Source organism: Magnetococcales bacterium, from assembly GCA_015231755.1.
GTDB lineage: Bacteria > Pseudomonadota > Magnetococcia > Magnetococcales > Magnetaquicoccaceae > Magnetaquiglobus.
Genome location: JADGAZ010000022.1, coordinates 1 through 43,664, shown reverse-complemented (window position 1 = coordinate 43,664; position 43,664 = coordinate 1). Strand labels below are relative to the sequence as shown.

The window sequence follows — 43,664 nt, the reverse complement described above, 5'->3', positions numbered from 1 at the left end:
GAACAAAAACAAGAACAAGAACAAGAACAAGAACAAGAACAAGAACAAGAACAAGAACAAGAACAAGAACAAGAACAAGATTGTCCGATCCAAAGTTGATCTGTCAACCTGAACTGTCGTTCATTCAAACTGGTCATTGGCGCATAAGCAAGATTTGATTCTGCGACTGGCTGTTAACATATAACGAGTAGGAGAGATGCAATGGCAGGGGAAACACTGATGTTCAAGTTGAGCGGGGCCGCTCAGGCAGCCCAAGTGCCCATGCTGGCCGGCCAGTCGTTTACGGTGGGCAGCACCGTGGCGACGGGTGATGGCATGGCCAACTGGATTTTCCTGCATCCCCTCGCCGGGAATGGCGCCGGAAATGGCATGGTGGCCCTCAAGCTCGAAGGGGCGCGGCAGGCCGGTCAGCTTTCCGCCCTGGTTGGCAAAACCGTGACCGTGGGCCAAAGCCCCATCGGTACGGCGGCGGCTGGCAAATGGTTGGTGTTGCATCCCGGCATCGGCGGCGTGGCGGCCAAGAGCGCCGCTGGCGGCGGCGTGGTCATGCAGCAGATGGGCTTTGAAATGGAAGGCACCGCAGCCAAAGGAGCCACCGGTGCCGGCAAGGGCGCCGTGGTATGCAATGGCGCCAAAGCGGGCAAGGGCGCATCCATGGCCGGCAAAGGCATGGGCGCTGGCAAAGGCATGGGTATAGGCGCCGGTGCGGGCAAAGGTGGAGCGGCCCTGTGCAAAGGCGGCAGCGTCGCCGGTGGTACCGGAGCGGTTGTCGCGACGGGATCCACGGTGGGAACCGGAGCCATTGCCAGTGGTGCCAACACCATGGCCGGTGGATCGGCGATCACCGGTTCCGCCACGCTGACCGGTGGCGCCAAAGCCGCTGTGGGTGCCAAGGGCATCGCCACCGGTGGTGGCACCATCTGGACCGGATCCGGAACCAGCCTGGGTCTGGGTCTTGGCCTGGGCGCCTGGGGACCGATTCTGCTGGTGGGCGCCGTGGCCGCTGTGGGTGTGGGCATCTACAGCTACATGAAACGCTCTCAAGAAGACGGCGAACTGGAAGACGCCCTCAGCTGAATTCCGAACCGCGCTTCATGAAGACGTTCCGGAAAACTGACTAAAGGTCCCCGCATCCGAGAATCTCGCAAGAGGTTTCCGGATGCGGGGTGTCACAACATTCTGATCTGACGAAACTGCGCCCATGAAAATCAGAATGATGGCTGCCTTGAGCTATATGGGTATTCTCTGTCTGGTGCCCGTACTGCTCAACCAAAATGATCGTTATGTCGATTTCCATGCCCGTCAGGGATTGGTCTTGTGGATCTGGTCGGTTCTGTCCTTTTTCGCGATGCACATTCCGGGACTGGGACCGTATCTGTTCAGCACGTCAACCGTGATGGTGCTGTTTTTGAGCGCGTTCGGTCTGCTGTCGGTCGCATTGAACCAATGCTGGAAAATACCGTTTATCGCCACCCTGGCCACCTATCTTCGCGCCGAACCTGTGGGAGACGGTCATCGTGCCCACTGATTCAGCCACCGAAAAGGATGCCGGAGACGCGGAAGATACCCGCGCCATCGAACTCCAGGGACATCACCATAACGCCCTGTATCTGGTGGTCGCCATTGTCATGATCTTTTTGACTCTGGTGTTGGCGTTGCAGCCGCTGTATTTGAGTCAGGTGCTGGGTTTGGCCCGGGAAAATGCCGGATTCGTCAATGCCAACATCCAGGTGATCACCGAGTTGGTGGATCTGTTTTTCGTGGGTTATCTGGGGTACATTTCGGACCGGATCGGACGGGTTCCCCTGATCGTCTACGGTTTTTTGTTGGCCGGGGTGACCGCCATGCTCGCCCCCTTCGACAAGGAAATCGGCGCCCTGTTGGGCTTCAACGCCCTGGTGATCTTTTATGTGGTGCGGGTCTTGATGTCTTTGGGGGGCACCTTGATCTGGCCGCAGGTGGCCACCCTCACCGGTGACTACACCAGACAGGAAGATCGGCCTCTGCTGCTGGCCAATGTTGGCTTCATGATGGCGTTTGGTGTTACCCTGGTCTATGCGGTGTTCATGCAACTGCCCGAACAGATCGGCGTGACCATGACCATGTGGCTGGCGGCGATTTTCGCCCTCACCGGCGCTTGGCTCGCCAAACGGTTGCTGGTGGAAACAGCTCAACCCAAAATAGTGGACCAAAGCTTTCCATTTCGGGAAGTCTGGCAACTGGTCAAAAAAGAGCAAGGGTTGCGGCTCAGTTTCATGTCCGCCTTCACCTCCCGCAACGACATGGTGATTGTCGGACTGTTTTTGATGACTTGGTTTATCTATTTTGCCGACCTGATGGAAAAAACCAGCCATGCGCAAGCCGCTTCCCGCGCCGGACTGGTGATTGGATTGCTGGGGTTGGTGGTGCTGATCTCGATCCCCATTTGGGGTCGGGTCACCAAACGATTGGGTCGCATTCCGGCCGTGGCCATCGGCCTGCTGCTCTCCGGCGTCGGATTCGCCTCCATGGGACTGATCTTCAACCCCTTTTCCTGGTGGATCGTGCTGCCGATCATCGTGATCGGCGTCGGACAGGCCGGATGCATCCTGGTCCCGCAAACCCTGGCCCTGGATCTGGCTCCGGAAGAGATCCGAGGCTCGGTTCTGGGGGTGTTCAACACCGTCGGATGCTTTGGAGTGATTTTCTTTCTGCAAGTCGGTGGCATTCTTTTCGACTGGCTTGGCCCGACAACGCCTTTTATCTTCACGGGCATCGTGAACATCTTGCTGTTCGGATACTCGCTGATGGTCATGAACACCGTGAAAGGCCAACGCAAACCGGTGGAAGAGTTTAACTTGTCGTCCATTTAGTCAACTTAGGAAGGATTGGTTGGTCATGCCCAGAATCGTGTTCGGATTGATCTCAATGGCGCTTGGTTTGTGGGGTGTTGCCACTTGGTGGTGGTCCATCGTGGAAATGCTGCGTGGACTGGTGCCTTTGCTGCTGGTGGTGCTGGGACTGGTGGCATTGGGGGCCGGGGTCTCCAAAATTCGCAATGGCCAATCCGCACAACCTCTGGATGCGGAATTGACGGAACCTTCTTCACAATCGGACGAGTAAAACGCAATGTTTCCCAACAAAAGCGTCGAATGCGGTCTGCAATACAGAAAATACCTTTATATTATTGGTGCCCTGGCTGTTTTTGGCCTGATGGGAAGTTACTGGTATTTGAATTATTTTCTGGACGAGATCGGTATCGATTCCGAAAAGGCTCTGGCCACCACCCGGGACATCGGTCAGCGTGGGATTCAGGCAATCGCCGAATTGCCGGGAACTCCTGTGCAAATGGCCCCACCCGGCCTGCAAGCCGTTCAACCCGCCATGCAAGCCCCCCAGCCCATGCTGGATGGCCAAAACGCCGGCTTCTTGTGGCCGCAGCAAAAGTCCCAGGGAACCATGGGCACGGGTTCTCCGACGGATCCGGAATCCTTCCCCACGGTGGTGCGTTCGATTTTACCCAGCGTGGTCAATGTCAGCACCCAGAACCGCAGCCCCGCCTCTCCGGTGGCCATGACACCCGCCACACAACAGGCGATGGGACCACAACAACCGAATGCGCTTCCGCAACCCAATCCGGCCGCGCCCGATGGCTTGAAATTCGCCAGCCCCTTCTCCGGTGTGGCCATGGAAAGCATCGGCTCCGGGGTGATTGTCTCGGCGGATGGCTATATCGTCAGCAATTTTCACGTGGTGGAAAATTCCCAGAACGTCTTCGTGACCGTTTTCGGTGCCCAGGGGATGCAACGTTATCCCGCCGACGTGGTACGTCTGGATCCGGCCCGGGATCTGGTGCTGCTGAAAATCAATGTACCCATGCCGTTGCAACCCGCTCCCCTGGGCAACAGCGATCTGATTCAGGTGGGGGATCCGGTGATCACGGTGGGATGTCCCTTCGGACTGGATCAAACCGTCAGCAAAGGCATTGTCTCCGGCTCCCGCAAGGCCGTGACCATCGAAGGCACGATCCACAAGGATCTGATTCAAACCGATGCCGCCATCAATCAGGGCAATTCCGGCGGACCTCTGGTTTCCCGTTACGGCTATGTGGTGGGCATCAATACCGCCATCTACTCTCCGACCCAGGCCTTCTCCGGTGTTGGCTTCGCGGTGCCGGTGAACAGTGTGCGTGAGTTCATCTCCGAGTTGATCACCATTCCGGATGTGACCCCGGCCATGATGCAACCCGGTTGGATCGGACAAGGTCGCGCCGTGGCCGCCACCACCCGCACCGGTCCCCCCCCCATTCCCGCCAATGCCGTGGCGCCCCACGGAGACCGTGGCCAGTGCGAAAACTGCCATGTGATCCTGCGTAGCGGACAACTGGTCAATCAAACCATCGCCAATCCCGCCGCCACGCCGGGTGGGGCCAATGGCATCAACGTGGCGCTTCCCGCCGCTTCGGCCCAGACCATGGCCCCGGCGACACCGCAAACCATGACTCCGGCGACCCCACAAGCCGTGGCCACGCCGACCACCACCATCCCGCTGATCAGTGGCGCGGACTTCAAACCGCTGGACAGTGTGATCGTCAAACGGTTTCAACCCCCCTATTCGGCTGGTGTGTTCATTCAAAGCGTTCAGCCCGGTTCCATGGCGGAAACGGGAGGCTTGCTGGCGGGTGACATCATTTTCAAGGTCAACGGACGTTGGGTGCGCAATCCGGAAGAGCTGCAACAACGTTTGAACAGCCTTGCCGTGGGTGACAAGGCGCGGCTCTCCATGGTGCGCAAGCAAAAACGCATGGAAGTGGGGATTACCATGACCCCACCGCCGGTCAACACGGTGGTTCAACCCATGGTCACCGCCCCCAATATGGCAACCATGACCCCGGCCCCGGGTGGGAAACCGGCCAAAACCACGCCTCCGGCCCCAACCGAGTTTGAATGGTTTGGCATGGAGCTGCAACCCATCCAGCCCAGCATGATCACCAAGAATCCGGCCCTCAAAAACAAACAGGGGGCCATGGTTCAGGAAACCGATCCCGGGTTGCAGGCCGATAAAGCGGGTATCCGCGCCAACGATATCATTGTGGCCATCAACTCGCTTCCGGTCACTTCCAATGCCGAATTGGATAAAGCCATCAAATCCGCAGCAACCGCCAAGACCATCCTTCTGGATGTCGAGCGGGATGGCAAACGAATGTTCGTGACATTACAGTAACAGCGATAGATGCCTATTTTTGCCAGTGAATAACGGCTGACAGGAGAAAAGTCCGATGGAAAAGATCAAAGATGGACCGGGAGGCGGGAAGAAGGATTTGAAAGCGCAGACCATGGGTGGAAAACCGGGCGCTGCGGAAGAACGTTCCGATCCAGAGGGCAATGCGGTTGCCAACCATCTGGATGCGGTTCTTCAACGTCAGATCAACGATAAATTGAAGGCCAATCCAGCGGCCCCCAAACCGGATGAGAAAAAAACTGTGACCGAGGTGAAGCCTGCCCCCATGCCCGCGCCGTCCGTCAGAATTTCGGTGGACGCGGCTCCCAAATCCGAGGCTCCCAAGCCCCTGGTGATCGAGCCTCCCAAGGTGGAGCTCAAAATCACCAAGGACGAAACGGCTCCCGTGTCGGCCGTGGCCAAGCCTGAAGCGGACAAGCCGGTGGTGGAGGCTGCCAAACTCCCGGAGAAAAAAGAGGAAGCGCCCGCGGTTGCGCCTGTGGCCGCAGCGTCCAAACCCGAGGACAAAAAACCTGAACCCCTGGCAGCCCCTTCCGTGGTTGACGCCCCCAAGCTGACGGAAGTCAAACCGGAAGCCAAACCGGAAGCCAAACCGGAAGCCAAACCGGAAGCCAAACCGGAAGCCAAACCGGAAGTCAAACCAGAGGCCAAACCGGAAGCCATCACGACGGCTCCGGAAGACAAAAAGGCGGAGGCTCCTGTCACCCCGGCGATCAACAAGGATGATCCCTGGATCAGCAACGCCAAAATCGAAGCCCCCAAACCCGTCCCGCCCCCTGCCCCTGTGCCTGAGATGGCCGGCAAGCCGGAAGTGACGGTCTCGATCAAGGCCGCGGATCCCAAACCCGCGATCCTCTCCTCGACTCCTCCCCTCTCACCGGCTGTCGAGAAAAAGGCAGAGGTTACGCCCGCCCCATCCGAAGAGCCTGCGGCAGAGAAAAAGGCGGAATTGTCGGGTCTGGTGGACCGGTTCACGGATCTGGCCCGGACAGGCACCCCCGCGGTGACTCCCGAGGCCAAACCAGAGCCTTCAGCCCCAGAGCCTTCAGACAAGGAGGAATCCCCCTCCTCCGCCATGCCCCGCAAGGATCCCTACGTGGCCGCGGCTGAAAAAGAACGGGTGCTCAAAATGATCCGTGACGCCGCCTCCAAGCGTATGGAAGAAGGGTTTGATCTGCGCTCATCCCTGAAGGCCAAATCAGCCGCCCAGGAAGAGTCGCAAGAGGAGCCGGTCACGGCTGTTCCCACCCTGGAACCGGTGGGCGATGTCAAACCCCATTCGACCTTCACCATTCAAGAGGATGTCACCACCACGGTTCGCACGACTGCGACCGGCGTGGAAGCGGTCAGCACCACGGAAAGCGGCACGGAACTGCCGCCGGTGGCCAAATTCCAGTTCATGACGCAACAAACCGCAGCCGCCGATGAGAGCCAAAAGCTGCAACCGGGTATTCTGGTTCCGCCCATTTCCAGAGCCCCCGCGATGTCGCGGCCCAAAATCGATACACTGCCCTCCCCGACCCAGGCCCGCCTCAGCGAGGCTTTCCTGCGTCAACTGAAAGGGGAAGAGCCGTTGGACGATGAACCGGTCATCAAACCGGCCCAGGCCAAAACAGCCGACTCCGGCGCCCCTTCCGCGGCGCCCCCGAAAAGCAAAAGCACCAACCGTCATCGCAAAGTTGACGAAAATGGCACCTTGCAGGTGCCCATCGAATCCCTCGGAACCGGGATTTTCAATGCGCTGGGTGACATGATCGGCGCCATGGTCCAGGAAAGTCAAACCGTGGCCGACAAAGTGAAAACCACAGTCGTCGGTCCCGAAGAGGAACCCGATGAAGAGGTGACAGGACCCAAACCAACCGGAACGGATCGTGCCGCCCAGAAAATTGCCAAAGGTGTGCAAGGGGCTGGTGGTGGTGTGGCCAATATTATCGTGGGCGCCGGCAACATTGCATTGGGCACCATTGGTATCGTGACGATGCCGGTGGTGGGTGCGATCGGAGCGGTTTTCCGGGCATTCAAAACCACGAAAAAATAGGATGGCACCAACGTTTGTCCTTGACGGACAAAACCGACTCTCCCCATTTCCATCCACACAAGGGATCGATAGATATGATGCAACACACTGATCGCAGTCCTCTTCTACTCGGAATCGATCTGGGCACATCCCGGACCATGGTCCTTTCCAATCGTGGCACCCGGGCATCCGTCCGCTCCGTGGTTGGTTATCCCAAAGATATCATTGGCGTCAAATTGATGCATCACACCCATATGATCGGGGAAGACGCCCTCAAACGGCAATCGTATCTGAACATCCACTATCCCTTGGAAGACGGCGTCCTCAAGGATGCCAACGACCAAGCCGCCGAAGCGGCCAAACTGCTCATCAAACACGCCATCAGCCTGGCCAATCCCCAACCGGGTGACCAGATCTACGGTGTGTTGGGTGTGCCGGCGCGGGCCTCCATGTTCAACAAGAATCAACTCCTGAAAATCACCCAGGAGTTGCTGGATCTGTCCATGGTGGTCTCCGAGCCCTTCATGGCGGCCTACGCCATCGATCAGTTGAACAATGCCATCATCATCGATATCGGTGCGGGGACGACGGACATCTGCGCCATGATGGGTACGATTCCGGGCATGAACGAACAGGTCACGGTGCTCAAGGCGGGTAACTATATCGATCTGCTGCTGGAAAACATGATCCGGGAGAATCATCCCAATGTCCAGATGACCAATAATCTGGCCCGCAAGATCAAAGAACAGTATGCGTTTGTCGGCACCCCCAAAGAAGAGATCGTCGCCAATTTGCGTGTGGCTGGCAAACCGGTTTCGATCAATCTGACCAGAGAGGTCCGCACCGCCTGCGAAGCCATCGTCACCGAAATTGTGGAACATCTCCAAACCCTGATCACGGTCTTCGATCCGGAAGATCAGGAAGAGGCGCTCCAGAATATCTACCTGACCGGCGGTGGTTCCCGAATCCGGGGAATCGAGGAACTGATTGCCACCATGATGAAAGAATTCGGCAATGTGGTGGTGCGTCAGGTGCCGGATCCGGATTTCTGCGGTGGCATGGGAGCTTTGAAGTTGGCCATGGAATTGCCTCCCCAGTACTGGGAACAGGTTGGACACGTGTCCAAATCGGCCAAGTGAACGGGAATCGTCAACCCCCCTTACGAATGGAGTGTCAGACATGGCAACCACCTTACCCCTGACCCGCAGTGTGGGTTCCAAAATGTTGGCGGGTATGAGTTATCTGGGAATTCTGTCTCTGGTTCCCCTGGTCGTGAATCGCGATGATCCTTATGTGCGTTTTCACGCCCGTCAGGGCATTGTCTTGTGGATGTGGGAAGTCCTGGCCATTTACAGCCTGGTGGTACCGGGCCTCGGACGGGCTTTCTTCGGTATTTCCAGCCTGTTGTGTTTCGTGTTTTCCGTCATCGGTCTGATTTCGGTGATCACGAGTCGGGCCTGGAAACTGCCGTTGATCGGCAATTGGGCGGAAAATATCTAGGAATCCGGCATGATGGTGGGACTGCAAAGGCATGACAAGAGAGGAAAGAAGGGATGACCAAATCTTTCATCTCCTTGATTCTGTCGCTATTATTGTTGATTTTTGCATCCCAGAACATGCATACCGTGCAGATCAGGCTGATTGTGGGGCCGCCGATTGAATTGCCCATGATATTGATCTTATCAGGGGCATTCATCTGCGGATTTTTATTGGCAACCGTCAATCATTTGGCGCGCAAAGTCATACGTAACCGACGCAGGAATGATGGGCCATGAATTACCCACAATGCATCATCTGTTACCGTTCGGTGGGATGGATCGGGCTGATCTCCAATATCGGCCTGTCCATCCTGAAGGTCTTTGTCGGACTCATTTCCGGATCCCAGGCGCTGTTGATCGACGCGCTGTATTCGGTCAAGGATGTGTTGACCTCCTTCCTGATTCTTTTCGGGCTGAAATTTTCCAAACAGCCCCTGGACCAGGAACACCAGTTCGGACATGGCAAGGCCGAGTTTCTGTTTTCCCTGATCGTCGGCCTGTCCATGATCGTGATCACCGGGTTGTTCATTTATTTCGAGGCGGACAAGCTGCTGTCCGGTGCCGGAACCACCCACAAGGCTCCCCACCTGATCGCCCTCTGGACAGCCCTGTTTGTGGTGGGGGCCAATATTTTCCTGTGGTACTACACCCGTTGTGTGGCCCACCAGATCAACAGCCCCATCGTGTCGATCCTGTCGGCCCATCAAAAGTCGGATGGCATTTCGTCCATGGCGGTGGCCTTGGGCATCATCGGATCCCACTATCTGAACATGCCCTGGCTCGACACTTTGGTGGCGGTCGGAGAGTGTCTGGACCTGTTTCATCTCGGGGTGAAAATCTCCTGGGAAGCCCTCCAGGGGTTGATGGATGTCTCGGCTCCGAAAGAGATCATCCAGAAGGTGCGGGATTTGACCCGCACCGTTTCCGGTGTGCAAACCGTCGAAAATATCCTGACCCGGCGGGTGGGTCAGGATATCTGGATCTCTTTGGTGATCGGAGTCGATCCCGAATTGACGGTGGAACGGGGCAAGGAGATCAGTCTGTGGGTGGAAGAACGGCTGGTCAACGGCATCTCGCATCTGGGAGAAGTCAGCGTTCATTTCAAATCCGCTGACGGCTCTTTGCCGGAACTGCGCCACATGGAAAACGAAATCGTCGAGATGCGTCAGAAGCTTTCCCAATTGCAGGCCCAGTCGGACGCCTCCAAGAAGGGATTGACCCCCTGATGGACACCACCTTGATCGTGCTCTCCCTGACCCTGTTCTCCGGAATTTTTGTTCTGGTGCAAATGGATCTGGTGGATCGCGGTCTGGCCATGCTGGGGGGCGCGCTGGCGTTTTTGTTTCTGGGATGGGCCTTGGACTTCTACATCTTTGCAGAGGCCATCCAGGCGATCTATTTTGACAGCTTGGCGTTGCTGTTCGGCATGTCGTTGATCTCCAACGCCCTGTTCCGCTCCGGGGTGTTTCACAATCTGGCCTTCAAGGCTGTCCGTTATTCGGGAGGCAACCGACTGCTGATCATGACCCTGCTGGTTCTGATCACCTATGCGATCTCCTTGTGTTTCAACAATCTCTCCGTCATGGTCATTCTGCTGCCCCTGACGCTGGTGCTGTGCCACTCCCTGAAAATGGCCGCCGCACCCATCGTGGCGGCGGAATTGATCGCCTCCAACCTGGGTGGCGCCTCCACATTGGTGGGGGATTTTCCCAACATGATTATCGGCTCGGTGGCGCGGCTGCATTTTGATGATTTCATTATGGGCATGATGGTACCCTGTCTGGTGCTTCTGGCCACACTGCTCCTTTATTTTCAAAAAGAGATCACCACACACGACTCCACCTCCATCGACCTGGAAGCCATTCATCAGGCGCTGCTGGAACTCTCCCCGAACCAGAATGGCGAGACGGCCATGACGGTGGATCCCTACCTGCTGAAAGTGGGGATGTGGGTTTTCATGTTGACCTTGGTGGGTTTTTTTTTGGCCAAACCCCTGGGCATGCAGCCGGCCACCCTGTCGTTCGTGGCGGGACTGGCCATGCTGGCCCTTGGAAAATTGCCCAGAAACCAACTGTTTGAAGCCATGAGTGGCGGGGACATCCTGTTTTTCTTGGGATTGTTCATCATGGTGGGGGGACTGCAGGCCGCGGGTGTGCTGGAACTGTTTCGCACCATCATCGACACCCTGGGTGGCGGCAATACCACGCTTTCGCTGTTGGTGTTGATGTGGCTGGCCGGTTTGGTGACCCCGTTGTTCAACGCCGGCCCCACCACGGCCCTGCTCATTCCGGTAGTCCAGGCCATGAGCGCCAATATTTCCGGGGATGCCATCTGGTGGGCGCTTTCCCTGGGGGTGCTGGCCGGGTCTTCGGCCACCCTTTCGGGTGCCACCGCCGGTCCGGTGGTGGCCAGCTTCATGGCCAACTACGCCCGCCATATGCCCAAAGAACAACAGGTTCCCGGGGCCATTCTGGATTTTCATGGTTATCTGCATTGGGGGGTACCCATGGCACTCATTTTCTTGAGCCTTTCATCCGTGTACATACTGATGATCGCTCCTTAAGATTCTTTAATCAAACGACGCATCGAAAAAACCAGACAGCACTTGGGCATCAAAAGCATTGGATCTGGACAGAAGGCTTCTTCCGGAAACTGAAATGAGATCATTCACTCCCTCTCCGCACATCATTCCATTCTGCCGGCAGGCATGGAGGATTCCCGCTGCCTTGCTGGTGCTGCTCTTTTTTGGCACCATTGCCTGGGGTATCCATCTGGTGCGCGATCACCCGGAGCAGTTGGGCATGGGCATGCTGACCCATGTGCCGACGGATGCCGCCTCGTCCCTCGCAGCCCAGAATATCGCCTTGACTCCCGCCGAGCAGGAATTCAATCCCATCCGGGTGGCCATGGTGAACATCGCCGGACTCAACAAGGCTCCCAACAGCCCGGTGGGATCCTATGTCAGCGCGGGTTCCGGAATTCTGATCAATCCCAAAGGGTACGTGGTGACGGCCCTGCACCTGATCCAGGATCTTTCCGAAATTCAGGTCCGCGTCCAGACTCCGTTCGGACCGCGGCAATATCCGGCCAAAACGGTCAAGGTGCTGCCGCAACACAATCTGGCCCTGATCAAAATCGTCTCCCAGGACATCTTTCCCTATCTGGCCCTGGAACAAACCCCTGTGCTCAAGGTCGGGGATCAGGTCCAGGCCTGGGGAGATCCCCTGGGTACCGAAGCCCTGCAACGGATCGGCACCGTCGCCAAAATGGACCTGACCGAACCGGTAATCATCAAGGATCGCAGCCTGACCCATCTGATGCAAACCGACGCCGTCTTTCATTGGGCGCAAAGCGGTGGCCCCCTGGTCAACAATCAGGGACATCTGGTGGGCATCAATATGGCGATTCAAGATGGGGTGGGCAATGTCTTGGGGTTCGCGATTCCGACCAACATTCTGGTGACCCATTTTCAAGAGGTGGTCACCTTTGTACACAAGAGTTCCGCCGTGGCCGCGGGAACGGTGACCGATCCGATGGCCACTCCGGTACCCAATCCCCAACCCGCCACCGCTCCGCCCCACCCCCCCAGAACCGCCGATATCTGGTGGAAAAAAGTGCAAGGGATTCTGGGACTGAGCCTGGGCAAACATGTGGCCCTGACCCAAACGGTGGATCCGGTGGGTGCTGTGCAAGATCCCACCCACGCCCCCACTCTGCGTATCTGGGGATACACGCCGGCAAACTTCCTGGGTCTGCTGTTCCTTGGATTCATTTCCGGGATCAGCGGTGGCATGATGACCATGGGTGGCGGCATCATCAAGGTCACGGGGTTGATGTGGTTCTTTGGATATGGATTGCTGCTGGTCCGTCCCGTGGCCTACATCACCAATATTTTCATGTATGGCGCGGCCATGCTGCGTTATCAGCGTCAGGGACTGCTGCGCTTCGACCAGTGCAAACCCTTGATTCCTTGGGCCATGGGCGGCATGGTGTTGGGCTATTTCATCGGCAATGTCATGAGCAAAACCGCCATTCAATGGATGTTGGGGGTGTTTGCTTTGCTGCTGGGCATCAAAATGTTGGTGGAAATCTCCGAATCCCGCTCCGGTCCGCGTAAACCGGATTCCCTGCTGGAAGATGAAACGGTTGCCAAAAAATCCGGATCCTCCTTCCTGCCCTGGCTGCAAAAATATTTCGGCAACCAGATCAACGATGATCTTCCCCCCCCCCATTGGCAGAACACCAAAACACGTCACGGGGTTCTTGGACTGCCCATGGGTGTCATCAGCGGTATTTTGGGCATTACCGGAGGCGTGATCGAAGTCCCGTTGCAACGGTACATCGCCCGCATGCCCTTGCGAAACGCCATTGCCAACAGTGCGACATTGGTGTTCTTCTCCTCGTTGGTCGGATCGGTGGTGGCCTTGTGGCATGGGGTGCAAACCGGTTCTTTTGAATTGCAGACCCCGATCCTGATGGCCCTGATCCTGACACCCGGCGCCTTTGTGGGTGGCATGGTCGGCGCATGGCTGACCTCGGTAATCCCCCTGAATATGTTGCGCTGGATTTATGCGGCGTTGATGTTCGTCATTGCGGTAAGGATGTTTCTGATATGAGACCAAACCCCGCCACGATCGTTACTGCGGGCTTTCTCATGGTGATCGCGTTCATCATCGTGGCCCTCTTTTCAGATCCCAAACCGAAAGGGCAACCGGGTTCGGCAACCGCCCCGGTGGGACAGGCCAACCCTGCTCCAGCCCTCAGCCCAACCGTGTCCGCCCCCACGGCCTCCAACCGTGTGGGAACCGAAACCATGAACAGGATGGAGCTGCCGGTTCAGCCCGGTCGTCCTCCAGTCGGCACCATGACGGCTCCTGGAATGGCCGCTCCACCGGTTCCAAACCGCCTGCCATCCTCCGCCCCCGCAATGATGGCCACCCCACCGGTTGCAAACGCCCCCCTGCCTTCCCTGGTGGGCCATACCGGAGCAGATCCGACCCTCAAACCGTTTGTCAATCCCAAGGCCAAACTGTCCGAAGGGCATTGGAAAGGGTTGGAAGCGCTGCCTTTGTCCCTTGAACTGAAAAAGAAACTCAAGCTGCCGATCGAACTGGAAGGACTGTTGATCGACGAAGTCACCCTCAATGCCGCCGAAGCCGGACTGCTGGCCGGTGATGTGATTGTGGCCGTGAACGGCAATCCGGTCCGGAGTCTGGAAGAGCTGCTCGCCGAAACCAAAAAGGTGCAAATGGCCAAATCCGCCTCGATTCTGGTGTTTCGTCGTGGACTCATGCAGCAATTCATGTTGGTGGCCAAGAGCAATCTGGGCTTTGCCCAGGTGGAAACCGCCCCCATGATCCTGCCCGGCGAAATCATGCCCCATCCTTATCGCGGGCCTTGCACCCAATGTCACGCCATCGGCACCACGGGCCATATCGTGCCGGATCCCGATGGCATCATCCTGCCTCCTCCTCCCATACGGATGGGAATGACCTCTCCCCACAAGGATCGGGGACCGTGTCAAGCCTGTCATCCGATTATTAATTAAAGACTGGAAAAGGATCAAAACTCCATGAGCAATATGCGTTCCCCTGTCAATATAATGGATGAAGTCCGACTGTTTTCTTACGCGTTTCTGGGTGTGGTCCAGCGTGCGGCGGTCCGTTCCATCGACACCTTCAATGCGGTCTTCACCGTGGATGGTGAAATGCGGGCCAAATTTTATCGCGACCGCGGTATCGACCATATCAAACACGGTCGTTACTGGCAGGCCTTGCCCCTGTTGGAGCAGGTGGTGCGGCAATGGCCCCAGGATGAAGAGACCCTGTTTCACCTGGGATATGGTTATCTCAAGACCGAACAAACCCGGGAAGGGATTCTCACCCTGGAAAAAGCCCGTGAAAAGGATCCCTCCAGCACCCGGGTCAACTCCATTTTAGGCATGGCCTACATTCAGGCCAAGGATTACCAGAAAGCGGTGACGGTTCTCAAAGGCGCGATCGAAAAGGCCCCCAACAATTTCAACATGCACTATCGGTTGGGACTGGCCCTGGATCATCTGGGTGAATACGACGCGGCCATTGAAGCGTTCCAGCAGGCGTTGGCCATTCGTCCCTCCGAGATCAAGGTCTATCAGTCGATTGGTTTCGTGCTGGACCAGCAGGGCAAACATGACGAGGCCGTGGTCTTTTTCAAAAAGACCTCTGAACTCAAAGAAGCCATTCAGGACAGCTAGAAACTGGATTTGACCGCTCATGTCGGATAAAAAAGATCCTATGGACGAGATGGATGACATCGGGCTGGAGTTGACCAGCAGTGAACGCATGCAACGCATGCGTAAACTGATGCGCCAGCTTTATCAGGAGGAAGAGGCCACCCATGCCACCACTCTCCCTCCCATCAAGTCCAAGTCGTTGATACTGGTCTCCAGCATCAGTGCCATCGTCTTTTTGATCGTGACCACGTTTTACAATTTCAACCGGTTCGTGGCTGCGGAAGAACAGGTTCTCTCTTCCCGTGGACACATTCACGATGCCCTGCAACGGCGTTCCAACCTGTTTGGCAACTTGGTCAATCTGACCTTGAACCATGCCATGCTGGAACAGGAAGTGTTCCGCTATGTTTCGGATGGACGCCTGGGCATGATGGGACAAACCACCTCGGGGGGGAACAACGGTCAACAGGGATCATCCGGTCAACCGGCCCAGTCCCATGCCTCCGCCCCGCCCCAGAAACTTTCGGCCTCACAACCGTTTCCCAGTCCAGCGGTACCGACGCCGACGCCCAGCTCCCCCATGGAAGCCCTTTCCCGGCTCTTTGGACTGGTCGAGCAGTATCCTGACATCAAAACATCGACCACCTACCAGCAACTGATGGACAAACTGGTGGATATCGAAAACATGATCAGTCAGCGACGTGATGAATACAATACGGAAGTCAAATTGTACAACACGTTGATCACCTCCTTCCCCTGGTCGATCATGTCCCGGATCTTGGGGTTTGAGCGTTATCAATATTTCACCGCCGGCACGGGCCCGGACAACATGAACATGGACCTGGATTCCAGAAAATTCATGCGTCTGATTCCGGAAGTGGAATTGACCAACACCCATCACAAAGAGGTCAACAAACCGGAAACCGGTACCGGCACTCCGCTACCCAACGCCCCCGGTGCCGCCGCCCCCGAAACCGGTACCGCCGCCCCGACTCCGGCGGTTCCTCCAGGCAAGGTCCAACCCGAGTCCGACAAAGTCCAACCCGGAACGGGTGAAAAAACCGGAGACAAAGCGGCTCCGGCCCCCTCGCAACCGGAAAACGGTCGGCTGCCGCCGGGACAACCCCTCCCCGCGGAACCCAAACCTGAAAAGGCCGTCTCCCCTGCCGAATCCAATCCGCCGGCCATGCCCGCGCCGGATATGGGGACAGACGCATCCCAAACCCGGAAAGCCGACCCGGTGGAACCGGATGCCAAAAAGAGCATGCGTTTGATCTCGGAAAACAAGTTGGTCAGTCCGCCGGCCAAGGAGACACCGCCATCCGATGACGCAGCGGTTCATCCGGAACCACCGAAGCCGAGTACCGACACGCTGGGCAATGTGGATCACGAATCCCCAAACCCCAAGGGCAAAGCTCCCGCTTCCGCCGCCGCCAAACCGGAAACGGGAGGAAAAGCCCCACCGGTCAACGCTCAAAAAGGAACGGACAAACCGATGGGGGCCTCACCAGCCCAACCCGCCAAGGCAACGGAAGGGACCGGAAAACCCGCGGCCAAAACAGACAATGGAACAAAATCCTCCAAGGCGGCCAAAGCGGCAGGCGGGACCACCGCGCCCACGGACAAAGTCTCCATCGCTTCGGCCAAACCTGTGGTGACCAAGACCGCGGAACCATCGGACTTGGCCACCCCATGAACACCCCGATGACAGCCCGGAGCGCGGATGCTTGGCGTGACGACGTGGCTTTCATCCCGGATTTGGCGCACCGGACAACCGACAAGGTTGTTTCTGGGAGTCACACGACTTCATCTCTGTCATGACTGGTCATGGCAGGGAGACACTGTATTGAACATGCACCCATTGACGTGACTTTGGGTCACAGGGCATTCCTGATTTCCGGCGAGGCCGATACCTTATGAAGTACCCACACTGTGTTCAATGTCGCGATGATGTGACTTGGTATTCGATCTGGTTCAATGTATTCATGGTGGCCTACAAGGTGGTCATGTCCCTGGTGACCAATTGCGCGGCCCTCATGGCCGATGCGTTCCATTCGCTGGCCGACCTGTTGGCCAGTGTGTTTACCCTGTTCAGCCTCAGACTTTCCGACAAGCCCGCGGACGAAAAATTCGCCTACGGGTATGGCAAGATTCAGCATATTTCCTCGGGGATCGTGGGACTGATCCTGGTGATCGGATCAATTTTCATTCTGGTGGATGCCTTGTTGAGCATCATCAACAACACCTTCGCCACACCGGACCGCATGGCTTTGCTGGGTGCCGTGGTTTCCACCATCGGCAATGAACTGATGTATCAATACCAACGCTGCGTGGCCATTGAAAACAACAGCCCGGCCATCATGGCCAATGCCTGGGACAATCGTTCGGACGCGTTTTCTTCCATCGGCATGGTGATCGGACTGTTTTTCGCCACCATTCTGGATTTTCCCATCGCCGACCCCCTGGCCGCCATTCTGTTGTCGATTCTGGTGATCAAGATCGGCATCGAACTGATGGTCGAAGCGGTGAACAATCTGATGGACGCCTCCCCGGATGTGGAGGAGTTGGAAGGGGTTTACAAGATCATCCGCACCTTTCCCCGCGTCATGGGCATCAACTATTTGCGGGCCCGGAGCCTGGGAGAAAGCCTGTATATCGAGGCGGATCTGCGGGTGAACAAGGATCTCAAGGTGTTTGAAGGGGATCTGATCCTGGCGGCTCTCAAGGAGAAGATCATGCAGAGTGTCGAAAATATTGGCAGCATCCAATTCTACCTCACACCGGATGTTCGGGACTAAGGGGCGGATCTCATGAAACGGTCGATGGAACCTGGCGAATGGATCGTGGTTGCCGGCATGGTCTTTGTGGTTGGAGTGATGGTCGCGTCGTTGTTGCCGGACCGGTTCTGGGAACCCACCAAACCCCAGACGCTTCCCGTTGCGGCCACCACCCCTCAGGTGGGGACCAACGCCCTGTTGAAACCGCCAGGACAAGAGGCGTTGCGCATGATTCCCGTGGCCGCCGCCCGCACCCCCACCGATGGCGCCGGAGCCGGGGCTTCCGGTCTGGTTTTGTTGCAGCAGTCGCCCACGGTCAAATTCGCCGGAACCGTGCAACAGATTTCCGAACAACCCCAAAGCGATGGGCAACTGCATCTGTGGATCAACGGCGCCAATGGCCAGGAAATGCGTATTTCCGTGGGACCGGGTTGGTTTCTCAAATATCTGGGCTGTCCGCTGGCCCATGATGTCGCGGTGGATGGCTCGGGTTTTTCGTTTGAACGAAACGGCACGTCTCCCCTGATCTACGCCAAGCGGATTCGCATCAACGGCAGACTGTGTCAACTGCGCAATGATGAAGGCTTTGCTCTTTGGTCCAACAAGTTGCGATAGGCGGGCGATGAACGGTACCCAATCCAACACCTCCGGCCGCTGGGCCACTCTTGCAGTGATCGTTTTGATCGCCTTGATTGGATTGGGCCTCCTGTGGAGATCGGACAAGGGCGCATCCTTGTGGTCCACCCTGTTCACGGATGAACCCACCTCACAGGTTGAAGGAGAGGTTTTTGGATCCATTCCCAAGCCGACTCAACCCTCTTTGCAAGAACCGGTGCTGCAACTGGTCAATCCACCGTCCAACTCGTTGCAAAGAATGCTGGTCAAGCGCATTCCCACCATCGAGCCAGGAGCCAAGATGCCCCACCCCTCCTGGGGACCGTGTACCAATTGTCATTTGATTCGGGGAGGAGCACCGCCGGGCAGTCAACCTGCCACCCCGGTTGCCAAAGTCTGGGAACAGGTGTCCGCCTATTACAAAGTCGGACCGCCGATCATGCCCAACTCGACCCGACCCCATCCCCCTTCGGGGAGATGCATCAAATGTCATGATATTTTGGTGTATGTACAAATCAAATAAGTATAAAAGGAGCGACCAGAATGCCTCAACACGTCATGTCTTCAGACGCGGGACTCCAGAACCGGATCACCATCATGGAAGATCTGCTGAAGAAGGTGGTGGAGGTACATCTTTCGACAGCGGTTCATGTCAAAAGTTTGGATGAGAAGCTCGGCAAGATTGAAACTACCGCTGCCGCCATCACCAGTTTCATGCGCAAGGCGGACAGCCTGTCGGATGGCGCCTCCTTTGCCAAATCGGCCAAGTCGGTCATCGCCGAAGAGATGAAAGCCGGCTTGGCGGCGGTTCGCAAAGATGTATCCGATCTGCAGGAATCCATGGCCAAACTGATCGAAAAAGCCGGCAGCACTCCGGTTGCGGTCGCCTCTCCCATGGCGGAAAACCTGGAGGTTTTGTCCCAGGTTCCGGATCTGTTCAACCAGTTCCAGACGCAACAAAGCACCATTCTCCAGACCCTGGAGAAGCGTATTGATCCTCGCATCATGATTTATCTGAAGCCCCTGATCGAAATGCTCGAAGAAGAAGGGCGTCAGGCCGAGGAGATGAAAAACAATGCCTTGCTGCAACTGAATGAAATGCTCAGCGGCAACCGTTCCGGAACGGATCGCGAAATCTCCGAAATGCTGCAAAATGTCGGCAAGGAGATTGAAAAATGTCAGGCCTCTTTTGAACGCACCCAGCAGGCTTTGCAAATTGTGGTGACGCCGTTCCAGAATGTCGGACAACTGTTTCGCGGCAATCTGGAAACCATTGTCCAGGCCCATGATCTGATGGCCCAACTCCACGAAGATTTCCCCAACTTCCTGGGAGAAATGCGTCGCATGCATCAAGACCATGTAGTGCAAATGGATCGCATCAAACAAATGGAACTGATGAAACACATGGAATACCTCGAACAGTTGAAACAATTGGAAGCATTGCAACCGGGCGTCTAGCCTTTATTGTGTGCCAACGTGTTGTTCTTATTGGAATCCACCATACCAGCATCAATCCGAGGAGGCTTCCGTGCTTCAACTCATTCCCTATGGTGTGGCTGCCGTGGTTGGCGGATTGCTGGGCAAGAAATACATTCCGATCATCGCCGATCAAACCTTTGACCGTCCCCCGCTGGAGCGGCTGCCGGAAACCGCCTCTTCCACCATCGAATTCATGCGCGAAAGCATTATTGGAGAAGATTCCATTGTGCTGGCCACCGAGGAAGTCCCCCTGGACAATCGCTACGGCAACAAGGTGTTAAGCAGCGAGCACGAATTCACCCGGACGGCCAACATCAGCCTGTCCATCACCGATCAACAGTCTTTCGGCAACCATTTCAAGGCCTCCCTTTGGATCATACTGGAAAGCATGGTTCAAAAAGAGTTGAAAAAAAGTCTGCATATCGAGTTTGGCACCCAGATCACCCGCCGGGTCAAGATCAATTTTTCCACCGATCCCGGATTCATGGTCCGGTATCGGGTGGTCTGGAAACAAACCTCCCGCCGTGGATTGTTTGAGATCAAAATCGGGTCGGAAAAACATATCATCCCTTATGTAGTCACCTTCGGTCTTTCTCATGCGGTGGAAAGTATTGCGGAGGGGGCGCATGTTGGAAAATGAAACCGCCACGATCCTCATTGCCGACGCGCAACATGAGGAACCGGGTTCTCCCAAAAGTATCCTGTCCAGCCGATACCGGGTCGAGGGTATCGAAAGCGCGGAGGCCATTCTCCGTCTTGCCAAAAAATCGCCATCACCATTGGTCATTTTCCTGGATATCACGATCCGGAACTTTGATAGTTACGCAATCTGCCATCAACTGAAGTCCGAAGAACCCTCCTGCACCATTCCAATCATTCTTTTCTCCCGTTATTACATGATCACCTCGGAAGCCCGCGCCATGGAATGCGGAGCGGACGATTTCATCTATTTGCCGGTTCAACCGTTTCTGTTGCTCCAACGCGTGCATGATTTCAATGTGCTGCGGAACACGGATTCAAAAGGTCTGTCCTGTGCGATGGGCAGTTCCCATAAACTGGAAGGATTGGCCCGCAGTCTGATCGATTACGGTCTGGACGCGCTGATCATTACGGATCTTCAAGATCGGATCATCGTCTTCAACCAATCCGCGGAAGAGTTATTCGGATTTTCCCGCGATGAGGTCATCGGCAAAGATATTGCCAAGCTGATCATTCCTCCGGAGTTCCGTTTCGCCCATCAGAAGGGCATCAAAGCGCTGCGGGAACAACCCAATCTGACACCGCGTTTTCTGAGAAGAATTTTCCTGCAAGGACTGCATTCCAATGGCGCCCGGATTGATCTGGAACTCTCCTTGTTCCTGACTCTGATCAACGGTGTGATTCATTGTGTGGCCAGCATTCGCGATATCACGGCCTACAAACAGCTCTCCTTGGCATTGAAGGACACCTTGCTGGTCGCGGAAAACAGCTTCAAAGACAAAATGATTGAAATCGATCGGGTACGCAGTTCCGAACGCAACGCCACCATCTCTTTGCAGACCCAGAAAACGGTCAATCATCTGCTGCATCTCTCCCTGGAAACCCGCTCCCTGCAAGAGCAGTTGCAGCGCGCCCTTGGTTTTATTGTCAGGCTGCCCTGGCTGGCTTCCGAAAACATTCACGTAGCGATTTTTTTATGGGATCGCGTCACGAACGGCTTCAATCTGGTGGCGCAAGAGCCGGACAACTGTTTTCCGCAGCAGCATCAATGCACAAACGTTTCCGACGAGTGTTCCTCTTGCATTGTTTCCATGTTTTCCGATCCCATGATGAGCGTTTATTCTCTGGGTTCCGACATGACAATCCAGGAAAAAATGGAAGGGAAAATCGATTACTGCATCCCGCTGTTCTCCGGCAACGAGAATCTTGGCATCTTGAGACTGGTGGTTTCCAGTTCCATCATGAAGGAGATTTTTGACAATCTGATGTTCAATTCCATTGGTCAGGCCCTGGCCAATATCATTGTGCGTTCCAGAATCGACCAGGAGTTGCAAGACGCGCGGGAAAAAGCGGAAGCGGTCAGCAAAGCCAAAAGTGAATTTCTGGCCAACATGAGCCATGAAATCAGAAGTCCCTTGAATGCCATCATCGGCATGACCGATCTGGTTTTAAGTGCCCAATTGTCCAAAGATGAAATCTTCAGCAATCTGCAAATTGTGCGTTCCTCTTCGTTATCCCTGCTGGATCTCATCAACGGCATTCTGGACCTGTCCAAGATCGAGGCGGGTCACTTCGCCTTGGAGTATGTCCCGTTTGACCTAGTGGGTCAGTTGGAAAACGCCTGCGACATGTTGGCCATCAAGGCCCACCAGAAGGGCTTAGGATTTTATTGTCAGATCGCCCCGGATCTGCCGGCCCTGCTGGACGGGGATCCGCTGCGTCTGAAACAAATTGTGGTGAACCTGATCAACAATGCCATCAAATTCACCCACGAAGGCGAAATAGTCCTCTCGGTCCAACGGGAAGCCCCCCTGGAAAAAGCCCCCGAGGATGCCATTCATGTGCGCTTTTCCGTCTCGGATACCGGCATCGGCATCCCGGATGAACAACTGCATTTGATCTTTCAAAGTTTTGTGCAAGCGGATGGCTCCATTTCCCGCAAATATGGCGGAACGGGTCTGGGTCTGACCATTTCCAAACATCTGGTTTATTTGATGGGAGGAAGCCTACAGGTTGAAAGTCAGGTTGGACACGGGAGCATGTTTTATTTCACCATTCGACTCGGTTTGAGCCGACAGGATCCGGTGGCGGACTCCTGGATGAAACAAGGCCCGGAGGCATACCAATCCCACCCGACTCCCCTTCAGGATCGACGCATCTTGTTGGTGGACAACCATCCCACCGGGCGCGCCATCCTCCACAGTCTGTTGTTGCATTTTGGCGCCTCTGTGGAAATGGTCTCGCATGCGCCAGCCATGATGGATTGCATGCGGACACACAGCGACAATCCCTTTGATGTCATCATGGTGGATGAAGAGATCGTGCAGGAAGCCGAAGCCGGTTTGATCGATGAAGCGCACTATCCCGCCTATTCGAACAAAATCATCCTGATGATTTCTTCGCATCTTTCCTTGCGTAATTTCATTCTGGAAGGTCTCTTCAAGAATGCGATCTCATTGAAGAAGCCCATCAGGAATCAGCATCTTCTTAAGAAAATTCTGCATATCATCTCCCCGGTTCTGAACGAACCGAATCACAAATACGAAGAAAACGAACCACTGCGTAAAAGAACGGATATTCAACCTCTGGAAATCTTGCTGGTGGAGGATCTGCCGGAAAACCAGAAGTTGGCCATGAACATTCTGCACACACAAGACCACAAGGTCACGGTGGCCAGCAATGGCGTGGAAGCCCTGCTCATACTGACAAAGGGCGCACGGTTCGATTTGATCCTGATGGATTTGCAGATGCCGGAAATGGATGGGTTCGAGACCACCCGGCGCATTCGTTCGGGTTCCCGACAAGAGGTTGGCGATCCACAGGTGCCCATTGTGGCGGTGACCGCCATGGTCATGATGAACGAAAAAAAAAGATGTCTGGAAGTGGGGATGAATGGTTTTTTGCTGAAGCCCTACCTGCCGATCGAATTGATCAACATTGTAGCCTCGTTCTCCAAAAAAAGAAAAACCGGCCAACCCCCCGTCAACCGGGAGATTGTTCTGAACCCCGTGGAAACGGATCCGACCAATCTGATCATCCTGAAACAGTCATTCATCAAAGAGGCATTCGAGCATCTGGAAAAATTAAAAAAATCATTAATGCAGGAAAATTCCGGCACCGTGATTCGGGAAGGAACATGGCTGAAATCCATGGCCGCCCAGATTGGCGCCTCTCGTATCGTCACCCAAACCATCCGAATGATTGGACAAGTGGAAACGGAAGCGTGGGAAGATGCGTTGATGATGTGCCGGAACCTGGAACAGTATGTGGAAAGTCTCATTCACTTCCTGATTGAAGAGGACCAAAAACATGAAAATTTTAATCGCTGATGACGAATTGAACAATAGAAAATTATTGAGAGATTACCTGAAAGAATATGCCCACTGCGACATGGTCAGCGATGGCAAGGCTGCCTTGGAATTGTTCGTTGCCGACTTGGAGGATGGTGACCCTTACAATCTGGTGTTGCTGGATATCATCATGCCGGTGATGGATGGTCAAAAGACCCTGACCCGCATTCGGGCCGCCGAAAAACGGATTGCGGCGGACGCCAAAGAGACCCCCGTCATCATGGTCACCGGCATGGATTCTTCGTTGCAGGCCATGGAGGCCTATTTCAAGGGGGGATGTTCGGATTATCTGACCAAACCGGTCACGCGGCAGGTCTTATTGGAAAAACTACGTAAATTCAATCTGATCCCGGATCATATCGGTGGGGAGACTTGAAATGGCCATGGCAATCGCAACCAACAGAAGAAGAAATGACCGGGTCTTTTGTGGACTGCCCATGGAGTTCAACGGATATTCCGGCAATGCGCTGGATGTCAACACCCATGCCTTGTTTCTGGTGCTGCCAACCCAGTATCCCATTGAAGTGGGCCAGAAAGGTGTCCTGAAATTCGTGTTGGAGGGGGTACCCCTCGAAGAAAAGGTCTCGGTCGCACGGGTGACCAAAACCGGAATCTCTTTGGTGACGCTCGAAGAAAAAAGCGTATTCCCGAAACTGATCGAATCCTCCCGCAGTGGGATCAAGTTTATCGATCATACCCAGATGGAAACTATCGTCCATTTCCGGGGGGATTTCAGTGCCGAATTCTGGAATGATTTCATCAAGATCTACCAAGACAGACCCCCGTCCTGGCGGTATCGCTTCAACTTTGCCAATGTCACCAGCGTTACGGCCTCGGGATTGGCCATGCTGCTGCACCTGGAAGCCCACAACCAGGGGGAACGCGACACTATACAGATTTCCCATTGCAACAAAGAGGTGTTCAATACCCTGTCACAGTTGGATATTCCGGGCATCAATATCACCCTCCTGGCTGAAGATTCCGACGAGGACGAAGCCCACAAGTTCAAAGTCAGCGTTGCACAGGACGCGGATGGACAAGTCACGGTCACCATTCGGATCGCCAAAATGTTTGACTACAATTGCAGAAACAATTTTGCGAAAATCTACCGCGGGCGTTCCGGAAAGACAAAATACATTCTTGATTTCCAGGACACCGTACACATCGGAAAAGCGGCCTTCGGAACCATGTTGCTGCTGAACCAGTACAATCGTGAAAACCAGGGACGGGATATATCGATCATCCATTGCAGCCCCCATGTCCGAATGGCGTTCGACCATATGAAATTTGATAATTTCTTCAAATTTTCCTAGCAACACAAATAATTATAGCCTTTCCCCGGCCTGGAGGTCTTGCCATGTTGGATACCGATCTTTCTCAAGTCAAGCTGCTCGTTCAAGAAGCCCAAAAACGCCTGGACGCGATCCTGCCACAGGTGCCCTCCCTGATGGATGGGGATCCAACCACCGGTGCCAACGTCCTGGATTCCTTATTGAGAACCATCCGTGGCATTGGTGGTTCGGCCATTTTTCATGATCTGACGCACATCGTCTCGTTGAGTCAATCCATGGAATCCCTGATTACCCGGATGCGGGAAGCCATGATTTTTGTCCAGCCGGAAAGCGTTCAGGTGCTGCTGTCCGGATTGAAAAAACTGCAACAATTGCTGAATGACGTGACGGCGTGCGAAGCGATTTCCATCGATTCGGAAACGGTTGCCATTCAAGCCATTCTGGCGGTTTACAGCGATCCCCCCCATTTTGATCTCCGGCATTATCCCCAGGCCGTATCACAGGCTGTGCTTCAAGGACTGCATTTCTTTTCAATCCACATTCCCCTCTCCGGCACTCCGGAGGTCAATCGGAAAAAATTCAACGAGGTCAAAGAGGCGGTCCAGGTGGTCGGCACCCTGGTGGCGTCGCTGCCGGATCTGGGCCATCGTATCGACTGGCGTGATGGCATCCGGGTGGGTGTGGTTCGGTTGCTGGTTTCCACGGTGTTGCAGCAGGATCTGCTGTTGGGATTGTCCCAACTGCCTTCCGAACGGATTGTTTTGCTGCCGATCCCGGAAGAGATGAAAAAAATCGAGCTGGTGGACCTCTCGCCGGCTCCTGAGGAAGACCCCGAATCCGACGATCTGCCGGAACCGGAGGTGTACGAAGAGGAAGAACAACTGGGAGACATCGAAGACCGCATCCGTCAAGCGCATCTGGATGAGATCAAACGGCAACGCTTGGCGCTGGAAGATCAGGAGCAAGAAAAACAACGACAAGCCGTGCTCCTCGAAAACGAACGCCAACTCCAACGCAAGCGGCAGCATCTTCGGACCTTGGGTGGCATCGCCGCCGGGGGCCTATTGGTGGCGGCATCGGTCTGGGTGGTCCTGGGGCGGCCCGTGGATCCCACGCCCCCTGCCCCTGTTGCCCAAACCCAGGTGACCACGGTTGCCAAGGTATCGGATCCCGCGCCCAAACCGCCGGTGCTGGTAACGGAGTCCAAAAGCGCATCCCCCGCACCCGCCGCCCCGGTCACCCTCCAGCCAGCCCCCCCGGCTGCGGTGCGTCCGCCGACAGAAGACAGCAAACCCGTCACCACCGCCCCGACAACCGTACCGGCCCCCCAATCCACCACCGCAGCGACGCCTGAGTCCAAACCGGCGCCGGCGTTGCCAGCGGAGACCCAAGCCGCCGCCACGCCTACCAACAAGCCGGAAACCCCGTCTCCCGCCACGGCCACCCCTGGCAAGGAGACCCCGGCGGCTAACCAAGCCATGTCCAAGCCGGAAACCCCGTCTCCCGCCACAGCCCCCTCTGGCAAAGAGACCCCAACGGCCAAGGGAACCGTGGTGGCGGATGCGGACTCCAAGGTTCCAGCCAACAAGGAAACCAAACCCGCGACGGCGGAACAGACCGACAAGGATCCAAACAGCACGGCTCCGTTTCAGGTGCGGTTTGCCAAATATCATTTACCCATCAACCGCCTGCTTCAGGAGCCCTACCTGAAAATCACCCCCGCCAAGGGGACCGTGCGAGGTGGTTTGACCTACGAACGCAACAAAGATGGAGATGTGCTGTTCTCGATTGCCCAAATGATGGGACATACCGCCTTCCGGCCCGAGGATCAGTTTACCATCACTCCCGATTCCATCTCCGCAATCAGGATTGTGTTTCAGGTTGATCGGGGAATCGCGTATCTGTTTGAATTCGGTCAGGATGGAACCGTGGTGGTGCCGGCGGCCTTCTGGGATCCCTTCTCGAAGAGCACCAAAAAGGGGGTCAGCATCAGCAAAGTGGTCAAAAAGACTCCCGACGGAATCCATCATCTGCGGGATATTTCAGCGGTTTCGGTTGGCTACATCGCCAAAACCGTCGGAATCCGATAACCGTGGCAACCGGTCGCATCCAAAGGAGTACCGATGTCTGTCAGCACCCTCACCACCACGCTTCTGCCGTTTCCGGTTTCCTGGAAGCAGGCCGACTGCGCCCCTGTTCTGGTGATCATGGGTCTGGCCCACTCCGGCAAGAACACGTGGTTCAACACGATGGCCAATGCTCCACAAACCGTTGGAAACCACCATCGGAAAAAAGATCCCCAGGGTTCCCAATGATCTCCATCCATGCTCAACACTCCATCCATTCAACGGGATACACGCAATGAATCAGGTAGATCTCGGCATCGCCCGCATGGCCCATGTGCTTTGGGAATCCGAACTGGAAGAAATGGTCCAAAAGCATCGAAAAACGATCCACCTGACCTCCCATGTGGATTGTGAACTGGGCGTATGGCTGCATGGAGACGGAATCCGGGAGTTGTACCATCTGGATCCGGTGCGGCGTCTGGTGGGGGTGCACGAGCAGTTTCATCAAGCCGCCGATCGTCTGGTCTCGTTGATTGCCATGGATTCGGAGGAGAACATCGAACGGGAGATGAACCGGGTACGCAGCCTGAGCCGCGATATCGTCTATTTCATCACCGAAGCGGAACTGGATTACCTGGAACACAAACCCTTGAGCGATTTTTCCGCCCATCCGGTCAAGAGTTTCATCCATCGTTTGTTCAACATCCACATCCCCGATTCAGGGGAGATCGAAAAACGGGGGGTTCTGGAGGTCAGTCATGCCCGATTGATGCACCTGCGTTGGTCCCGTCAACTGCTGCGGGCCTTCCAGCACTGGGGCAAGGATTCGACTTTGGAACCTTCCGATGTTTGCAGTGTGGGGGTATGGATCCAGGAAGTGGGACTCAAAAGCAAAAGAATCATTGGCATTGTTCAAGAGTTGGATGAAAAGCACCAATTGTTCCACACCAGGGCCGAAGAGACCATCCGTTTGTTGCGCCGGAAAAATTTCCGCAGATCCGAAGATGTCTTCAATGAAGTGGTCAATCTGGGGCGGGAGGTTTTGTATCTGCTGACGCGGATCGAATTGGCTTTTCTGCAATCCGGAGAGGTGGCCTCCCCCATCAATCTGCTGGGGCGGTGACGCCCCAAAAACGGACAGAGCCGGTTTCATCCTTTCGGAAGGAACCGCTCTTCCATCTCCTTGGCGGGGAGGGGTCGGCTGATCAGATAGCCTTGCAACTCGTCGCACCCCAAACGGGTCAACAGATCGCGCTGGGCCTGTTCCTCGGCCCCTTCGGCGGTGGCCCGCAGCCCCAGGGTGTGGGCCAGAGAGATGATGGCGTGGGTGATGGCCGCGTCCTCCCGATGGGTGGTGATCTCCCGCACGAAGGAGCGGTCGATCTTGAGCACATGCACCGGCAAACGGCGCAAATGGGAAAACGACGAGTAGCCGGTGCCAAAATCGTCCACTGCCAGATGGATCCCCATCTCCCGGAACGCCTGGAGGGCGTTCATGGCGTGTCCCACGTCGTGCATGACGATGGCTTCGGTCAACTCCAGTTCCAGGGCATGGGGTTCCAGGGCGCTTTCGGTGATGATCTGCCGGATCACCTCCACCAGATCGGTGCGACCAAACAGATGGTGGGACAGATTGACCGACAGGCGCAACGGGGGTCGTCCCGCATCCAACCATTGCCGCGCCTGACGACACACCTCCCGCACCATCCATAAATCGATAGCCTCGATCAGTCCCAACTCTTCCGCCAAAGGTAAAAACTCCCCGGGGGAAACCAGTTTTTCGCCCCCCCGGCGCCAGCGCACCAAAGCCTCCGCCCCCACCAGCCGATCCTGTTTCAAATCCCAGCGGGGTTGATAATGGGCCTCCAGTTCACACCGCTCGATGGCCCGGCGCAAATCCCGCTCCATCGACAGCCGCTGGGCGCCTTTGCGATTCATTTCCGCCGAGAAGAAACTGAATTGATTCTTGCCCTGGGCCTTGGCAAACTGGGTGGCCAGATCGGCATTCTTGAGCAGTTCATCGGTGCTGGTGCCGTTTTCCGGAAACAGACTGATCCCGATGCTGGCGGTGATGAACACCTCCTGCCCATTGGACAAGGTGACGGACATGGCGATGGCGTTGGAGATTTTCCTGGCCAGATGGATCACATCCTCGGCGCGGGCCATGTCCTTGAGCAGAATCAGGAATTCATCCCCGCCCACCCGGGCCACCGTATCCCCCTCCCGCACGTTGGACTGGAGGCGGTTGGCGACTTCCTTGAGAAGTTCATCCCCGGCCCGGTGTCCCAAGGTTTCGTTGATGGTCTTGAAGCGGTCCAGGGCGCAATGCATCAGCCCCACACTGGTGTTGCGCCAGGGCGCCCGCACCAGGGATTGACTCAGACGCTCCACCAGCAACGACCGGTTGGGCAGATGGGTCAACACGTCGAAATTGGCCAGAAAATGGAGCTGTTCTTCGTTGCGTTTGCGCTGACGGATATCCTGCACCAAAATGACCGTGCCCACGATCTCGTCATCCTGGCGCAACAGGCTGCTGGAGATGGAAACCGCCACCTGACGGCCATCGGCGGTGAGAAAGACCGTCTCTTGAAAACGAAACTGACGGTCGGACAGCAGATCCCGATACATGATCGCGCAAAAAGAGGGATCCGGAAGCAGCGCGTCCAGATGGCGTCCGATCAGTTTTTCCTCTGTTTCTTCCAGCAGGGTCACCAGGGCGACGTTGACCCGCTGGATGCGGATTTCCCGATCCAGCACCAAGAAGCCATCCACCATGGCTCCGAGGATCTGCTCGGTATAGACCTTGGCATCAGTGTTTTTGTCGAGGGTGGCGAGCATGCGGTTGAAGGTGCGGGCCAGCAGGGCGACTTCGTCCTCTCCCTTTTCGGGGACACGCCGAAAAAAGTCCAGGGAGCCTTGAGCCATGAGGTCCATGGCGCGGGTCAGGTCGGTCAAGGGGGTGACGATCCGTCCCACCCGGTTGCGGATCAAGGCCACAGCCAGCAGCAACGTGGCCACCGTGATCAGGACCAGAGCCAGACGCAATTCATTGAGGCTGTTGCGACCACCCGACACCAGGGCATGATGGGGACGCACCTGGACGACACTCCAACCCACCAAGGCCGGCAGGGGATGAAAGACCACATGGTGACGTTCTCCCGCCTCTTCAAACCAGTCGCTGCCGCTGGCGCCAGTGCGCATCCGTTCCAGGATGGATTTCCACCGCTCCGAGGCGTGGAGGGCGACGGCAGAGGGAAAATCCGGCTCCCGTTGCGCCCCGACGGACTCCTGAGGACTGGAACCGGCCTGCAAGGGGGTCTCCCGCAGGCTGTCGGCGATCACCCGTCCCGCGGGGTCTAAAATGAGGACATGAAGAAAAGGATCCCGATGCCCCGCCATACGACGCAAGACATCTTGCAACCAGATCCCGGCCCCTTCCGTCAGGGGGCCATCGACCGGATGGGCAGCGGGCCGGGAACCATCACCCGGAAGATTGGCATTGCGTTCCAAACCGTTGTCGATCTCCCGGACCACGGCCAGATTGGATTGATCCATGGCGAGCAACGCGCTTTCCACCATGGCCCGTTCGGTCCAGTGGAAAGAGAGGGCCGCGATCCATCCCACTCCGACGAGCAGTGGTACGGCAAACAACACAATAAACTGAAATCGCATGGACATGACGGATCTGGAGCCTCGGTCCTTCCGCAGCAAAGGGTCGATGGTGATTGGCCTCACCCGATCGAAAGAATGATGCGGGTGTCAAACTGGATTCAGCATATCAGAACCTGTCACGAAGCGTAACGGTTCTCAGTCGATTCAGTCCATTTATCGTCCATACATTTGCTGAAAAATCGGTTATGCTAAAGACCGATCACAGGCAATGAGCGGTATTTTTTCCGTGAAGATTTACCTTCATAAAAAGAGGGACCCATGAGCGGTGACAGGGCACTCCAGGGGAAAGGATGGGGGATCGTCTGGTTTGTATGGGGATTTCTGGGGTGCGCCGCCCCGGTCCAGGCCGACGGCAACGGCGAGGGATGGTCGGCGCGGGTGCTGCTGGCAGCGGGTCGGGAGACGGTCTTGTCCAGCCGGATTCCCGGACGGGTGGAAAAACTGGCGGTCAAAGAGGGGGATAGCGTGCGGCAGGGACAACTGCTGGCCTCCATGGATTGCGCCATACACGAAGCCCGCCGGGCCAGAGTCGAGGCGGAACTCAAAGCGGCCCGTTTCAAGCTGGAGGTGCAACGCCGTCTGGAAAAGCTGAAATCCGGCAGTTCCCTGGAGTCCGACGTGGCCGGAGCCGACGTGACCAAATACGAAGCCGAACTTTCCGAAGCCCGCGCCACGGTGGCGATGTGCCCGGTGGCGGCCCCCTTTGACGGTCGGATCACGGGGGTGAAGGTGGGATTGCATCAAAGCGTGAGCCAGGGGGTTCCCCTGGTGGAAATGCTGGACGAGGCCTCTCTGGAAGCGCGACTGATCGTCCCATCCCGCTGGCTGGCCTGGCTGAAGACCGGGATGGCCTTCACCCTGCGATTGGATGAAACCGGGCTGGACTATACGGCCCGGGTGGTGCGGATCGGGGCACGCATCGATCCGGCCAGCCAGTCCCTGGGGATCGTGGGGGCCATCGAGGGCAAACGGGAGGGATTGCTGGCGGGGATGAGCGGCATGGCCCATTTCAACGGACCGGCTTCCGGCTCATGAACGCCGAGTTGGAAACCCGCAGACTGGCGGTATGCGCCGCGCTGCTGGATCTGGAACTGTCGACGCGGCGGGCCGAAAACCGGGTGGCGTTGCGTTTTCTGATGGTGAACCGGTTGCAGTCCTTGCTGCCGGCCAGCACGGTTTTTTTCTGGCAGCGGGGAACGAAAGGCCGGATCGAGGGGGCTTCCGGGATTTCGGAACCGGATCCCCGCGCCCCGATGATCCTGTGGGCCGGGGGGGTGTGCGCGGTGTTGGCCCAGGGAGAAACGGCGGGCCAGCCCCATGCCGTGACCGCAACGGACTGTCCGGGGGAGTGGGGGGAGTCCTGGTCCGGTCTGGCCCCGCCCCACGGCCTGTGGATGCCGTTGATCACCCCGGACCGCCAGTGGATCGGCGCCCTGCTGGCGTTGCGGGATCACCCCTGGAGCGACGGGGAACAGGATCTGGCCGCCCGTCTGGGGGAAGGGTTCGCCCATGCCTGGCAAGCGTTGGAACCCCGGACCCGTCGCCCCATCGTCACCCGCGGCTGGTGGATAGCCGCCCTGGCGATGGCGGGAGGGATCGGACTGGGATGGATACCGGTGGAACAATCCGCCCTGGCGCCGGCCACGGTGGTTCCGGCGGAGCCTGTGGTGATCGCCGCCCCCCTGGATGGCGCGATCGAGGCGGTGGCGGTGGAGCCCAATGCTCTGGTGCGCAGCGGAGATCTGTTGTTTCGCATGGAGGCCACCACCCTGACCAACCGTCGGGAGATGGCGCGACTGGCCCTGGAGACCGCCCAGGCGGAACGGTTCAAGGGGCGTCAACTCTCCTTCGCCGATCCGGAGGCCAAGGCATCCCTGCCCCTGCTGGAGGCCAGACTGACCGAAAAACGGGCCGAGGCCGACTATGCCGAATCCTTGTTGCAGCGGGCCGAGACCCGCTCGCCGCTGGATGGGGTCGCCTTGTTTTCCGACCCCAACGCCTGGCGGGGCAGACCGGTGGTGGTGGGGGAAAAGGTGATGATCGTGGCGGATCCGCAACGGGTGGAGTTGGACATCCGCCTGCCGGTGGCCGACGCGGTGGTCTTGAACCCCGGCGCACGGATCTTGATGTTTTTGCATGTGGACCCGCTCCATCCTTTGGAAGGGGAGTTGATCCGGGCGGCCCATGATGCCGAACTCACCCCCGAAGGGGTGTTGGCCTATCGGATCATGGCCCGTTTTCTGCCCGGCTCTCCTCCCCCCCGCATGGGACTGAAAGGAACCGCCAAAATGATTGGCGAACGGGTCAACCTGTTTTATCATCTGTTCCGACGGCCTCTGGCGGCCTTGCGCCAGTCCATGGGATTGTAAAAGCGGTTGGAGACGCATCGATGAACACCATTCTGATCGTTGAAGACTCCAGCAGCTTCGCCTCCTTGCTGAAAGCCCGCATCCAGAAGGCTCTAGGGGTCGAGGTGATGCTGGCCAGAAGCCTCGCCGAAGCCAACGCGATCCTCAAGGCCCATCTGAAACGGTTTTTTCTGGCCATACTGGATCTGAATCTCCCCGACGCTCCGGATGGAGAGATTGTCGATCTGCTGGTGGCCAACGCCATCCCTTCCATTGCCCTGACCGGCATCTTCAAGCCCGATCTGCGGGAAACCTGCCTCAAAAAAGGATTGCTGGACTATTTCATCAAGGACAACCCGCGGGTGGTGGATTCGGTGATTCACGCCATCGACCGCATCCAGAAAAACCGCAATGCCCGCATCCTGGTGGTGGACGACTCCCGCAGCGCCCGGGTGGTGTTGTGCCGTTTTCTGGAACGCCATGGATTCACCCTGATGGACGCGGAAGACGGCGAAAGCGCCCTCCAGATTCTGAGGGAACAGGTCGTGCATCTGGTGATCACCGACTACCAGATGCCCGGCATGGACGGGGTGAAATTCATCCAAAAGCTGCGGGCCGCCCACTCCCGCAACGATGTGGCCGCCATTGGCCTCTCTTCCTATGGCAACGCGGATCTGGCCGCCCAGTTCATCAAGGCCGGGGCCAACGATTTTCTGGTCAAGCCCTATCAGCCCGAGGAACTGCTCTGCCGGGTCTACCAGAACATCGAAAACATCGAACGCTATCACGACATCGCCCGTCTGCTGGATCGGCATCAGGCCATCTTGAGCCACGCCCTGGACGCCATCATCACCACGGATGACGCGGGCCGGGTGCTGGAGTTCAATCCGGCGGCAGAGCAGTTGTTCGGTTTTTCCAAGGCATTGATACTGGGCAGACCCATCGGGGAGTTCATCATTCCCGAGCCGTTGCGCGCCGCCCACCGGAACGCCTTGCAAAAAGTGGTGGCCGAAGGGATTCAGGCGCCCCGGCTCAGACGACGCATGGAGCATCCGGGTCTGCGGGTGAATGGTCAGACCATCGATCTGCAAATCTCCCTGACCTCCGTGGTCCAGGAGGGCAAACTGCAATTCACCGGCTTCTTGCAAGATGTCACCGACCGCAAACAGTTGGTCAAGTCCCTGGAAGAGACCCTGGCCGTGGCGGAGATGGCCAATGTGGCCAAAAGCGATTTCATCGCCAACATGAGCCACGAAATCCGCACCCCGATGAACGCCGTGCTGGGCTTCACCGAACTGGCCCTCAAGGCCGAACTGGCCCCGAGGGTGCGGGATTATGTGAGCAAAATCGAAAACGCCTCCCGCTCACTCATGGGGATCATCAGCGATCTGCTGGATTTTTCCAAACTGGAAGCGGGTCACATGACCCTGGATCCGGTCCCCTTCGATCTGCATCTGCTGGTGGAACGGCTCGCCGATCTGTTCAGCAAGCAGGTGGCCGACAAGCGGATCGAACTGATCTTTTCGATTCCCGCCGATTTCGACACGGTGCTGTTCGGGGATGTGATCCGGCTGGAACAGGTGCTGATCAACCTGATCCGCAACGCGGTCAAGTTCACCGAGCAAGGCAGCATCACCGTGACCCTCACCCCGAGACTCGCCGAGGAGGAACGGGTCTGCCTGAACTGCGGGGTGCGGGATACGGGCATCGGGGTGGATCCGGCCATTCTACCCAATCTGTTTGCCCCGTTTGTACAGGCGGACGGCTCCACCACCCGCAAATTCGGCGGCACCGGTCTGGGGCTGTCCATCTGCAAACGGCTGGTCTCCCTGATGGGCGGACGGATGTGGGCCAACAGCGTTCCCGGTCAGGGGAGTGAATTCGGGTTCGAGGCCTGCGTGGGGCTGCACGGTCAGAATCGCCGCAAGAACATCATGCTGCCCGAATCCATGTGGGGGGAACGGGTGCTGGTGGCCGATGACAACCCGGAGGTGCGCGACTCCCTGGTCGGACTGCTCAAGGAGCTATTCTTGGAGCCGGAGGTGGTATCATCCGGGGCCGAGGCGGTGGAACGGCTGTTGGCCTGCAACACCGGCCAGGGGATTCCCTTCACCCGGGTGCTGCTGGACTGGCGCATGCCGGGCATGGATGGAGACGCCGCCGCCGTGGAGATGCGCGCCGCCCTGGAAGCGGTCGTGCCCAAACCCCCGCAACCCCTGATCCATCTGCTCACCCCCTTCGGGGTGGGGGAGGCCATCAGCCGCATGGAAAAAGCGGGCATGGACGGCTTCATCGACAAGCCCGTGACCCGTTCCCGACTGATCCGGGGACTGTCGTCGGAAGGCGAGGATCACGAATCCGGTCAACCGGACCGACGGCGGGAAAAACTGCTGGGGCAGGAGGAAGAGACCGGGGCCCGCATCGGTGGCGCCCGGGTACTGCTGGCCCAGGCCGGAGAGGTGACCCCCCGCATCATTCGGGAGTTGCTGGAACGGATCGGACTGGTGGTCGAAGTGGCCGAAACCGGCGCCATGGCCCTGGAGTTGACCAGCCGGTTCGCTTTCGACACGGTGCTGATGGATTACCAGTTGCCAGAATGGGGCGGTCCGGAAACCATGATCCGTCTGCGGGCCCAGCCGGGATGCCGGAATCTGCCGGGGATCGCGCTGCTGTCCCACGCGGGTTGGGAAGAGAAGAAACACTGTCTGGACGCGGGCATACGGGACCATCTGGAGCTGCCCCCCCGGGCAGAACGGCTCCACGGCCTGTTGAGCAAAACGATTCCCCCCTTCACCGACTGGGAGGAGCCGGAAGGCTTTCCCAAGCTCGATCACGCCCTGGCGCGCATTCCGGGTCTGGATCTGCTGGCGGGACTGGAGCGGATCGGAGGCAATCGGACCTTGCACCGTCGTTTGCTGGTGCGATTCCGTCGCGAATACGAAGGGATCCTCGAAGAGTTGCGGGACCGATTCGCCGAGGAGAAATTTGCCGAGACCCTGCCCCGTCTGCACGCCCTGAAAGGGGCGGCGCGCAATCTGGGGGCCATCTCCGTGGCCGAGGCCGCCGAAGAGCTGGAAAACGCCCTGATCCAGGGCGAAGTGGTGCTGCGTCAAGCCGCGCTGGCCACCTTCAGCCAAAGGATGCGGGCCATTTTAATCGGACTGGGCGTGGGATTGGCCCCTCCCACCCCGGTGATTCGGGAAGGCCCGCTCCAGGGCGATGGGGAACAGGGTCCGGACCAGAAAACGTTGATGCGGCTGTTGTCGCTGCTGCTGGATCGCCTGATGAACGCCAGTATCGAGGTGGAGCCATGGCTGTCCGAGCTGGGTCAGTTGTTGCAGCCCACCGAGGCTTTTTTCACCTTTCAGGAGCTGGTCAAACAGATCGAGGTGTACCGTTTCGCCGAAGCCGAGGAGTTGGCCCGCTCCCTGGGACGGCTGTTCGGTCAAGAACCAAGCCCCACCCCGCCCCCGGAAGAAGAGCCTCCGGTCAGCCGGGTATTGATCGTGGACGATCAACCCAGCAATGTGGACCTGTTGAAGGAACTGCTCGAAGAACACCACCGGCTGGTGGCCCTGAACGGCCCTCAGGCCCTGCGCGCCGCCATGGGCCGGGAGCCGCCGGATCTGATCCTGCTGGACATCATGATGCCCGAAATGAACGGCTACGAGGTCTGCCGCCAGTTGCGGGAAAATCCCCTCACCCGGGACGTGCCGGTCATCTTCGTCACGGCCAAAAAGCAGGTGGCGGACGAAAGCGAAGGATTCCGCCTTGGGGGGGTGGACTATATCACCAAGCCCTACCAGGGGGAAATCGTCAAACGTCGGGTGCAGACCCATCTCGAATTGAAACGGGGCCGGAACGCCCTGGAACGGGAGGTCCAGGTCCGCACCGCCGAACTGAAAGCGGCCCAGGAAGTGGCCGAACGGGCCAGAGAGACCGCCGAATCCGGCAATCGGGCCAAATCCACCTTCCTGGCCCACATGAGCCACGAAATCCGCACCCCTCTCAACGCCATTCTCGGGGTCAACGAGCTGCTGATCGAAGCCGATGCCACCCCGGAGCAACGCCGTTATCTGGAAATGGCCCGCAAGGCGAGCGAATCCCTGCTGGCTTTGGTCAATGATGTGCTGGACTTCTCCAAGATCGAGGCGGGTCAGTTCGATCTGGAACGCTCCTGTTTCGATCTGCCGGCGATGGTCAACGGCTCTGCCGAAATCCTGGCCATCCAGGCCCGAGACCGGGGCATTCGCCTGACCCGCTTCCTGGATCCGGGCTTGCCGCGTCATGTGCTGGGGGATCCCAACCGACTGAGACAGATTCTGCTGAATCTGCTGGGCAATGCCGTCAAGTTCACCCGCGAGGGCGAAGTGAGCCTCACGGTTGCGCCGGAACGCACGGGACGCATCGCCTTCACCATCGCCGACAGCGGCATCGGCATTCCGACGGACAAGCTGGCGAGCATTTTTCAACCCTTCCGGCAGGCGGACCTCTCCACCACCCGTCGTTATGGCGGCACCGGACTGGGGCTGTCCATCTGCGCCCTGCTGGTGGAGCGCATGGGGGGCAAAATCGGGGTGGAAAGCGAGGAGGGACAAGGCAGCCGGTTTTTCTTCACCCTGGATCTGCCGATCGCCGATCCGGACGCGCCTCTGGCGCTGGTTTCGGTGGTGCGTCAGGGGGCCAGGGAGCCCCACCAATCCACCACCGCCCCCCCGGGCACGGAAACCGGTCTGTCGATCCTGATGGCCGAGGATTCGGAGGACAACCGCACCCTGATCAAGGCCTTCTTGAAAAACGGTCCCCACCGCCTGACCTTCGCCGAAAACGGGGGCATAGCCTGCGAGTTGTTTGAAAAGGGAAAATTCGACATCGTGCTGATGGATATCCAAATGCCCATCCTGGACGGCTACGCCGCCACCCGCCGCATCCGGGCCTGGGAGCAGGAACAAAACGCGATTCCGACCCCGGTGATCGCCCTGACCGCCCACGCCATGCAGGAGGCCTCCACCGAAGCCATGGCCGCAGGCTGTGACTATTATCTTTCCAAACCCATTGCCAAAAAACGTCTGCTGGAGGTATTGCGGGAGTTTTCCGGACGTTAGACCGCCGCCCCACCCGAATACCAACCGAAACCCGGAAGCCGGATCATGGATACCCGGCCCGATCCATCAGGCGTACCGCGTCGGCCTGAAACCGGCCCGCCAACGAGACATTGAGGGCCTCTCCCTTGAAATCTCCCCAGGTGGCCACGAAGGCATGGGGTTTGACCTGGGGATTGGCGGGATACTCCATGTTCAGCTCGGCGAACAGGCCTTGGGCCTCGGGGGTGGACAGCCATTCCAGCAGCTTGAGGGCGGCGGCGGGATGTTTGGCGTGTCTGGTGACGCCGGCCCCGGAAATGTTGATGTGAGTGCCGCTGGTCTGCTGATTGGCCCAGAAGAGGGCCAGGGATGTCTTGGGTTTGTCTTTCTGCAAGGCGCCAAAGTAGTAGGTATTGACGATCCCCACGTCACACCGTCCCGCCACCATGGCCTCCATGAGCTTGGTATCGTTGGAAAAGACCGGAGCCGCCAGATTGGCCATCCAGCCCCGCACCATTCTTTCCGTGGCCGGTTCCCCGAGGCGGGCGATCAGCATGGCCACCAGAGACTGGTTGTAGATCTTTTCGGAGCTGCGCAGACACAGACGCCCTTTCCACGACAGATTGGCCAAGTCCTCATAAGTGCTCAATTCGGAAATTTTGACCCGTTCGGTGCTGTAAACGATGGTGCGCGCCCGCACCGACAGCCCGAACCAACGATTCCCGGGATCCCGCAACGGTTCGGGGATGTTGGCGGTCAGCACCGGGGAATCGACGGGGGCCAGCATCCCTTTTTCCGCCGCGCTCCACAGGTTGCCCGCATCCACGGTGATCAGCAGATCCGCCGGAGTGGCGCTCCCTTCCGCCTGCAACCGGGCCAGCAGCGCGCCTTCGCCGTCGGTGAGATAACGGATGGCCACGCCGCCGATCTTTTGCCGATAGATGTCCAGCAGCGGTTTGAGCAAATGCTCCTTGCGGGCCGAATAGATCACCAACGCCTCCTCTTCGGCCCCCGCGGCCCAGGGGGAGGCAAACAGGGCCATCACCAAGGAGAAAATCATCAGGAAGAATGTGGGCATCGGGGACTCCTCGTTGTATGCGTCGACAGCAACAGGTCCGGATGGTGATCTCCCCGCCTCCCAGACAGCCCCCATACGGATCATCATCAATGACGAATGACTCACCCGAAACGTGATCTAAAACCACCACAACGGATAACGACGGGTCGGAGCCAGATTGTTGACCACCAGCGCCACCACCAGCATCAGGCTGGCTCCCACCAGTACCGGAACCAGGGCATACCAAAAGCCCAAGGCGTGGATCTGCCCGGAACCGATGACCGCGATCAGGGCGGTGGCACCGCCGGGGGGATGGAGGCAACGGGCCAGATGCATGACTCCGATGGCCAACGAAACCGCCAGGGGGGCGGCGAGCCACACCAGATCGGGCAGGGTTTGGGCCACGGACACCCCCACCAGGGCGGAGAGAAAATGGCCCAGCAACAGGTTGCGGGGCTGGGCCAGGGGGCTGGCGGGAGCGCCGTAGAGCAGTACCGCCGAAGCGCCGAAACTGCCGAGCATCAACATCCAGTCGCTTCCTTGCAACAAGAGGTGGTCCAGAACCGCCACCAACAGGATGCCCAAAAACGCCCCCAGCCACGACCAGAACACCTCGGGCCATGGAACCCGGGGGGGAACAGGCTGCACCCCCCCCATTTTGGCCAAGAGCGCATCAAACCGGAATGGGGAGATCCGGGATGGGGAATCAACGGGCAACAAGAGGCGTTTCAGAACCGTCACCAGCAACAGGTTCCAAAACGCCACCAGCCACGACCAGAACACTTCGGACCATGAAACCCGGGGGGAAGCAGACGGCACCCCCCCCATTTTGGACAGGGGCGCATCAAAACCAGAGGAGGAGGTTCGGGATGGGGAATCGGCGGGTTTCATGCAGGCACTCTCCCTAGGATGTCATTGAAAAGTTCAAGTTGTCCCTGGGTGGTAGCCTCCCAGGAGAACCGCTCGGCATGCCGACGGGTGGCGACGGGATCCGACGGAGTGGTCAGAAGCTGACCGGCGGCGGCGGCGATGGCCGACGGGGTACGGGCATCGATCAACAGGCCGGCCTCCGGAGCGGTGACCACCTCCGGTGCGCCCCAAACATTGGTGGCCGCCACACGGGTTCCGCAGGCCATGGCCTCCAGCAACACATTGGCCCACCCCTCCCGGTTGGAGGCCAGCACCAAGGCATCGGCGGCGCTGTAATAGGTTTTCAGTCGCTCCTGGGGCACCTCTCCCACAAAACGCACCCGGTCAGCCACCCCCAGCGATCCCGCCAGGCCCGCCAACGCCTCTCGCAACGGGCCGGTGCCGACAATCGCCAGTTCCACACCGGGCAACTCCGGCAAGGCCCGCAGGATCAGATCATGGCCCTTGCGCTCGATGAGATAACCCACGGACAACAAGGTCGGACGGCTCCAGCCGAGGCTCTTCCGGGCCATGCTCCGCTCCACCGGAGCAAACCGTTCCAGGTCCACCCCGTTGCGCAACACCGTGACCCGTGAATCCGCCAGCCCCATGCCGGTCAGGACCTGTTTCAAGGCGGCGCTGACGGTGATCAGGCCATGGGCCTTGCGGGCGGCCTGGAGGATCATGGCCCGTGGCAACCGGTGGACGGGAATCTGGTTGAGATCACTGCCCCGGGCGGTGATCACCACCGGCTTGCGAAAATATTGGCCCAGCAGCATGGCCGCCACCCCGTCGGGATAAAAATAGTGGGCGTCGATCAGATCGAAATCAAACCCTTCCCGCCGCAGTTCCCCCAACGCGGAGGCCGCGCCGGCGGCCAGCAGAAACGGGGCGGCGGTCATGCCGATCTTGGGAGGCAGAAAATAGCGGGGATGCGCGACGGGAATCCCGGCGAAGGTTTCCTGGGCCGGAGCCTCGCGGCCCTCCCAGGCATAACGGTTGAGCCAAGGCCGGGTGACGAAAAACCAGGGAATGGGCGCCACCACCCTGGCCTCCACGCCTCCGGAGGCCACCAGATGACGCAACCGCTCTCCCACGAAAATCCCATGCACCGGACTGTCCCGATGGGGAAACAGGGTGGAAAAGGTGACGATGCGCACAGGGGACATGGCCCTCATCCCCCCACGCCGACAAGGCCGCGACACGGATTCACAGCGTCAGGATCTCCTTGGCCAAAGGCACGGTCAGGGGTCGTTTCAGCTCCAGGCCGGCCCGGTCCAGACGCTCCAGGGCCGCGGCCAGATCCGGAATCCGCCGGGGCAGACGCACGCACAAGAACTTGATCAGCTCGGGCCCCAAACGCACCTGACGATCCGCCGCCAGTTTGGTGAGAATGGCCTCCAGTTCCACATCATCCGGCGGCGCGATCTCCATCACCGATCCCCACAACAACCGGGAACGCAGATCCGGACGCAGCCACTCCAGATGGGTGGGAGAAAGGCGGGAGGCGATGAGCAGACGCCCGCCATTTTCACGCAGATGATTGAAAAGAAACAACAGCCCCTCTTGCAACGCCGGCGACCCGCTGCCCAGACGCTCCAGATTATCCACCGCCACCAACACATCCCCCTGCCAGCGGGCCAAAAACCGGGTCAACTCCCCCTCCCCGCCCCCTTCCAAAGCCCGGGCCAAGGCCTCGGGATCCAGAAAAGCCGCTCCATCCCCACCCCGCAACCGCCGTTGCCAACCGACGGCGGCGTGCAGCAAATGGGTCTTGCCACACCCGGCACCCCCGGTCAAAATCAGACTGGCGGCAACCCCCTCCATCAGACCCCGTACCGCCGCGCAGGCCAGACGATTGGAGTCGCCCACAATCAGGTTGTCAAAAGTGAAAACCGGATCCAGTCCCAGTTCCAGAATCTGTTGTCCGTGACTCATCGGCCCACCTTGTCCCCTCCCATTCCGTCAAAACAGCACCGTGGGGGGCGTTGAAGCCCGCAATTGTTCAAAATGGCGGTCGATGTATTCGATTTCATATTCGGTATCGATATCCAAAGCCGGACCCGAGGTATCGCTGATCAACAAAGTGATGGTACAATGGGTCAAAGTACGAATCCGGTCCTCCAGGATGGCCAGATCCCGGAATTTGCGGTTGGCGTTCTTGTTCTTGACGATGATGAAATAGGCCCGCATCAAAAAGGAAAACGCCTTGAGCATCTGATAATAATTCTTCCGGGAAGTCGCCCCCCCTTCCGCCTCGTTCAGATGGGCCTTGGAGAACAAGGACTGCACGAACACCACGTTGTCTTTGATTTTTTTCAGGTTGAAGCGTCCGCCCTCGATGATGGTCCGGTTGTTGAACAGATGCCCGGCGAGATTCCAGATCAAACGGGGCACCCGCAACGGTTTTCCGGCCATGAAATTGTTGACGATCAGTTCATAGGTCCGATCCCCGGAACAGTAGGTATAGTAGTTCTTGACCGCCCGGTCATAACAAAATGGCTCGGAAATGCGTCCGGTGAGCGCGTCGATGGCCGAGCGCACCGTGCGCCCCAACACCAGATCCGCCTGGGGATTTTTGCCCATCACTAGACAATCGATCTCTTCCGGTTGGATCAACGGGGTATCGCTCACCAGCAGATTGACCGGAACCTGAGCCAGTTGATCGTCCTGACCGAACTCCCGCCACAAATCCCAGTGACGGGACTCCAACCCCTCCTCCCCCACCATCCAGGATTCCACCCCCCGCCCTGCCCGGTGCAGCAACGACAACAAAGTGGTAGACAAAAAACTCTCCACAAAGTTGCTCTTTTCCTGAAGCAACGTCACCTCGATGCCCCGCCGGGCACCCTGGAGCACCGCCTCACGCAACACCGACTCCAACCGCTCCCGATCTCCCCAGACGTAGATCCGATCAATGGATCTGGCCTCGACCGCCGCAGCCAGCACGTGTTCCACGCTGGTCCGGCCCTGAATCGGCACAAACGGTTGAAACCGTCCCCCCACCAGCTTGGCACCACGGGTTCCAGCCGCGACGAACAGGATCTCCTTCTTCATGGCACCATCCCTTCGTTCACACCCATGCCTACAGCCACGGCTTGGAAGGAGTGGCAGGCTGTCCCGAGGCCGGAGGTTGCTCGGGGATCGGGGATGGCTCGGGGGCTGCTGGCGCTGGAGTCGGGGACTTCTTGGACGCGGGCTGGGCCGGGGCCGGAGACTTGCCCGCAGGCTGCGCCGGGGCCGCTTGCGCCGGGGCAGCCGTCTTGCTCGCGGGCTGCGCCGGGGCCGCTTGCGCCGGGGCAGCCGTCTTGCTCGCGGGCTGCGCCG

The 43,664-nt window shown here is 58.0% G+C and carries 35 protein-coding genes; 29 read left to right on the top strand and 6 right to left on the bottom strand.

All coding sequences use genetic code 11. From position 1 onward, the window contains the following. Window positions 1-669: 669 nt before the first annotated feature. From HQL98_13705 to HQL98_13580, 26 genes are all read left to right on the top strand, one after another. A complete protein-coding gene (locus HQL98_13705; protein ID MBF0273100.1) occupies window positions 670-1,077 on the top strand; it encodes a magnetic particle specific iron-binding protein in 408 nt (135 codons plus the stop codon). Window positions 1,078-1,201: 124 nt separating this feature from the next. Then, window positions 1,202-1,528, top strand: a complete 327-nt coding sequence (locus HQL98_13700; GenBank protein ID MBF0273099.1) for a hypothetical protein — start codon at window positions 1,202-1,204, stop codon at window positions 1,526-1,528. A gap of 100 nt (window positions 1,529-1,628) precedes the next feature. After that, window positions 1,629-2,852 carry an MFS transporter gene (locus HQL98_13695; protein ID MBF0273098.1) on the top strand — a complete coding sequence of 408 codons (1,224 nt, stop codon included), beginning with the start codon at window positions 1,629-1,631 and terminating at the stop codon, window positions 2,850-2,852. Between the two features lie 25 nt (window positions 2,853-2,877). Continuing rightward, a complete protein-coding gene (locus HQL98_13690) occupies window positions 2,878-3,102 on the top strand; it encodes a hypothetical protein (protein ID MBF0273097.1) in 225 nt (74 codons plus the stop codon). 6 nt (window positions 3,103-3,108) lie between these two features. After that, complete coding sequence (locus tag HQL98_13685; GenBank protein ID MBF0273096.1) at window positions 3,109-5,202, top strand: trypsin-like peptidase domain-containing protein; 2,094 nt, start codon at window positions 3,109-3,111, stop codon at window positions 5,200-5,202. A gap of 55 nt (window positions 5,203-5,257) precedes the next feature. Continuing rightward, window positions 5,258-7,258: a hypothetical protein gene (locus HQL98_13680; protein ID MBF0273095.1), complete on the top strand. Its 2,001-nt coding sequence runs from the start codon at window positions 5,258-5,260 to the stop codon at window positions 7,256-7,258. Between the two features lie 74 nt (window positions 7,259-7,332). Then, the gene (locus HQL98_13675) at window positions 7,333-8,376 is read left to right on the top strand and encodes a rod shape-determining protein (protein MBF0273094.1); all 1,044 of its coding nucleotides are present in this window, start codon (window positions 7,333-7,335) and stop codon (window positions 8,374-8,376) included. Window positions 8,377-8,416: 40 nt separating this feature from the next. Next, a complete protein-coding gene (locus HQL98_13670) occupies window positions 8,417-8,737 on the top strand; it encodes a hypothetical protein (protein ID MBF0273093.1) in 321 nt (106 codons plus the stop codon). A gap of 53 nt (window positions 8,738-8,790) precedes the next feature. Then, window positions 8,791-9,012 (top strand): LapA family protein, encoded by a 222-nt coding sequence (locus HQL98_13665; GenBank protein ID MBF0273092.1) that lies wholly within the window; start codon window positions 8,791-8,793, stop codon window positions 9,010-9,012. Next, entirely contained in the window at window positions 9,009-10,001 is a 993-nt protein-coding gene (mamM, locus tag HQL98_13660) for a magnetosome biogenesis CDF transporter MamM (GenBank protein MBF0273091.1), read from the top strand. The genes HQL98_13665 and mamM overlap by 4 nt, the downstream gene beginning before the upstream one ends. Next, entirely contained in the window at window positions 10,001-11,338 is a 1,338-nt protein-coding gene (locus HQL98_13655) for a hypothetical protein (protein ID MBF0273090.1), read from the top strand. Before mamM ends, HQL98_13655 begins: the two co-directional genes overlap by 1 nt. 94 nt (window positions 11,339-11,432) lie before the next feature. Then, the gene (locus HQL98_13650) at window positions 11,433-13,391 is read left to right on the top strand and encodes a TSUP family transporter (GenBank protein MBF0273089.1); all 1,959 of its coding nucleotides are present in this window, start codon (window positions 11,433-11,435) and stop codon (window positions 13,389-13,391) included. Continuing rightward, window positions 13,388-14,323, top strand: a complete 936-nt coding sequence (locus HQL98_13645) for a magnetochrome domain-containing protein (GenBank protein MBF0273088.1) — start codon at window positions 13,388-13,390, stop codon at window positions 14,321-14,323. Before HQL98_13650 ends, HQL98_13645 begins: the two co-directional genes overlap by 4 nt. 24 nt (window positions 14,324-14,347) lie before the next feature. Then, a complete protein-coding gene (locus tag HQL98_13640; GenBank protein MBF0273087.1) occupies window positions 14,348-15,010 on the top strand; it encodes a tetratricopeptide repeat protein in 663 nt (220 codons plus the stop codon). Window positions 15,011-15,029: 19 nt separating this feature from the next. Then, a complete protein-coding gene (locus tag HQL98_13635) occupies window positions 15,030-16,685 on the top strand; it encodes a LemA family protein (GenBank protein ID MBF0273086.1) in 1,656 nt (551 codons plus the stop codon). 220 nt (window positions 16,686-16,905) lie between these two features. Then, the gene (gene mamB, locus HQL98_13630; GenBank protein ID MBF0273085.1) at window positions 16,906-17,787 is read left to right on the top strand and encodes a magnetosome biogenesis CDF transporter MamB; all 882 of its coding nucleotides are present in this window, start codon (window positions 16,906-16,908) and stop codon (window positions 17,785-17,787) included. Between the two features lie 12 nt (window positions 17,788-17,799). Next, on the top strand, window positions 17,800-18,381 hold the full coding sequence (locus tag HQL98_13625; protein ID MBF0273084.1) for a hypothetical protein: 582 nt from the start codon (window positions 17,800-17,802) through the stop codon (window positions 18,379-18,381). 7 nt (window positions 18,382-18,388) lie between these two features. Beyond that, window positions 18,389-18,904: a magnetochrome domain-containing protein gene (locus HQL98_13620; GenBank protein MBF0273083.1), complete on the top strand. Its 516-nt coding sequence runs from the start codon at window positions 18,389-18,391 to the stop codon at window positions 18,902-18,904. 20 nt (window positions 18,905-18,924) lie between these two features. Then, a complete protein-coding gene (locus tag HQL98_13615) occupies window positions 18,925-19,839 on the top strand; it encodes a hypothetical protein (GenBank protein MBF0273082.1) in 915 nt (304 codons plus the stop codon). 70 nt (window positions 19,840-19,909) lie between these two features. Continuing rightward, on the top strand, window positions 19,910-20,500 hold the full coding sequence (locus HQL98_13610) for a hypothetical protein (GenBank protein ID MBF0273081.1): 591 nt from the start codon (window positions 19,910-19,912) through the stop codon (window positions 20,498-20,500). Next, the gene (locus tag HQL98_13605) at window positions 20,487-23,888 is read left to right on the top strand and encodes a response regulator (protein ID MBF0273080.1); all 3,402 of its coding nucleotides are present in this window, start codon (window positions 20,487-20,489) and stop codon (window positions 23,886-23,888) included. Before HQL98_13610 ends, HQL98_13605 begins: the two co-directional genes overlap by 14 nt. Continuing rightward, complete coding sequence (locus HQL98_13600) at window positions 23,869-24,285, top strand: response regulator (protein MBF0273079.1); 417 nt, start codon at window positions 23,869-23,871, stop codon at window positions 24,283-24,285. Before HQL98_13605 ends, HQL98_13600 begins: the two co-directional genes overlap by 20 nt. Before the next feature lie 244 nt (window positions 24,286-24,529). Continuing rightward, window positions 24,530-25,222: a hypothetical protein gene (locus tag HQL98_13595; GenBank protein ID MBF0273078.1), complete on the top strand. Its 693-nt coding sequence runs from the start codon at window positions 24,530-24,532 to the stop codon at window positions 25,220-25,222. Between the two features lie 44 nt (window positions 25,223-25,266). Continuing rightward, window positions 25,267-27,291 carry a hypothetical protein gene (locus HQL98_13590; GenBank protein MBF0273077.1) on the top strand — a complete coding sequence of 675 codons (2,025 nt, stop codon included), beginning with the start codon at window positions 25,267-25,269 and terminating at the stop codon, window positions 27,289-27,291. Between the two features lie 33 nt (window positions 27,292-27,324). Continuing rightward, window positions 27,325-27,516, top strand: a complete 192-nt coding sequence (locus tag HQL98_13585; protein ID MBF0273076.1) for a hypothetical protein — start codon at window positions 27,325-27,327, stop codon at window positions 27,514-27,516. 46 nt (window positions 27,517-27,562) lie between these two features. Beyond that, window positions 27,563-28,390 (top strand): CZB domain-containing protein, encoded by an 828-nt coding sequence (locus tag HQL98_13580; protein MBF0273075.1) that lies wholly within the window; start codon window positions 27,563-27,565, stop codon window positions 28,388-28,390. A 26-nt stretch (window positions 28,391-28,416) separates the two neighbouring features. On the opposite strand, the gene HQL98_13575 is transcribed toward HQL98_13580, so the two are convergent. After that, window positions 28,417-30,945 carry an EAL domain-containing protein gene (locus tag HQL98_13575; protein MBF0273074.1) on the bottom strand — a complete coding sequence of 843 codons (2,529 nt, stop codon included), beginning with the start codon at window positions 30,943-30,945 and terminating at the stop codon, window positions 28,417-28,419. A gap of 252 nt (window positions 30,946-31,197) precedes the next feature. Between HQL98_13575 and HQL98_13570 the strand changes: the two genes are divergently transcribed. Genes HQL98_13570 through HQL98_13560 form a run of 3 tightly spaced genes read left to right on the top strand, consistent with a single transcriptional unit; the run spans window position 31,198 to window position 38,392 of the window. Continuing rightward, a complete protein-coding gene (locus tag HQL98_13570; GenBank protein MBF0273073.1) occupies window positions 31,198-31,974 on the top strand; it encodes an efflux RND transporter periplasmic adaptor subunit in 777 nt (258 codons plus the stop codon). After that, the gene (locus tag HQL98_13565; GenBank protein MBF0273072.1) at window positions 31,971-33,308 is read left to right on the top strand and encodes an HlyD family efflux transporter periplasmic adaptor subunit; all 1,338 of its coding nucleotides are present in this window, start codon (window positions 31,971-31,973) and stop codon (window positions 33,306-33,308) included. Before HQL98_13570 ends, HQL98_13565 begins: the two co-directional genes overlap by 4 nt. 20 nt (window positions 33,309-33,328) lie before the next feature. After that, complete coding sequence (locus tag HQL98_13560) at window positions 33,329-38,392, top strand: response regulator (GenBank protein MBF0273071.1); 5,064 nt, start codon at window positions 33,329-33,331, stop codon at window positions 38,390-38,392. Between the two features lie 43 nt (window positions 38,393-38,435). Here HQL98_13560 and HQL98_13555 read toward each other — a convergent pair whose 3' ends face one another. The 5 genes from HQL98_13555 to HQL98_13535 form a co-directional block, all read right to left on the bottom strand. Continuing rightward, entirely contained in the window at window positions 38,436-39,449 is a 1,014-nt protein-coding gene (locus HQL98_13555) for an extracellular solute-binding protein (GenBank protein ID MBF0273070.1), read from the bottom strand. Window positions 39,450-39,566: 117 nt separating this feature from the next. Then, window positions 39,567-40,085 (bottom strand): HPP family protein, encoded by a 519-nt coding sequence (locus HQL98_13550; GenBank protein ID MBF0273069.1) that lies wholly within the window; start codon window positions 40,083-40,085, stop codon window positions 39,567-39,569. A gap of 230 nt (window positions 40,086-40,315) precedes the next feature. Then, a complete protein-coding gene (locus HQL98_13545) occupies window positions 40,316-41,506 on the bottom strand; it encodes a glycosyltransferase family 4 protein (protein ID MBF0273068.1) in 1,191 nt (396 codons plus the stop codon). 40 nt (window positions 41,507-41,546) lie between these two features. Then, window positions 41,547-42,275, bottom strand: coding sequence for a hypothetical protein (locus tag HQL98_13540; GenBank protein ID MBF0273067.1), 729 nt, complete (start codon window positions 42,273-42,275; stop codon window positions 41,547-41,549). Window positions 42,276-42,302: 27 nt separating this feature from the next. Next, on the bottom strand, window positions 42,303-43,394 hold the full coding sequence (locus tag HQL98_13535) for a hypothetical protein (GenBank protein MBF0273066.1): 1,092 nt from the start codon (window positions 43,392-43,394) through the stop codon (window positions 42,303-42,305). Between the last annotated feature and the right edge of the window lie 270 nt (window positions 43,395-43,664).

What these genes read in the sequence shown, in the direction of transcription:
- HQL98_13680 (MBF0273095.1), top strand. Translation starts at nt 5,258, where the DNA reads ATGGAAAAGATCAAAGATGGACCGGGAGGCGGGAAGAAGGATTTGAAA.
- HQL98_13640 (MBF0273087.1), top strand. Translation starts at nt 14,348, where the DNA reads ATGAGCAATATGCGTTCCCCTGTCAATATAATGGATGAAGTCCGACTG.
- mamM (MBF0273091.1), top strand. Translation starts at nt 9,009, where the DNA reads ATGAATTACCCACAATGCATCATCTGTTACCGTTCGGTGGGATGGATC.
- HQL98_13535 (MBF0273066.1), bottom strand. Translation starts at nt 43,394, where the DNA reads ATGAAGAAGGAGATCCTGTTCGTCGCGGCTGGAACCCGTGGTGCCAAG.
- HQL98_13645 (MBF0273088.1), top strand. Translation starts at nt 13,388, where the DNA reads ATGAGACCAAACCCCGCCACGATCGTTACTGCGGGCTTTCTCATGGTG.
- HQL98_13620 (MBF0273083.1), top strand. Translation starts at nt 18,389, where the DNA reads ATGAACGGTACCCAATCCAACACCTCCGGCCGCTGGGCCACTCTTGCA.
- HQL98_13695 (MBF0273098.1), top strand. Translation starts at nt 1,629, where the DNA reads ATGATCTTTTTGACTCTGGTGTTGGCGTTGCAGCCGCTGTATTTGAGT.
- HQL98_13665 (MBF0273092.1), top strand. Translation starts at nt 8,791, where the DNA reads ATGACCAAATCTTTCATCTCCTTGATTCTGTCGCTATTATTGTTGATT.
- HQL98_13700 (MBF0273099.1), top strand. Translation starts at nt 1,202, where the DNA reads ATGAAAATCAGAATGATGGCTGCCTTGAGCTATATGGGTATTCTCTGT.
- HQL98_13575 (MBF0273074.1), bottom strand. Translation starts at nt 30,945, where the DNA reads ATGTCCATGCGATTTCAGTTTATTGTGTTGTTTGCCGTACCACTGCTC.
- HQL98_13600 (MBF0273079.1), top strand. Translation starts at nt 23,869, where the DNA reads ATGAAAATTTTAATCGCTGATGACGAATTGAACAATAGAAAATTATTG.
- HQL98_13585 (MBF0273076.1), top strand. Translation starts at nt 27,325, where the DNA reads ATGTCTGTCAGCACCCTCACCACCACGCTTCTGCCGTTTCCGGTTTCC.
- HQL98_13635 (MBF0273086.1), top strand. Translation starts at nt 15,030, where the DNA reads ATGTCGGATAAAAAAGATCCTATGGACGAGATGGATGACATCGGGCTG.
- HQL98_13540 (MBF0273067.1), bottom strand. Translation starts at nt 42,275, where the DNA reads ATGAGTCACGGACAACAGATTCTGGAACTGGGACTGGATCCGGTTTTC.
- HQL98_13565 (MBF0273072.1), top strand. Translation starts at nt 31,971, where the DNA reads ATGAACGCCGAGTTGGAAACCCGCAGACTGGCGGTATGCGCCGCGCTG.
- HQL98_13580 (MBF0273075.1), top strand. Translation starts at nt 27,563, where the DNA reads ATGAATCAGGTAGATCTCGGCATCGCCCGCATGGCCCATGTGCTTTGG.
- HQL98_13625 (MBF0273084.1), top strand. Translation starts at nt 17,800, where the DNA reads ATGAAACGGTCGATGGAACCTGGCGAATGGATCGTGGTTGCCGGCATG.
- HQL98_13705 (MBF0273100.1), top strand. Translation starts at nt 670, where the DNA reads ATGGGCGCTGGCAAAGGCATGGGTATAGGCGCCGGTGCGGGCAAAGGT.
- HQL98_13560 (MBF0273071.1), top strand. Translation starts at nt 33,329, where the DNA reads ATGAACACCATTCTGATCGTTGAAGACTCCAGCAGCTTCGCCTCCTTG.
- HQL98_13590 (MBF0273077.1), top strand. Translation starts at nt 25,267, where the DNA reads ATGTTGGATACCGATCTTTCTCAAGTCAAGCTGCTCGTTCAAGAAGCC.
- HQL98_13605 (MBF0273080.1), top strand. Translation starts at nt 20,487, where the DNA reads ATGTTGGAAAATGAAACCGCCACGATCCTCATTGCCGACGCGCAACAT.
- HQL98_13615 (MBF0273082.1), top strand. Translation starts at nt 18,925, where the DNA reads ATGCCTCAACACGTCATGTCTTCAGACGCGGGACTCCAGAACCGGATC.
- HQL98_13690 (MBF0273097.1), top strand. Translation starts at nt 2,878, where the DNA reads ATGCCCAGAATCGTGTTCGGATTGATCTCAATGGCGCTTGGTTTGTGG.
- mamB (MBF0273085.1), top strand. Translation starts at nt 16,906, where the DNA reads ATGAAGTACCCACACTGTGTTCAATGTCGCGATGATGTGACTTGGTAT.
- HQL98_13685 (MBF0273096.1), top strand. Translation starts at nt 3,109, where the DNA reads ATGTTTCCCAACAAAAGCGTCGAATGCGGTCTGCAATACAGAAAATAC.
- HQL98_13550 (MBF0273069.1), bottom strand. Translation starts at nt 40,085, where the DNA reads ATGGGGGGGGTGCAGCCTGTTCCCCCCCGGGTTCCATGGCCCGAGGTG.
- HQL98_13670 (MBF0273093.1), top strand. Translation starts at nt 8,417, where the DNA reads ATGGCAACCACCTTACCCCTGACCCGCAGTGTGGGTTCCAAAATGTTG.
- HQL98_13650 (MBF0273089.1), top strand. Translation starts at nt 11,433, where the DNA reads ATGAGATCATTCACTCCCTCTCCGCACATCATTCCATTCTGCCGGCAG.
- HQL98_13545 (MBF0273068.1), bottom strand. Translation starts at nt 41,506, where the DNA reads ATGTCCCCTGTGCGCATCGTCACCTTTTCCACCCTGTTTCCCCATCGG.
- HQL98_13555 (MBF0273070.1), bottom strand. Translation starts at nt 39,449, where the DNA reads ATGCCCACATTCTTCCTGATGATTTTCTCCTTGGTGATGGCCCTGTTT.
- HQL98_13675 (MBF0273094.1), top strand. Translation starts at nt 7,333, where the DNA reads ATGATGCAACACACTGATCGCAGTCCTCTTCTACTCGGAATCGATCTG.
- HQL98_13570 (MBF0273073.1), top strand. Translation starts at nt 31,198, where the DNA reads ATGAGCGGTGACAGGGCACTCCAGGGGAAAGGATGGGGGATCGTCTGG.
- HQL98_13655 (MBF0273090.1), top strand. Translation starts at nt 10,001, where the DNA reads ATGGACACCACCTTGATCGTGCTCTCCCTGACCCTGTTCTCCGGAATT.